This window comes from Streptomyces sp. NPDC001700 (assembly GCF_053596435.1).
Window position 1 is genome coordinate 228503 of the sequence record NZ_JBSFGE010000007.1, and the last position, 57671, is coordinate 286173.

The 57671-nt window shown below is 70.4% G+C and carries 47 protein-coding genes, 1 pseudogene and 1 riboswitch (2 of these 49 running past the window's edge); of the genes and pseudogenes, 12 read left to right on the top strand and 36 right to left on the bottom strand.

What is annotated here, in order from left to right; genetic code table 11:
* The 6 genes from serA to ACWC5C_RS16285 form a co-directional block, all read right to left on the bottom strand.
* Window positions 1–642 carry the start of a phosphoglycerate dehydrogenase gene (gene serA, locus ACWC5C_RS16260; protein WP_450876019.1) on the bottom strand. The gene continues 960 nt to the left of window position 1, outside the view, so only the first 642 of its 1602 coding nucleotides appear in the window; it begins with the start codon at window positions 640–642; its stop codon lies off the left edge, out of view.
* Window positions 643–916: 274 nt separating this feature from the next.
* Window positions 917–1915 carry a ketol-acid reductoisomerase gene (ilvC, locus tag ACWC5C_RS16265; RefSeq protein ID WP_450876020.1) on the bottom strand — a complete coding sequence of 333 codons (999 nt, stop codon included), beginning with the start codon at window positions 1913–1915 and terminating at the stop codon, window positions 917–919.
* 75 nt (window positions 1916–1990) lie between these two features.
* On the bottom strand, window positions 1991–2515 hold the full coding sequence (gene ilvN, locus ACWC5C_RS16270) for an acetolactate synthase small subunit (protein ID WP_385446859.1): 525 nt from the start codon (window positions 2513–2515) through the stop codon (window positions 1991–1993).
* 35 nt (window positions 2516–2550) lie between these two features.
* Window positions 2551–4404 carry an acetolactate synthase large subunit gene (locus ACWC5C_RS16275; protein WP_450876021.1) on the bottom strand — a complete coding sequence of 618 codons (1854 nt, stop codon included), beginning with the start codon at window positions 4402–4404 and terminating at the stop codon, window positions 2551–2553.
* 219 nt (window positions 4405–4623) lie between these two features.
* Window positions 4624–7548, bottom strand: a complete 2925-nt coding sequence (locus ACWC5C_RS16280) for a putative bifunctional diguanylate cyclase/phosphodiesterase (RefSeq protein ID WP_450876022.1) — start codon at window positions 7546–7548, stop codon at window positions 4624–4626.
* A 342-nt stretch (window positions 7549–7890) separates the two neighbouring features.
* On the bottom strand, window positions 7891–8895 hold the full coding sequence (locus tag ACWC5C_RS16285) for a 2-hydroxyacid dehydrogenase (protein ID WP_450876023.1): 1005 nt from the start codon (window positions 8893–8895) through the stop codon (window positions 7891–7893).
* 73 nt (window positions 8896–8968) lie between these two features.
* Here ACWC5C_RS16285 and ACWC5C_RS16290 point away from each other — a divergent pair, with 73 nt between their 5' ends.
* The 3 genes from ACWC5C_RS16290 to ACWC5C_RS16300 all read left to right on the top strand — a co-directional run bounded on the left by ACWC5C_RS16290 (window position 8969) and on the right by ACWC5C_RS16300 (window position 11524).
* The gene (locus ACWC5C_RS16290; RefSeq protein ID WP_385446863.1) at window positions 8969–9967 is read left to right on the top strand and encodes an aldo/keto reductase; all 999 of its coding nucleotides are present in this window, start codon (window positions 8969–8971) and stop codon (window positions 9965–9967) included.
* A gap of 116 nt (window positions 9968–10083) precedes the next feature.
* On the top strand, window positions 10084–11283 hold the full coding sequence (locus ACWC5C_RS16295) for a PQQ-dependent sugar dehydrogenase (RefSeq protein ID WP_450876024.1): 1200 nt from the start codon (window positions 10084–10086) through the stop codon (window positions 11281–11283).
* Between the two features lie 73 nt (window positions 11284–11356).
* A complete protein-coding gene (locus ACWC5C_RS16300; RefSeq protein ID WP_450876025.1) occupies window positions 11357–11524 on the top strand; it encodes a DUF6191 domain-containing protein in 168 nt (55 codons plus the stop codon).
* Between the two features lie 20 nt (window positions 11525–11544).
* Here the strand turns inward: ACWC5C_RS16300 and ACWC5C_RS16305 are convergent, their stop codons facing one another.
* Together ACWC5C_RS16305 and ACWC5C_RS16310 are read right to left on the bottom strand one after the other, a co-directional pair.
* Complete coding sequence (locus tag ACWC5C_RS16305; RefSeq protein ID WP_450876026.1) at window positions 11545–13782, bottom strand: MMPL family transporter; 2238 nt, start codon at window positions 13780–13782, stop codon at window positions 11545–11547.
* Window positions 13783–13930: 148 nt separating this feature from the next.
* A complete protein-coding gene (locus tag ACWC5C_RS16310) occupies window positions 13931–16048 on the bottom strand; it encodes a phosphocholine-specific phospholipase C (protein WP_450876027.1) in 2118 nt (705 codons plus the stop codon).
* Window positions 16049–16196: 148 nt separating this feature from the next.
* Here ACWC5C_RS16310 and ACWC5C_RS16315 point away from each other — a divergent pair, with 148 nt between their 5' ends.
* Window positions 16197–17681 carry a M81 family metallopeptidase gene (locus ACWC5C_RS16315; protein WP_450876028.1) on the top strand — a complete coding sequence of 495 codons (1485 nt, stop codon included), beginning with the start codon at window positions 16197–16199 and terminating at the stop codon, window positions 17679–17681.
* A 281-nt stretch (window positions 17682–17962) separates the two neighbouring features.
* On the opposite strand, the gene gatB is transcribed toward ACWC5C_RS16315, so the two are convergent.
* From gatB to ACWC5C_RS16355, 8 genes are all read right to left on the bottom strand, one after another.
* On the bottom strand, window positions 17963–19468 hold the full coding sequence (gatB, locus tag ACWC5C_RS16320; protein WP_450876029.1) for an Asp-tRNA(Asn)/Glu-tRNA(Gln) amidotransferase subunit GatB: 1506 nt from the start codon (window positions 19466–19468) through the stop codon (window positions 17963–17965).
* Window positions 19469–19482: 14 nt separating this feature from the next.
* On the bottom strand, window positions 19483–19722 hold the full coding sequence (locus ACWC5C_RS16325) for a hypothetical protein (RefSeq protein WP_385448407.1): 240 nt from the start codon (window positions 19720–19722) through the stop codon (window positions 19483–19485).
* Window positions 19719–21212, bottom strand: coding sequence for an Asp-tRNA(Asn)/Glu-tRNA(Gln) amidotransferase subunit GatA (gene gatA / locus ACWC5C_RS16330; protein ID WP_385448410.1), 1494 nt, complete (start codon window positions 21210–21212; stop codon window positions 19719–19721). The genes ACWC5C_RS16325 and gatA overlap by 4 nt, the downstream gene beginning before the upstream one ends.
* A 5-nt stretch (window positions 21213–21217) precedes the next feature.
* A complete protein-coding gene (gatC, locus tag ACWC5C_RS16335) occupies window positions 21218–21514 on the bottom strand; it encodes an Asp-tRNA(Asn)/Glu-tRNA(Gln) amidotransferase subunit GatC (RefSeq protein ID WP_358621318.1) in 297 nt (98 codons plus the stop codon).
* A 191-nt stretch (window positions 21515–21705) separates the two neighbouring features.
* A complete protein-coding gene (locus tag ACWC5C_RS16340) occupies window positions 21706–23799 on the bottom strand; it encodes a putative bifunctional diguanylate cyclase/phosphodiesterase (protein ID WP_450876030.1) in 2094 nt (697 codons plus the stop codon).
* Window positions 23800–24058: 259 nt separating this feature from the next.
* Entirely contained in the window at window positions 24059–26269 is a 2211-nt protein-coding gene (ligA, locus tag ACWC5C_RS16345) for an NAD-dependent DNA ligase LigA (protein WP_450876031.1), read from the bottom strand.
* 16 nt (window positions 26270–26285) lie between these two features.
* The gene (locus ACWC5C_RS16350) at window positions 26286–27239 is read right to left on the bottom strand and encodes a methionine synthase (protein ID WP_450876160.1); all 954 of its coding nucleotides are present in this window, start codon (window positions 27237–27239) and stop codon (window positions 26286–26288) included.
* 86 nt (window positions 27240–27325) lie between these two features.
* Window positions 27326–28015, bottom strand: a complete 690-nt coding sequence (locus ACWC5C_RS16355; protein ID WP_385448418.1) for an SDR family oxidoreductase — start codon at window positions 28013–28015, stop codon at window positions 27326–27328.
* 112 nt (window positions 28016–28127) lie between these two features.
* On the opposite strand from ACWC5C_RS16355, the gene ACWC5C_RS16360 reads away from it, so the two are divergent.
* Window positions 28128–28730: an SRPBCC family protein gene (locus tag ACWC5C_RS16360; protein ID WP_450876032.1), complete on the top strand. Its 603-nt coding sequence runs from the start codon at window positions 28128–28130 to the stop codon at window positions 28728–28730.
* Between the two features lie 28 nt (window positions 28731–28758).
* Here ACWC5C_RS16360 and ACWC5C_RS16365 read toward each other — a convergent pair.
* The 4 genes and pseudogenes from ACWC5C_RS16365 to ACWC5C_RS16380 all read right to left on the bottom strand — a co-directional run bounded on the left by ACWC5C_RS16365 (window position 28759) and on the right by ACWC5C_RS16380 (window position 32139).
* Window positions 28759–29426 (bottom strand): annotated as a pseudogene (locus ACWC5C_RS16365) (RloB family protein).
* Between the two features lie 169 nt (window positions 29427–29595).
* The gene (locus tag ACWC5C_RS16370; RefSeq protein ID WP_450876033.1) at window positions 29596–30879 is read right to left on the bottom strand and encodes an AAA family ATPase; all 1284 of its coding nucleotides are present in this window, start codon (window positions 30877–30879) and stop codon (window positions 29596–29598) included.
* A 146-nt stretch (window positions 30880–31025) separates the two neighbouring features.
* Window positions 31026–31553: an LOG family protein gene (locus ACWC5C_RS16375; protein ID WP_450876034.1), complete on the bottom strand. Its 528-nt coding sequence runs from the start codon at window positions 31551–31553 to the stop codon at window positions 31026–31028.
* A gap of 28 nt (window positions 31554–31581) precedes the next feature.
* Entirely contained in the window at window positions 31582–32139 is a 558-nt protein-coding gene (locus ACWC5C_RS16380; protein WP_450876035.1) for a hypothetical protein, read from the bottom strand.
* A 335-nt stretch (window positions 32140–32474) separates the two neighbouring features.
* Here ACWC5C_RS16380 and ACWC5C_RS16385 point away from each other — a divergent pair, with 335 nt between their 5' ends.
* The gene (locus ACWC5C_RS16385; RefSeq protein ID WP_450876036.1) at window positions 32475–33023 is read left to right on the top strand and encodes a hypothetical protein; all 549 of its coding nucleotides are present in this window, start codon (window positions 32475–32477) and stop codon (window positions 33021–33023) included.
* 234 nt (window positions 33024–33257) lie between these two features.
* Here the strand turns inward: ACWC5C_RS16385 and ACWC5C_RS16390 are convergent, their stop codons facing one another.
* From ACWC5C_RS16390 to ACWC5C_RS16400, 3 genes are all read right to left on the bottom strand, one after another.
* On the bottom strand, window positions 33258–34907 hold the full coding sequence (locus ACWC5C_RS16390) for a glycine/sarcosine N-methyltransferase (RefSeq protein WP_450876161.1): 1650 nt from the start codon (window positions 34905–34907) through the stop codon (window positions 33258–33260).
* 200 nt (window positions 34908–35107) lie between these two features.
* Window positions 35108–36262: a tRNA 2-thiouridine(34) synthase MnmA gene (gene mnmA / locus ACWC5C_RS16395; RefSeq protein ID WP_450876037.1), complete on the bottom strand. Its 1155-nt coding sequence runs from the start codon at window positions 36260–36262 to the stop codon at window positions 35108–35110.
* 49 nt (window positions 36263–36311) lie between these two features.
* Window positions 36312–37223, bottom strand: a complete 912-nt coding sequence (locus tag ACWC5C_RS16400) for a TIGR03619 family F420-dependent LLM class oxidoreductase (RefSeq protein WP_450876038.1) — start codon at window positions 37221–37223, stop codon at window positions 36312–36314.
* A gap of 111 nt (window positions 37224–37334) precedes the next feature.
* Here ACWC5C_RS16400 and ACWC5C_RS16405 point away from each other — a divergent pair, with 111 nt between their 5' ends.
* On the top strand, window positions 37335–38054 hold the full coding sequence (locus ACWC5C_RS16405; protein WP_450876039.1) for an N-acetylmuramoyl-L-alanine amidase: 720 nt from the start codon (window positions 37335–37337) through the stop codon (window positions 38052–38054).
* An 18-nt stretch (window positions 38055–38072) separates the two neighbouring features.
* Here the strand turns inward: ACWC5C_RS16405 and ACWC5C_RS16410 are convergent, their stop codons facing one another.
* On the bottom strand, window positions 38073–39275 hold the full coding sequence (locus ACWC5C_RS16410) for a hypothetical protein (protein WP_450876040.1): 1203 nt from the start codon (window positions 39273–39275) through the stop codon (window positions 38073–38075).
* A 328-nt stretch (window positions 39276–39603) separates the two neighbouring features.
* Window positions 39604–40773 (bottom strand): cysteine desulfurase family protein, encoded by a 1170-nt coding sequence (locus tag ACWC5C_RS16415; protein WP_450876041.1) that lies wholly within the window; start codon window positions 40771–40773, stop codon window positions 39604–39606.
* A gap of 91 nt (window positions 40774–40864) precedes the next feature.
* Between ACWC5C_RS16415 and ACWC5C_RS16420 the strand changes: the two genes are divergently transcribed.
* Window positions 40865–41704, top strand: coding sequence for an alpha/beta fold hydrolase (locus ACWC5C_RS16420; protein WP_450876042.1), 840 nt, complete (start codon window positions 40865–40867; stop codon window positions 41702–41704).
* 23 nt (window positions 41705–41727) lie between these two features.
* Here ACWC5C_RS16420 and ACWC5C_RS16425 read toward each other — a convergent pair whose 3' ends face one another.
* The 11 genes from ACWC5C_RS16425 to ACWC5C_RS16475 form a co-directional block, all read right to left on the bottom strand.
* A complete protein-coding gene (locus ACWC5C_RS16425; RefSeq protein ID WP_450876043.1) occupies window positions 41728–42603 on the bottom strand; it encodes an SRPBCC family protein in 876 nt (291 codons plus the stop codon).
* Window positions 42600–42917 (bottom strand): ArsR/SmtB family transcription factor, encoded by a 318-nt coding sequence (locus ACWC5C_RS16430; RefSeq protein WP_450876044.1) that lies wholly within the window; start codon window positions 42915–42917, stop codon window positions 42600–42602. Before ACWC5C_RS16430 ends, ACWC5C_RS16425 begins: the two co-directional genes overlap by 4 nt.
* 48 nt (window positions 42918–42965) lie before the next feature.
* Window positions 42966–43625 carry a trimeric intracellular cation channel family protein gene (locus tag ACWC5C_RS16435; protein ID WP_450876045.1) on the bottom strand — a complete coding sequence of 220 codons (660 nt, stop codon included), beginning with the start codon at window positions 43623–43625 and terminating at the stop codon, window positions 42966–42968.
* 41 nt (window positions 43626–43666) lie between these two features.
* On the bottom strand, window positions 43667–44752 hold the full coding sequence (locus ACWC5C_RS16440) for an ABC transporter ATP-binding protein (protein ID WP_450876162.1): 1086 nt from the start codon (window positions 44750–44752) through the stop codon (window positions 43667–43669).
* Window positions 44753–44808: 56 nt separating this feature from the next.
* Complete coding sequence (locus tag ACWC5C_RS16445) at window positions 44809–45939, bottom strand: ABC transporter ATP-binding protein (RefSeq protein WP_450876046.1); 1131 nt, start codon at window positions 45937–45939, stop codon at window positions 44809–44811.
* Window positions 45936–46934 (bottom strand): ABC transporter permease, encoded by a 999-nt coding sequence (locus ACWC5C_RS16450; RefSeq protein ID WP_385448769.1) that lies wholly within the window; start codon window positions 46932–46934, stop codon window positions 45936–45938. The genes ACWC5C_RS16445 and ACWC5C_RS16450 overlap by 4 nt, the downstream gene beginning before the upstream one ends.
* 132 nt (window positions 46935–47066) lie before the next feature.
* Window positions 47067–48836, bottom strand: coding sequence for an ABC transporter substrate-binding protein (locus ACWC5C_RS16455; protein ID WP_450876047.1), 1770 nt, complete (start codon window positions 48834–48836; stop codon window positions 47067–47069).
* Between the two features lie 86 nt (window positions 48837–48922).
* Window positions 48923–49927, bottom strand: coding sequence for an ABC transporter permease (locus ACWC5C_RS16460; protein WP_450876048.1), 1005 nt, complete (start codon window positions 49925–49927; stop codon window positions 48923–48925).
* Between the two features lie 322 nt (window positions 49928–50249).
* Entirely contained in the window at window positions 50250–51005 is a 756-nt protein-coding gene (locus ACWC5C_RS16465) for an enhanced serine sensitivity protein SseB C-terminal domain-containing protein (RefSeq protein ID WP_450876049.1), read from the bottom strand.
* Window positions 51006–51159: 154 nt separating this feature from the next.
* On the bottom strand, window positions 51160–51957 hold the full coding sequence (locus ACWC5C_RS16470; RefSeq protein ID WP_450876050.1) for an enhanced serine sensitivity protein SseB: 798 nt from the start codon (window positions 51955–51957) through the stop codon (window positions 51160–51162).
* A 139-nt stretch (window positions 51958–52096) separates the two neighbouring features.
* Complete coding sequence (locus tag ACWC5C_RS16475; RefSeq protein WP_450876051.1) at window positions 52097–52816, bottom strand: AAA family ATPase; 720 nt, start codon at window positions 52814–52816, stop codon at window positions 52097–52099.
* Between the two features lie 163 nt (window positions 52817–52979).
* Window positions 52980–53093: riboswitch (glycine riboswitch) on the top strand.
* A gap of 193 nt (window positions 53094–53286) precedes the next feature.
* On the opposite strand from ACWC5C_RS16475, the gene gcvT reads away from it, so the two are divergent.
* From gcvT to ACWC5C_RS16495, 4 genes are all read left to right on the top strand, one after another.
* Entirely contained in the window at window positions 53287–54414 is a 1128-nt protein-coding gene (gene gcvT, locus ACWC5C_RS16480) for a glycine cleavage system aminomethyltransferase GcvT (RefSeq protein WP_450876052.1), read from the top strand.
* A gap of 96 nt (window positions 54415–54510) precedes the next feature.
* The gene (gene gcvH, locus ACWC5C_RS16485; protein ID WP_450876053.1) at window positions 54511–54888 is read left to right on the top strand and encodes a glycine cleavage system protein GcvH; all 378 of its coding nucleotides are present in this window, start codon (window positions 54511–54513) and stop codon (window positions 54886–54888) included.
* 24 nt (window positions 54889–54912) lie between these two features.
* The gene (glyA, locus tag ACWC5C_RS16490; protein ID WP_450876054.1) at window positions 54913–56178 is read left to right on the top strand and encodes a serine hydroxymethyltransferase; all 1266 of its coding nucleotides are present in this window, start codon (window positions 54913–54915) and stop codon (window positions 56176–56178) included.
* 210 nt (window positions 56179–56388) lie between these two features.
* Window positions 56389–57671 carry the 5' portion of an L-serine ammonia-lyase gene (locus ACWC5C_RS16495; RefSeq protein ID WP_450876055.1) on the top strand. It continues 106 nt past the right edge of the window, so only the first 1283 of its 1389 coding nucleotides appear in the window; it begins with the start codon at window positions 56389–56391; the stop codon falls past the right edge of the window.

Below are 57671 nucleotides of genomic sequence, written 5' to 3' on the forward strand. Positions count from 1 at the left end.
GGTCTCCGGGGTCTTGGGGAGGTGGACCGTGATGAAGTCCGAGACCTCCAGCAGCTCATCGAGGGTGAGCAGCTTCACACCCATCTGAGCGGCGCGCGCGGGCTGCACGTACGGGTCGTACGCGACGACCTTCATCCCGAAGGCGGACATGCGCTGGGCCACCAGGACGCCGATGCGGCCGAGGCCGACGACGCCGAGGGTCTTCTCGCTCAGCTCCACACCGGTGTACTTGCTGCGCTTCCACTCGCCGTTCTTCAGCGCGGCGTTCGCCTGCGGGATGTTGCGGGCGGTGGCGACCAGCAGGCCGCAGGCCAGCTCGGCGGCGGTGACGATGTTGGAGGTCGGCGCGTTGACGACCATGACGCCCGCCTTGGTGGCGGCGGAGACGTCCACATTGTCCAGGCCGACGCCCGCGCGGGCGACCACCTTCAGCTTCTTCGCCGCGGCGATGGCTTCCGCGTCGACCTTGGTCGCGCTGCGGACGAGGATCGCGTCCACGTCGGCGAGGGCGGGAAGCAGTTCGTCTCGGTTCGCGCCGTTGCAGCTCCGGATCTCGAAATCCGGGCCCAGGGCGTCGACCGTGGCGGGCGACAGCTCTTCGGCGATGAGTACGACAGGTTTACCGGGGGAAGCAGTGCTCACGTGGTCTTCAGTCCTCACTAGTCCTCAGCGGACGGCCGTCCCGACGGCCGCAGGCGGTGAAGGGTTCCAGCCGCGTGGAAGACGCACGACGCTGTGAGCCTGACGCGTTTGTTGCAGGAAAGTGTAGTAGCGATCGGGCCTGTGTAATGCGCCTATGCGGCAGGATCACCCGCACGTGGTGATGCGCGGTGGACAAATGGCGAACCGGGTGTGGCGGGGGTTCCTCGGAACCCCCGCCACACCCGGGGCACGGCCCACCGCGCCGGGCGGGCGCTTACGCCTCGTCGTCGACCCAGCTCATGAGCTTGCGCAGCTCCTTGCCCGTGGTCTCCAGGAGGTGGTCCTCGTCCGCCTTCTTCAGCTCGTTGTACTTCGGCAGACCGGCGTTGTACTCCGCCATCCAGTTCTTGGCGAAGGTGCCGTCCTGGATCTCACCGAGGATCTTCTTCATCTCGGCCTTGGTGGAGTCGTTGATGATCCGCGGGCCGGAGACGTAGTCGCCCCACTCGGCGGTCTCGGAGATCGACCAGCGCATCTTCTCCAGGCCGCCCTCGTACATGAGGTCCACGATCAGCTTCAGCTCGTGGAGGCACTCGAAGTACGCGATCTCCGGCTGGTAACCGGCCTCCGTCAGGGTCTCGAACCCGGCCTTGACCAGCGCCGCGGTGCCACCGCACAGCACCGCCTGCTCACCGAAGAGGTCGGTCTCGGTCTCCTCGGTGAAGGTGGTCTTGATGACCCCGGCGCGGGTGCCGCCGATGCCCTTGGCGTACGAGAGGGCGAGCGGGAAGGCGTTGCCCGTGGCGTCCTGCTCGACGGCCGCGATGCACGGCACGCCGCGGCCCTCTTCGTACTGGCGGCGGACCAGGTGGCCCGGGCCCTTGGGGGCGACCATGCAGACGTCGACGTTGGCCGACGGCTTGATGAAGTCGTACCGGATGTTGAGGCCGTGCCCGAAGAACAGCGCGTCGCCGTCCTTCAGGTTGTCCTTCACGGACTCCTCGTAGACCTTGGCCTGGATCGGGTCCGGGACCAGGATCATGATCACGTCGGCCTCGGCGGACGCCTCCGCCGGGCTCACCACGCGCAGGCCCTGCTCCTCGGCCTTGGCCTTGGACTTGGAGCCCTCGTGCAGGCCGACGCGGACGTCGACGCCCGAGTCGCGCAGCGACAGCGCGTGGGCGTGGCCCTGGCTGCCGTACCCAAGGATCGCGACCTTGCGGCCCTGGATGATGGACAGGTCGGCGTCGTCGTCGTAGAACAGCTCGGCCACTTCGGGATTCTCCTAGCGTGTGGGTTGTGCGTCCCACCGTATGACGGGCGGGCGGGTGAAGGTTCGGGGGTCTCGTCAGGCGGACCGGTCGAGCGAGCGCAGGCTCCGGTCGGTGATGGAGCGGGCGCCGCGCCCTATGGCGATCGTGCCGGACTGCACCAGCTCCTTGATGCCGTACGGTTCCAGCATCTTGAGCATGGCTTCGAGCTTGTCACTGCCGCCGGTGGCCTCGATGGTCACGGCCTCCGGGGAGACATCCACGGTCTTGGCGCGGAACAGCTGGACGATCTCGACGATCTGGGAGCGGGTCTCGTTGTCGGCCCGGACCTTCACGAGAACGAGTTCCCGCTGAATGGCCGAGCTGTCCTCCAGCTCGACGATCTTCAGGACGTTGACGAGCTTGTTGAGCTGCTTGGTGACCTGCTCCAGCGGCAGCTCCTCGACATTGACCACGATGGTGATGCGGGAGATGTCGGGGTGCTCGGTGACGCCCACGGCGAGCGAGTCGATATTGAAGCCGCGGCGGGAGAACAGGGCGGCGATCCGGGCGAGGATGCCGGGGGTGTTCTCCACCAGGACGGAGAGCGTGTGCTTGGACATGCGATGCGTCTCTCTTCTTCTCTCTCGGTCCCGGCTCAGTCGTCTTCGCTGTCGCCGAAGTCCGGGCGGGTGTCACGCGCCGCCAGGATCTCGTCGTTGGAGGTACCGGCCGCGACCATCGGCCAGACCATGGCGTCCTCGTGGACGATGAAGTCCACGACCACCGGACGGTCGTTGATCGCGTTGGCCTTCTCGATCACGGCGTCGAGGTCGGCCGGGTCCTCGCAGCGGATGCCGATGCAGCCCATGGCCTCGGCGAGCTTCACGAAGTCCGGGACCCGGGTGCCCGCGCTGGGCTGGCTGGTGTCCGCCCCGGGGCCGGAGTGCAGCACGGTGTTGGAGTAGCGCTGGTTGTAGAACAGGGTCTGCCACTGGCGGACCATGCCCAGCGCGCCGTTGTTGATGATCGCGACCTTGACCGGGATGTTGTTCAGCGCGCAGGTGACCAGCTCCTGGTTGGTCATCTGGAAGCAGCCGTCACCGTCGATCGCCCAGACCGTACGGTCCTCCGCGCCGGCCTTGGCGCCCATGGCGGCCGGGACGGCGTACCCCATGGTCCCGGCTCCGCCCGAGTTCAGCCAGGTCGCGGGCTTGTCGTAGGTGATGAAGTGGGCGGCCCACATCTGGTGCTGACCGACGCCCGCGGTGAAGATCGTGTCCTGCGGGGCCAGCTCGCCGATCCGCTGGATGACCTGCTGCGGCGACAGGCTGCCGTCCTCGGGCAGGTCATAGCCGAGCGGGTAGGTCTCGCGCCACCGGTTCAGGTCCTCCCACCAGCCGCTGTAGTCGCCGGTGTGGCCCGCGTCGTGCTCGGCCTGGACCGCGACGACCAGATCCGCGATGACCTCGCGGGCGTCACCGACGATCGGCACGTCGGCGGCGCGGTTCTTGCCGATCTCCGCCGGGTCGATGTCCGCGTGCACGATCTTGGCGTACGGGGCGAACGAGTCGAGCTTGCCGGTGACCCGGTCGTCGAAGCGCGTGCCGAGCGCCACGATCAGGTCCGCCTTCTGCAGGCTGGTGACGGCGGCGACGGTGCCGTGCATGCCCGGCATGCCGAGGTGCTGGTGGTGGCTGTCGGGGAAGGCGCCGAGCCCCATCAGGGTGGTGGTGACCGGCGCCCCGGTCAGCTCGGCCAGCACCCGCAGCTCGGCGGTGGCGTGCGCCTTGACGACACCGCCGCCCACGTACAGCACCGGGCGCTCGGCCTGGGTGATCAGCCGGGCGGCCTCGCGGATCTGCTTGGCGTGCGGCTTGGTCACCGGGCGGTAGCCGGGCAGATCGGTCTGCGGCGGCCAGGAGAAGGTGGTCTTGGCCTGGAGCGCGTCCTTGGCGATGTCGACCAGGACCGGCCCTGGACGGCCGCTGGCGGCGATGTGGAACGCCTCGGCGATCGTGCGTGCGATGTCCTCGGCCTTGGTGACCAGGAAGTTGTGCTTGGTGATCGGCATGGTGATGCCGCAGATGTCCGCCTCCTGGAAGGCGTCCGTGCCGATCGCCTTGGAGGCCACCTGGCCGGTGATCGCGACGATCGGGACCGAGTCCATGTGGGCGTCGGCGATGGGCGTGACCAGGTTGGTGGCTCCGGGCCCCGAGGTCGCCATGCAGACGCCGACCTTGCCGGTGGCCTGGGCGTAGCCGGTGGCGGCGTGGCCCGCACCCTGCTCGTGGCGGACGAGTACGTGCCGGACCTTCGAGGAGTCCATCATCGGGTCGTACGCGGGGAGGATGCAGCCACCGGGGATGCCGAACACGGTGTCCGCGCCCACCTCCTCGAGCGAACGGATGAGGGACTGCGCACCCGTGACGTGCTCGACGGTCGCGGACTGGGGTCCGCCGTTACGGGCCCGCGGCTGGGGATGATGGGCCCCGGAGGCCTGCTCGGTCATCTGCGTTCTCTTCTCGAATGAGGTGTGATGCGGGGAGGAAGGCGGTGGTGCACAGGCGTCAGTGCAACAAAAAACCCCTCGTGCCGTTAGGCAAGCGAGGGGAGCGCGCCGGTGAGGGTCCGCAGGGCTTCAACATGGCCCTGCTCAGCCGACGCGCTGTCCAAGTACGAGAATTCGGGTGCGCATGGCTCCGACCCTCCACCTCGCGCGTATCAGGTGTCAAGTGGGTGGGACGGGAGTCTCAGTATTTGAGCGGGTCGGTGGGTGGGTGTGCACCTCCTGGCGCCGGGGCCCATGCCCGCCGAATCCGCCGTGCCGCACCGGCAGCCCACCGCCGACCAGCACCGGAGCCTCCGAGCGGGGCACCGGATAGCTGCCCCGGGTCAGCGCCCGGCGCAGCCGGTGCTCGTCCAGCGGGCCGCTGAAGGCCATGCCCTGGGCGTGGGTGCAGCCCATGCCGCGCAGGGTCACGAGCTGTTCGGGCAAGTCCACGCCCTCGGCGATGGACTGCATCCCGAGATCGCCGCCGATCCTCAGCAGCCCTGAGGTGATCTTGTGCAGCCGGGAGGACTCGACCACCCCCTCGACCAGCCCCTGGTCCAGCTTGAGTACGTCGATGGGGAGCCTGCGCAGCGCCCTGATCGCGCCGTAGCCGCTGCCGAAGCCGTCGAGCGCGATCCGCACCCCCAGCCTGCGCAGGGCGCCGAGCCGGTGCTCCAGCTCGTCCAGCGGCACCCGTGGGTCGCTGTCGGTCAGCTCCAGGATGAGCGCGCCCGAGGGCAGTCCGTGCCGGGCGAGCAGGGTCTCCACGGCCTTGGGCGGCATGGACTTGTCGACCAGGCGGCCCGCGGGCACCCGTACGCAGACGGGGGCCATATGGCCGTCCCGGCGGCGCTGGGCGGCCTGCTCCACGGCGGCCTCCAGCGTCCAGCGGGTCAGCTCGGCGGTGCGGGCGCCTTCCTCACCGGCGCGGCCGTGGTCGCCGCCGCGCGCGTTGTTGTCGGCGACCCTCAGGAACTCGGCCGGGGTGAACAGGATGCCCTGGGCCGAGCGCCAGCGGGGCTGCGCCGCGACGGCGGTGACCCGGCCGCTCGCCAGCTCCACGACGGGCTGGTGCAGCAGCACGAACTCGCCGTCGTGCAGGGCGGCGCGCAGCCGCGTGGCGACCTCGGCGCGGCGCGCCACCTCGGCCTGCATCTGCGGGGCGTACAGCTCGACGCGGTTCTTTCCGGCGGCCTTGGCGCGGTACATGGCCAGGTCGGCGTTGCGCATCAGGGCGCCGGGGCTGGTGCCGGGCTCGGCGAACGCGACGCCGATGCTGGCGGCGACCCGCACCTCGGTGCCGCCCTCCACCCGGTAGGGCTGGGAGAGCCGGGCCCGCAGCCGGTCGGCGATCTCCAGGATGCGGCATTCGCGGGTGCTGGTGTCGTCGGCGCCGTCGCCCACGATGAGGGCGGCGAACTCGTCGCCCCCGAGCCGGGCGGCGCAGTCGCCGGAGCCGGACCGCACGGACTCCTGGAGCCTGCGGGCGGCCTGGACCAGCAGCTCGTCGCCCGCCTGGTGGCCGACGGTGTCGTTGACGGCCTTGAAGCCGTCGAGGTCGATGAAGAGCACGGCGGTGCCCGCGTCGGTACGGCGGCGGCCGCCGACCGCGTGCCGGACCCGCTTGGTGAACAGGGCGCGGTTGGGCAGGTCGGTGAGCGGGTCGTGCTCGGCGCTGTGCTGCAGCTGGGCCTGGAGCCGGACCCGCTCGGTGACATCGCGGCTGTTGAAGATCAGGCCGCCGTGGTGGCGGTTGACCGTCGACTCCACGTTGAGCCAGTCGCCGGAGCCGGAGCGGAAGCGGCACTCGATGCGGGTGGTGGGCTCCTCGCCCGGTGAGGCGGCCAGGAAGCGGCGGATCTCGTGGACCACCGCGCCCAGGTCCTCGGGGTGGATGAGCGAGGCCAGTTCGGAGTCCTGCAGCTCGTCCGCGTCCCGCCCGTAGACGCCGGTGGCGGCGGGGCTGACGTACCGCAGGATGCCGGTGGGCGCGGCGATCATGATGACGTCGCTGGAGCTCTGCACCAGGGAGCGGAAGTGGTTCTCCTTCTCCGCCAGCTCCTGGGTGAGCGCGATGTTGTCCATCAGCATGATCGCCTGCCGGACGAGCAGGGCGAGCACGACCGCGCAGGCGGTGAAGAGCACCACCCCGTCGACCGGACGGCCGTCCATCACGTTGAACAGGATCCCCAGCGTGCAGACGGCGGCGGCGAGATACGGCGCCAGGGCGGCGAACGCGCCCGCCGTGGGACGGCTCGGCCGGTCGGCGCGGCGCACCACGGGCGGCGGGGTCCCGGCGGCGTCCCGCCGGGCCACCCAGGGCGCGTACGCGAGCAGCATCGAACCGGCGAACCAGCCCGCGTCCAGGATCTGGCCGGAGCGGTAGTGCTCGTGCAGCAGCGGCGAGGTGAACAGCGCGTCGCACAGCACGGTCAGGGCGAACGCGCCGATCGCGGTGTTGACCGCCGACCTGCTGGCCGTCGACGAGCGCCGGAAGTGCAGCACGATCACCATGCTGACCAGCACGATGTCCAGCAGCGGGTAGGCGAGCGAGAAGGCCCTGCGGGCCACGCTCCCGACGTCCCCGCCGAACTCCCCGGTGTGGACGAGCGCGAGGCTCCACGACAGGGTCATCAGCGATCCGGCGATCAGCCAGGCGTCAAGACCCAGGCAGATCCACCCGGCCCGGTTGCGCGGGCGCTTGGCGAGCACCAGCATGCCCACGATCGCGGGCGGCGCGAAGAGAAGGAAGCACACATCGGCGAACGAGGGGGTGGGCACGGGACGGCCCAGCACGACCTCGTACCACCCCCAGGTGGCGTTGCCCAGTGCGGCCATGGTGGACGAGGCCGCGAACAGCAGCCAGGCCGGGCGCATCCGCCCCGAGTTCCTGCGCCCGTGCCACAGGCAGGAGGCGGCGGCGGTGAGGGCGGCCGCGGCCAGCCCGAAGTCGCCCATGAAGACGGCCAGTTCGGATGATCCCCAGCCGAGCACCGCACCCACCGCGTACCCGCCGCAGACGAGGGCGAGGACGACCTGGGGCAGCAGCCGGGTGCCGCCGGTGACCGACGGCCGGGCGAGCACCGCTCCGGTGGCGCTCACCGCGCTGCCGCCCGTCGTGCGAAGGGGCGCGGCCGCGCGAGCCGTATCCCCGTGAGCTTCGTCATCGAGAGCCGCGCGGCTGCGCGGAAAAGTCGCGGTCGACGCCTGAGCTGCGTCGGGTCGTTGGTCCATTGGCCATACATCGCCCGTCGCCCCCCTCGAGTTCCGGTCCATCGCTGACGCCGTCAGGTCATTGGCGCAGCCCCCGCTCGGGACGATACACCAGACTGGTCACTCAGGGACATAGGCCATCTACGCACCGTAACTGACTACGCCGTTGTATATACGGAGTGCAGTCAATCGATGCCTGTATGTACTGCCAGGGGCATGTTGCCCCCTCGTCTACCCCGTGGTCATCATGAGATGTTCCATCGGCTCGCCCGCGGCGAACCGGTGCAGCTGGGCGCGCAACAGCCGCTTGGCGCGGGGCAGGAAGGCCGACGACGGGCCGCCCACATGCGGGGTGATGAGCACTCCTGGAGCGTGCCACAGCGGATGCCCGGCGGGCAGTGGTTCGGGGTCGGTGACATCCAGCGCGGCGCGCAGCCGGCCGCTCTCCACCTCGGCGAGAAGGGCCTTGGTGTCCACCACCCCGCCCCGTGCGACGTTCACCAACAGCGCTCCGTCCTTCATCTTCGCCAGGAAGTCGGCCCCGGCCAGGCCGCGGGTCTGCTCGGTCAGCGGGGTCACCAGGACAACGACGTCGGCGTCCGGAAGCAGTTGAGGCAAGGCGTCGATCGGGTGCACCGGACCGCGCTCGGTCGTACGCGGGGAGCGCGCGACGCGCGCCACCCGCTCGCACTCAAAGGGTTCGAGCCGGGCCTCGATCGCGCTGCCGATCGAGCCGTGTCCCACGATCAGAACGGACTTGTCGGCGAGCGCCGGACGGAAACCGGAGGTCCACTCCTCCGCGTCCTGGGCGCGCACGAAACCGGGGATGTCGCGCAGCGAGGCGAGGATGAGGGTCAGGGCCAGCTCGGCGGTGCTCGCGTCGTGCAGCCCCCGGGCGTTGCACAGCTGAACATTGGAGACAACCTGTGACATAGCGGGCAGCAGGCCGTCTATGCCCGCGGTGAGCGTCTGGATCACCCGCAGGCCCGTCATGGCCTCCAGCGGACGGGCCAGCACCTCGGGCTTCTTCATATACGGCGCGCAGTAGAAGGCGACGCGGGCGGGGTCGGTGGGGTAGTCGGGACCGCCGTCCCAGTGGGCGTACTCCAGGCTCTCGGGCAGCCCCTCGATCTCGTCGGGCGCGATGGGCAGCCAGGCGAGGGGGCGGGCCGGCTCGCCGGACGCGGCATGAGACGAATCGTGGGGCCGGAACGTATCGCTGTCATCTGCACTCATGCCAGGAGGCTATGCGAAGTGAGGCTCTCCGCAGAGGTTAGTTTGGTGCGAGAAACGGGAGGGGTCAGTCCAGGTGGAGCGCAGGACAATCGGAGCGGCGGCGCTCGAAGTGGGTGCGATCGGCCTGGGGTGCATGCCCATGAGCTGGGCGTATACCGCTTCGCAGCGCAATGGCGAGCATTCGCTGCGCGCCGTGCACACCGCGCTCGACGCGGGCGCGAGCCTGCTCGACACCGCCGACATGTACGGACCCTTCACCAATGAACTGCTGGTGGGACGGGCGCTCAAGGAGCGGCGGGCGGACGCCTTCGTGTCGACCAAGTGCGGACTGCTGGTCGGCGAGCAGCACATCGTGGCCAACGGGCGGCCCGGCTATGTGAAGCGGGCGTGCGACGCCTCGCTGCGGCGGCTCCAGACCGATGTGATCGACCTCTACCAGCTGCACCGGGCCGACCCCGAGGTACCGATAGAGGAGACCTGGGGCGCGATGGCCGAGCTGGTCGCGGCGGGAAAGGTACGGGCGCTGGGGCTGTGCGCGGTGGGCGCGCGGGCCCAGCGGCGGTCCGGTGCCCGGATGCACGACGCGACGGTGCGGCAGCTGGAGCGGGTGCAGCAGGTCTTCCCGGTGAGCTGCGTGCAGGCGGAGCTGTCGGTGTGGTCGCCCGAGGCGCTGGAGGCGCTGGTGCCGTGGTGTGCCTCGCGCGGGGTGGGCTTCCTGGCGGCGATGCCGCTGGGCAACGGCTTCCTCAGCGGGACGCTGACACCGGGGCAGGGGTTCGAGCCGGAGGACATGCGCGCCCGGCATCCGCGGTTCACGGCGGAGATGATGGCGGCGAACCAGCCCATCGTGGCCGGGCTGCGGCGGGTCGCGCGGCGGCACGGGGAGTCGGTGACGGCGGCTCAGGTGGCGCTGGCGTGGCTGCTGGCCCAGGGGCCGCACGTGGTGCCGGTGCCGGGGACCAAGCGGGACCGCTGGGCGGCGGAGAACGCCGCGGCGGCGGGCGTGATGCTGACGGCCGCGGATCTGGCCGAGATCGCGACGCTGCCGCCCGCGCGGGGGTCGTGGGACTGAAGGTGCTGTTGGGGCGGATGTGCTCTGGTTCGGAGAAGGGAACCCGGCGCGGAGCTGCGGTGTATAAGAATCAGAACCGTGCCCCGGCACAGTGCCCCACCGAGAGGAACCCGACCGTGCGACGTCCTCGCCTGACCTCCGCCCTCGCCGCCCCCGCTCTCGCCACCACCGCCGCCCTGCTGCTGCTCACCGGCTGCTCGACCGGTGACGGGCAGTCCCCCTTCGAGCGCTCGGGTTCGTCCGCGCCCGGGAAGGAGGGGTCCAAGGGCGGCTCCCCCTCGTCGTCGGCGGCGCCCTCGGCCAGCGAGTCGGCGGCGCCCGCCAAGGGGTCCGCGAAGGTGGTGAGCACGCTCACGACCAAGCTGAAATCGCCGTGGGGCGTGGCCCCGCTGCCGGGCGGGGATCTGCTGGTGTCCTCGCGGGACACGGGCAAGATCTTCAAGGTCTCGGCGGACAGCGGGAAGAAGACCGAGCTGGGGTCCGTGCCGGGCGTCTCCCCCGCGGGCGAGGGCGGTCTGCTGGGTCTCGCGGTCTCCTCCGACTTCGGCGCGGACCACATGGTGTACGCGTATTTCACCACCGACTCGGACAACCGCGTCGTCCGCATGGTCTACAACGACAAGCGCCCCGCGGGCGATCAGCTGGGCGCGCCGGACACGGTCTTCAAGGGCATCCCCAAGGGCACGATCCACAACGGCGGCCGGATCGCCTTCGGCCCGGACAAGATGCTGTACGCGGGCACGGGCGAGAGCGGTGAGCGGGGGCTCTCCCAGGACATGGACTCGTTCGGCGGCAAGATCCTGCGGATGACCCCGGACGGTGAACCGGCGCACGGCAATCCGTCGGCCGATTCGGTCGTCTACTCCTACGGCCACCGCAATGTGCAGGGGCTGGCCTGGGACGCCCAGAAGCGGCTGTGGGCATCGGAGTTCGGCCAGGACACCTGGGACGAGCTGAATCAGATCCGGCCGGGCAAGAACTACGGCTGGCCGGAGGCGGAGGGCAAGGCCGGGGAGAAGGGGGTCGTCGATCCGGTCGAGCAGTGGAAGACCGAGGATGCCTCGCCGAGCGGTGTCGCGTTCGCCAAGGGCTCCATCTGGATGGTGGGGCTTCGCGGTGAGCGGCTGTGGCGGATCCCGCTGCGCGGCACCAAGCCGGTGGCCGAGCCGCAGGCGTTCCTCACCGGGAAGTACGGGCGGCTGCGCACCGTGGTCGCCACGGAGGACGGCGGGCTCCTGGTGACCACGAGCAATACGGACGGGCGGGGCGACCCGGGTAAGGAGGACGACCGGATCCTGCGGCTGGACATCAGCTGACGGCGGGCGACCCCGGTCCTTTTTCGGGCGGTCTGCGTACACTGGCCGCAGTCCCACACCTACGGGGGTCGCCATGTTCAACCTCATAGAGGAGCTGTTCGCGCCCAGTCGCAAACACACCGAAGAGGAGCGCAAGCGGATGGCGTTGACGCTGCAGGACGTCGGCGACGGCGACCCTCCGTGGAAGGGTCCGATAGACCTCGACTCCGGCCACGTGGTGATCCGGCCCCGCGAGGGCTGACACCTTCAGGAAGGGGCCCCCTACGGCACGGGCGTGCGGACCGCGTCCTCCTCGGGGGCGCGCGGCCTGGGCACGGGCAGCGGCCGCTGATCCGGCTCCGGGTCCGGGCCGGGCGCCTCGATGCTGATGCGCGGCAGCGTCCGCTCCAGCCAGCCCGGCAGCCACCAGTTGGCGCCGCCGAGCAGATGCATCAGGGCGGGGACCAGCAGCGTGCGGAGGACGAAGGCGTCCAGGGCGACCGCGGCCGCCAGCCCGATGCCGAACATGGCGATGATCCGGTCGCCGCTGAGCACGAACGCCGAGAAGACCGCGATCATGATGACGGCCGCGGAGTTGATGACCCGGCTGGTCTCGGCGAGGCCCACCCGGACCGCGCGCTTGTTGTCGCGGGTGTGCTGCCACTCCTCGTACATCCGGCTGACCAGGAACACCTGATAGTCCATGGAGAGCCCGAAGAGCACCGACACCATGATCACGGGCAGGAAGGGCTCGATCGGGCCCGCCCTGCCGAGCCCCAGCGGCTCGCTCCCCCAGCCCCACTGGAAGACCGCGACGACGACACCGAAGGAGGACGCGACGGCGGCCACGTTCATGACCGCCGCCTTGACCGGGATACCGATGCTGCGGAACGCGAACAGCAGCAGCACACAGCCGAGCGCCACCACCACCCCCACGAACAGCGGCAGCTTGGAGACGATCACGGCCGCGAAGTCGTCGTAGCCCGCGGTCAGTCCGCCGACGTACACCCGCAGCGAGGTGCCCTCCTCGGCCTTCGGCAGCACCTCGCCCCGAAGGCGCTCGACCAGCCGCGAGGTGTCGGGCGACTGCGGGGCGGTGGTGGGCACGACGGTGATCACGCCGGTGTCGCCTCCGCCGCCCAGTTCCGCGGCGCTCACCGAGGCGACGCCCTCGGTGGTACGCAGGGTGGTGGTCAGCCGGGTGAAGGCCATCCGGTCCTCGGCGCCGTCAATGCTGCCGATGAGCGTCAGCGGTCCGTTGAAGCCGGGCCCGAACCCCTCGGCGAGTAGGTCGTACGCCTGCCGGGTGGTCGAGGTCTCGGGGTTGTTGCCCTGGTCGGAGGTGCCGAGCCGGAGGGAGAGGGTGGGCAGGGCAAGGGCCAGCATGACGGCGACGGCGACCGCGCCCAGCACCTTGGGGTGGCGTTCCACGAACGACGCCCAGCGGGTGGCGAGTCCGGGCGCCGCCGTGGGCCTCGGCCCTTCCTCGGCCAGCCGCCTGCGTTCGCGGCGGCTCAGGACCTTCGTCCCCATCAGTCCGAGCAGCGCGGGCAGCAGGGTGAGGGAGGTGGCGACGGTGAGCGCGACCGTCAGCGCGGCGGCGACCGCGACACCGTTGAGGAAGCTCAGCCGCAGCACCAGCATGCCGAGCAGGGCCAGGCATACGGTCGCGCCCGCGAAGACCACCGCGCGGCCCGAGGTGACCACCGCGCGCTGGGCGGCCTCGGCCACCGGCAGCCCCTGCCGCAGGCCCCGGCGGTGCCGGGTGACGATGAACAGCGCGTAGTCGATGCCGACGCCGAGCCCGATCAGCATGCCGAGCATGGGCGCGAAGTCGGCGACGGTCATGGCGTGGCCGAGCAGCCCGATCGCCGCGTACGCGGTGCCGACGCCGATGAGCGCGGTGGCGATCGGCAGCAGGGTCGCCGCGAGCGAGCCGAAGGCGAGGAAGAGGACGACGGCGGCCACGGCGACGCCGATGGCCTCGCTGAGATGGGCGGGCCCGGCCGTCTCGGTGAGCCCGGCGCCCACGCCGCCCATCTCGATCCGCAGCCCGGGAGCGGCGGCGGAGCGCGCGGTGTCCAGGACCCGGCGCACCTCGTCCTCGCCCAGGTCGGCGGCGGGTTCGCGGAAGACGACGATGGCGTAGGCGGTGTGCTGGTCGGCGCTGATGCGGCTGGTGTCGTCGGTGCCGTACGGGCCGGTGACGGAGACGACGCCGGGCAGTTCGGCGACGCGCCCCAGCGCCGCCGACATCCGCCGCTCGACGTCCACGGAGCGCACCGATCCGGCCTGCCGGTCGGTGTGCCAGACGATGGTGTCGGTGTCCCCCGCCCGGTCCGGGAACCGCTGTTCCAGCAGCCGCGAGGCCGTGGAGGATTCGGTGCCGGGGATGTCGTAGTCGTTCGAGTACGCGGAGCCGGTCACGGCCGCCGCGGCGGCGATCCCCGCGAAGGCGGCCAGCCAGAGCACGATCACGACGGCGCTGCGCCTGATACACCATCGTGCGAGTGCGGCCATGGCTGCTTTCCGGTCTGTGCACCGAGTGCGGCGTGATGTGCTTGTGACCAAAGCACTGTGTCAGCCGGAAAAGATCCTTTGTCCCCTTTGTGGGCTTCGCCACATCCGGAACTAGCGGCTCCAGTAGCCGCCGGGAGCCGCTGCCGGATCAGCCGCTGACCGAGGGGCGCCCGTTCTCGATGTGCCCGGTGAGGCGGCGGTGGAAGGAGGAGTCGCCCTCGGCCGTCAGCACCAGGTCGTACCAGCCCTGGCCCTCCCGCGCCGAGAACTCCACGGCCTTCGTCGAGCCCGCGCGCACGCTCACCGTCCGCTGCCGCGCGTCCGCGTCGGCCACATAGGCGTGCGGGCGCACGGTGACCTCGACCGCGCGCTCCCCCTTGTTGGTGATGGTGAGCGTGAGCTGCCGCCGACGGGCGTCGATCCCGCCGCGCACCCGCAGCCCGGCGGCCGCGCCTTCGGCCGTGCCCCGGAACTCGCGGCGGAAGCCGTTCGGCCCGGTGACGACGAAGTCGTAACGCCCGTCCCGCACCGGGACGTCCCAGGTGGACAGGGCCCCGGGCGCCAGATCGCGGTGCTGCGGCGCCTCGTACTCCTCCGCGTACGGGAAGAGGATGGCGTGCGCGCTGCGTACCCCGGCGTTGGCGAGCGCCAGCCGCATCACCCCCGCCCGTGGCTCGAACACCCCGGACACCTCCGGCTGATACGGCAGCGGGCGGGCCGGACGCGCGCCCTCCTCCTGTCGCGGCATCCGCTGCTCTTCGGGCGGCTCCGGCGTCCAGTGGTCGCGGTCCGCCGGGGGCGGCCCCGGGTCGCGCAGGGGCTGCGGGGCGGCGGCGCCGCCGAACGCGAAGGCGCCGGTCAGATCGCCGCACACGGTCCGGCGCCAGTCGGAGATGTTCGGCACCTCGATGCCCAGCCACTTCTCCAGGAAGCGGTTGGCGGAGGTGTGGTCGAACAGCTCGGAGCAGACGTAACCGCCGACCGTCCACGGGGAGATCACCAGCATCGGCACCCGCATCCCCAGGCCCAGCGGCCGCCCCTGCCACCACTCCTCGGCGACGTCGGCGGGCGGGTTGGGCGGCACCACATGGTCGAAGAAGCCGTCGTTCTCGTCGTACGTGAGGAAGACCGCCGTCTTGCGCCACACCTCGGGGTGGGCGGCGAGCGCGTCCAGCACCGCGTACGTCACGGTGGCGCTGTGCGCGGGGGTGGAGACATCGGGGTGCTCGGAGTCCAGCGGGGACGGCACCAGATACGACACCGAGGGCAGCCGCCCGGCCGCCACATCGGCGCGGAACGCCTCCTCGAAGCCGCCCTCCGGGGCCCGGCGCAGACCCCGCTCGAACAGCCGCCGTTCGTCGTCCGTCAGCTTCTCCAGGCCCGCTTCCAGACCGTCGAGCAGCCGCCGCCGCTCGGCGCCGGACGCCTCCAGCACCTTGGTGTAGAAGTCGTTGGTGCTGGTGAGGCCCAGCCCGGCCAGCGCCTTGCGGGCCACGTCCTTGAACGGCCGGTAGAACTCGATGTTGTTGTCCTGGAAGTTGTCCCACTCCTGGTAGACCTTCCAGCTCACCCCCGCCCGCTCCAGCACCTCGGCGGTGGTGGTCCAGTCGTAGCCGGGGTGGCTGTCCTCCTCGTACGCGTCGTTGCCGACCGCGCGCCGCCCGCCCGGCCCCGGCTCGTAACCGGTGGTGCCGCTGACCCAGTAGTTGCGGTTGGGGCTGGTGGAGGAGTGGATGGCCGAGTGGTACGCGTCGCAGATGGTGAACGTGTCGGCCAGCTCATAGTGGAACGGGATGTCCGCACGGTCGAAGTGGACCATGGTGGCCGGGGACTTGGCGGCGATCCAGTTGTCCATCCAGCCGCCGTGCCAGGCCGCCGCGCCGCCGTCCCACGAGTGGTCGAGCTGGCCCACGAAGCGCAGGTCCTCGCGCTGCCCCTCGGCGGCCTCGCGCGCCCCGAAGGGCAGGACGTGGCCGCCGCCCGGCTTCGGCTGCGCGAAGACGCTCTGCCCGCCGGGCAGAGTGACGGCGTTGGGGTCGGCATAGCCGCGAACGCCCCGGAGGGTGCCGAAGTAGTGATCGAAGGAACGGTTCTCCTGCATCAGCAGCACCACATGCTCGATGCCGTCGAGCCCGCCGGGCGGCGGCGACGGCTGCGCGGCGAGGGCGGCCTGCAGCGACGGCGGCAGCAGCGAGCCCGCCGCGACCGCCCCGGTCGCTCCGGCGCCGAGTGCGACCAGCTTGCGGCGTGCGATGTCCGATGCCACCTGTCTCTCCCCTGTCCGTGAGCGTCCGCTCGGGAAGCTACGGAGGGCAGATGGCCGCCGAACGTCCTCGGCGTTACGACGGCATGGCAGCCCGGATCACCGCATAAGGTGAGCGCGCGACGCGCGGACCGACCGGAAGCGAGGCAGCATGGCACCCACCACCTCCCGAGGACGCCGCCTGCGGATCGGCATCGGCGGCATGCACATCGAGTCCAGCACCTTCAGCCCGCACCGCGCCGGATACGACGACTTCCGCGTCACGCGCGGCGACGAACTGCTGGCCCGCTACGGCTGGACCCGGCCGGACGGCGACCTGGCCGGGCTCGTGGAGTGGGTGCCCCTCGTGCACGCCGTCGCGCTCCCCGGCGGGCCCGTCGAGCCCGCCGTCTACGCCCGCGTCAAGGCCGAACTCACCGACCGGATCCGGACGGCCGGTCCCCTCGACGGGCTGGTGTACGACATCCACGGCGCGATGAGCGTCGTCGGCTTGGAGGACGCCGAGGCCGACCTCACCGACGCCGTACGGGACGCCATCGGGCCCGACGCGCTGATCTCCGCCGCCATGGATCTCCACGGCAACGTCTCGCGCCGCTTCGCCGACCGCCTCGACCTGCTCACCGCGCACCGGCTCGCCCCGCACGAGGACGCCTGGGAGACGCGTGAGCGCGCCGCGCGCAAGCTTGTCGAACGGCTCGACTCCGGCAAGGGCCGCCCCCATGTCGCCTGGGTGCAGATCCCGGTGCTGCTGCCCGGCGAGAAGACCAGCACCCGGCTGGAGCCCGCCGCCTCGCTGTACGGACGGCTGGCCGCCGTCGAGGCGCTGGACGGGGTCGTGGACGCGGCGATCTGGGTCGGTTACGCCTGGGCCGACGAGCCGCGGTGCCGGGCGTATGTCGTTGTCACCGGTGACGATCCCGCGCTCGTCGTGGACCAGGCGCGGTCGCTGGCCCGCGAGTACTGGGGGGTGCGGCGCGACTTCGCCTTCGTCGGCCCGACTGGTAGCGCCGACGCGTGCATCGCCGACGCGCTCGCCTCGCCCGACCGGCCGTTCCTCATCAGCGACTCCGGCGACAACCCGACGGCGGGCGGGGCCGGTGATCTGGCGTACATGCTGCGCCGCCTGCTCGCCCATGACGCCTTGGCCGCCGGTCGCGCCACCGCCCTCCACTCCGGCATCACCGACCCGGTGGCGGTCGCGCGCTGCGTCGCCGTGGGCGTCGGCGCGACGGTGTCCCTGTCGGTCGGCGGGCACATCAGCGGTGCGACGGCGCACGGCGGGCCGTACGACCTCGTCGGCGAGGTGGTCGCGGTGCGCCGGGACGACGAGGTGGGCGGCGACGTCGCGGCCGTGCGGCGTGGGGGTGTCACCGCAATCCTGACCAGCCGTCGCAAGCCGTTCCATCGGCTGGAGGATTTCGGGGAGCTGGATCCGAGGACGTACGACCTGGTCGTAGTAAAAATCGGCTACCTAGAGCCCGAACTGCACGACCTGGCCGCCGACTGGCGCCTGGCCCTGACCCCAGGCGGCGTGGACCAGGACCTCCTACGCCTGGGCCACCACCGGGTCGAGCGCCCCCTGTACCCCTTCGACGAGGAGATGTCCGAACCGGACCTGACCCCGACCCTGCTGTAGTCGCTGGCGGGCGCCTCATCCCCCACCCCGCTCCTCAATCGCCGGAGAGGCTGGAGGTGGAGCATCGCCGCCCCTGGACCCCGCTCCTCAAACGCCGGAGGGGCTGGATGGTGAACCCGTTGTGGGCAATCGTTCCGCTGGGCGGAACGGGTGGGCACAACCCGGCCACCGGGCCGCACCCGGCGACGAAACCGCGAGGGGCACCCTCGGACCCCGCACACGGCACGGCGGCGGGGTGCTCACCGTGCACCCCGCCGCCGAACCGCATCCAGCGGAAGACGCTAGCCCTCTACGCCCAGCTTCTGCAGGATCAGCTCGCGCACGCGCGCCGCGTCCGCCTGGCCGCGCGTGGCCTTCATGACGGCACCGACAAGGGCACCCGCAGCGGCGACCTTGCCCCCACGGATCTTGTCGGCGATGGCGGCATTCGCCGCGATCGCCTCGTCCACGGCCGTGCCCAGCGCGCCCTCATCCGAGACGACCTTCAGGCCGCGGGCGGCCACGACCTCGTCCGGGGAGCCCTCACCCGCCAGCACGCCCTCGATCGTCTGGCGGGCCAGCTTGTCGTTGAGGGAGCCCTCGTCGACCAGGGCGCACACCCGGGCGACCTGGGCCGGGGTGATGGGGAGGGCGGCAAGCTCGACGCCCTCCTCGTTCGCGCGACGGGCCAGCTCGCCCATCCACCACTTGCGCGCGGCACCCGCATCCGCACCCGCGTCCATCGTCGCGGTGATCAGATCGATCGCCCCCGCGTTGAGCACGGACTGCATCTCGTGCTGCGAGATGCCCCACTCCTCCCGCAGCCGGGTACGCCGCACCCTCGGCAGCTCCGGAAGCGTGCCGCGCAGCTCCTCGACCCACTCGCGCGAAGGCGCGACCGGCACGAGGTCCGGCTCGGGGAAGTACCGGTAGTCCTCGGCCTCTTCCTTGATCCGACCGGACGTCGTGGAGCCGTCCTCCTCGTGGAAGTGACGGGTCTCCTGGAGGATCGTCCCGCCATCACCCAGCACCGCCGCATGGCGCTGGATCTCAAAACGAGCGGCGCGCTCGACGGACCGCAGCGAGTTGACGTTCTTCGTCTCGGAGCGGGTGCCGAACTTCTCGGCGCCGTGCGGCCGCAGCGACAGGTTCACGTCGCACCGCATCTGGCCCATCTCCATGCGCGCGTCGGAGACCCCGAGAGCCTTGATCAGCTCGCGCAGCTCGGCGACGTACGCCCGGGCCACCTCCGGTGCCTTCTCCCCGGCCCCGACGATCGGCTTGGTGACGATCTCGATGAGCGGGATCCCGGCCCGGTTGTAGTCCAGGAGGGAGTGCGAGGCACCGTGGATACGGCCCGTCGCGCCGCCCACGTGGGTGGACTTGCCGGTGTCCTCCTCCATGTGGGCGCGCTCGATCTCGACGCGGAAGATCTCCCCGTCCACGTCGACGTCCAGATAGCCGTTGAAGGCGATCGGCTCGTCGTACTGCGAGGTCTGGAAGTTCTTCGGCATGTCCGGATAGAAGTAGTTCTTCCGGGCGAAGCGGCACCACTCGGCGATCTCGCAGTTCAGCGCGAGACCGATCTTGATGGCGGACTCGACACCCGTCGCGTTGACGACGGGCAGCGAGCCGGGCAGGCCGAGACAGGTGGGGCAGGTCTGCGCGTTGGCGTCGGCGCCGAGCGACGTCGAACACCCGCAGAACATCTTGGTCTTGGTGCCGAGTTCGACGTGGACCTCAAGCCCCATCACGGGCTCGTAGGCGGCCAGGGCGTCCTCGTACGACACCAGTTCAGTGACGGTCACGGAAAACTAACCTCTCAACCCGCGAGGACGTCGTCGTCGCCCAGGCGCTTCAGCTCGCGGACGAGCAGGGCGACGCCGGTGGCGATGGCGGCGGCGGACACCACCGCGTCGGCCAGCTGCAGCTTGTCGTTCTCCAAGCGGGCCTTCTTGGCCTGCTTGATCACGCTGACCGCGCCGAACAGCGAGGTCGCGATGGACAGGTAGGTGCCGGGCTTCGACTTCTTGAAGCCCTTGGCCTTCTTGATCGCGCTCATAGCGACGGTGCCTCCTCGATCAGCGGGTGGCCCCACCGTTCGGTGAACGCGGCCTCGACCGCGGCACCGACCCGGTAGAGCCGGTCGTCGGCCATGGCGGGAGCGATGATCTGCAGTCCGACCGGCAGACCGTCCTCCGGCGCCAGACCGCAGGGCAGTGACATGGCCGCGTTCCCCGCCAGGTTCGACGGAATCGTGCACAGGTCGGCGAGGTACATCGCCATCGGGTCGTCGGCGCGCTCGCCGATCGGGAAGGCGGTGGTCGGGGTGGTCGGCGAGATCAGTACGTCGACCTGCTCGAACGCCTTCTCGAAGTCCTGGGTGATCAGGGTGCGGACCTTCTGCGCCGAGCCGTAGTACGCGTCGTAGTAGCCGGAGCTGAGCGCGTACGTGCCGAGCATGATCCGGCGCTTGACCTCGGCCCCGAAGCCCTCCGCACGGGTCAGCGCGGTGACCTCCTCGGCGGACTTGGTGCCGTCGTCGCCCGCCCGCAGCCCGTAGCGCATGGCGTCGAAGCGGGCCAGGTTGGACGAGCACTCCGACGGCGCGATCAGGTAGTACGCGGCCAGCGCCTTGTCGAAGGACGGGCAGGAGATCTCCACGATCTCGGCGCCCAGCTCGCGCAGCAGCTCCACCGACTCGTTGAAGCGCTGCATGACACCGGCCTGGTAGCCCTCGCCCGCGAACTCCTTGACCACGCCGACGCGCATCCCCTGGACGCTGCCGTTACGGGCGGCCTCGACCACCGGCGGAACCGGAGCGTCGATGGAGGTCGAGTCGAGCGGGTCGTGCCCGGCGATCACCTCGTGCAGCAGGGCCGCGTCCAGCACGGTACGGGCGCAGGGGCCGCCCTGGTCGAGCGAGGACGAGAAGGCGACCATGCCGTACCGGGAGACCGCCCCGTACGTCGGCTTGACGCCGACCGTGCCGGTGACGGCGGCGGGCTGCCGGATGGAGCCGCCGGTGTCGGTGCCGATGGCCAGCGGCGCCTGGAAGGACGCCAGGGAGGCGGACGAGCCGCCTCCGGAGCCGCCGGGGATGCGGGTGAGGTCCCACGGGTTGCCGGTGGGCCCGTACGCGCTGTTCTCGGTCGAGGACCCCATGGCGAACTCGTCCATGTTGGTCTTGCCGAGAACGATCACGTCCGCGTCGCGCAGCCGCTGGGTCAGCGTCGCGTCGTACGGCGGAATCCACCCTTCGAGGATCTTGGAACCGACCGTGGTCGGGATCCCCTTGGTGGTGAAGATGTCCTTGAGCGCGAGCGGAACCCCGGCCAGCGGGCCCAGCTCCTCGCCGCGCGCCCGCTTCTCGTCGACGGCGCGGGCCTGCGCGAGCGCGCCCTCACGGTCCACGTGCAGGAAGGCGTGCACCTTCTCGTCAACGGCCTCGATACGGGCCAGATGGGCCTCGGTGACCTCTACGGCGGTCAGTTCGCCGGAAGCCACCTTGGCGGCGATCTCCGCCGCGGTGAGCCTGATCAGATCAGTCATGCGGGTCAGTCCTCCCCCAGGATCTGCGGCACCTTGAAACGCTGCTGCTCCTGGGCCGGGGCGCCGGACAGCGCCTCCTGCGGGGTCAGCGACGGACGGACCTCGTCCGGCCGCATGACGTTGGTCAGGGGCAGCGGGTGGGAGGTCGGCGGTACGTCTTGGTCGGCGACCTCGGAGACGCGGGCCACCGCGCCGATGATGTCGTCCAGCTGTCCGGCGAAGTGGTCTAGCTCTTCCGCCTTGAGCTCCAGACGCGCCAGCCGTGCGAGGTGGGCGACCTCCTCGCGCGTGATGCCAGGCATGCAGCGATCCTCAGGGTGAGTGTGAAGTGTTTTCCGGCCCCAATCCTATGGCGCCCCCCACACCCCGCGCGAAACGCTTTGGCTCTCACATGTTGTGGGCAGCTGTTCCGCAGGGCGGAACGGGTGGGCACAACACCACCCACCCAGCCGCACCCGGCAACGAAACCGCAAGGACCAGCACCGCTGCCGCACTACGTCACCGGCTGGTCCGCGTCTTCCTCCGCGGGGGCGGGCGTGGGCTCCTCGCGGTGCCAGCCGCTCTCGCCGCGCGCCCGCAGCCACGCCATGGTCTCGTCCGGCGGCATCGCGGCGGCCACCAGCCACCCCTGCACCGCGTCACACCCCAGATCCCGCAACCGCTCCCACGTCTCGTCGTCCTCGACGCCCTCGGCGACCACCAGCAGACCCAGCGAATGCGCGAGATCCACCGTGCAGCGCACGATCTCCGCGTCCTCGTTGTCCACGGCGAGCCGGGCCACGAACGAGCGGTCGATCTTCAGCTCACTGACCGGCAGCCGCCGCAGATGGACCAGCGACGAATACCCGGTGCCGAAGTCGTCCAGGGACATCTTCACCCCGTGCCCGGTGAGCCCGGCCAGGGTGTCGGCGGCCCGCTGCGGGTCCTCCAGCAGCACGTGCTCCGTTATCTCCAGCTGCAGCGCCCCGGCCGGGACCCCGTGCCGGGCGAGCCGCCCGGCGACGGCTCCGGCGAAGCCGGGGGTGTGGACATCGCGCGGCGAGACGTTGACGGCGACCGGCACCTCAAGACCGGCGGCGCGCCAGCGCGCGACCTGGCCGAGCGCGGTCTCCAGGACGTACTCGGTGAGCCGGGGCATCAGCCCGGAGCTCTCGGCCATGGAGATGAACTCGTCCGGCGGGACCTTCCCCCGCTCCGGGTGCACCCAGCGGACCAGCGCCTCAAGACCGGCGACATGGCCGTCGAAGCCCACCTTGGGCTGGTAGTGCAGCTCGACGTCACCCGCGTCCAGGGCGCGCCGCAGATCGCCCAGCAGACCGAGCCGGTCGGGGGTGTTGCCGTCGCGCCGCGCCTCGTACAGCTCGACGCCGCTGCGGTCCCGCTTCGCCTGGTACATGGCGACGTCCGCGCGGCGCAGCAGCCCCTCCGCGTCGAGCGCGTGGTCGGGGTAGACGGCGACCCCGGCGCTGGCCTCCAGCACCAGGGTCAGCCCGTCGAGGTCGAGCGGGGAGCCGAGGTCGCCGACCAGGACGCGGGCGCTGCGCTGGGCGCTGGTGAGCGAGTCGGTGGTGGGCAGCAGCACGGCGAACTCGTCGCCGCCGAGCCGCGCCACCTCGGCCCCGCGCGGCAGCGCCAGCCGCAGCCGCTCGGCGATCTGGAGCAGCAGCCGGTCGCCCGCGAGGTGGCCGAGGGTGTCGTTGACCGAGCGGAAGCGGTCGAGGTCGAGCAGGACGAGCGCGGTGCGGGTACCGGCGCGCTCGGCCTCGTCCAGCGCGGTCCAGGTGCGCTCCAGCAGCCACTGGCGGTTGGGCAGCCCGGTGAGCGGGTCGCGCAGCTGCTCCTCGGCGCGCACCCGGGCGATCCACAGCGTGGAGTCGAGGGCGACCAGCGGGACCGCGAACAGCGGGAGGAGCAGCGGGGTGTCCCCGGCGACGACGACGATGAGCGGGGCGATGCCGAGCAGCGCGATGCCGACGAGGGCCTGCCGCAGGAGGGCGGTGCGGGCGACGGTGGGCAGTCCGGCGCCGGGCGGGGCGAGGGAGTACCACAGCAGGCCGCGGGTGATCGCGAGGTAGACGACGGCGGCCAGGATCGTCTGAGGGATGGCGGAGACGTGCCAGGTGTCGGTGTGCCAGGGCTCTTCGACCGAGGGGGTGGTGCCGAATGCGGCGAGGGTGAGGGCGGCCGCGCCGACGCCCAGGATGTCGACCGTGCCGTGCATGACGGCCTGCCGCCAGCGGTGCCGCCTGGCCGCGCCGACCAGGACCACCACGGCGAGGCTGACGAGCATGGCGGGCATCCAGCCGTAGAGCAGGAGCGCGGCCAAGGTTAACGCGGCGCCCGATCCGGTGCCGCCCCACCAGCGGTCCCGGCCGAGGGCGACGAGATGCCCGACGATGATTCCGGTGAGGACCGCGAGCGACCAGCCCTCGGTGCCGTCGGGAAAGAGCGCATGGCCCGCGTCGAGCACTCGGAATACTCCGATGCCGAGTGCGAAAGCGGCCATGGCGACCGCGGCGGCGGGCAACGCGGGCAGCAGAAGCCGGCGCAGCCGCTGCGCCGGTGCGGCGCTTTCGGTCGGTTTCATACCCGTCCCTCTCACAGCCGGCGGTGCCAGCGCCACGGCAGGCGCACACCTTCAACAGTAGGCGGCAGAAGGGCATGGCGGGCTGCGATCGGCAGCGGTTGCCCCAATGCCGCCCGACGATCCATAACCTTCTGGTATGCGCTGTAAGGGTGATGCCCGCTGGCTGTGCCCGGGAAGTGCTCCCAGTCGTATTCCGGCCAGCTTTACGGTGCCGTAGCACCGAAGATGGCCGGACTACTGCGCCGGACGGGTGTCCGGACTACTCCTCGGACTCCTCCTCGGACTCCTCCGGAGGCCTCACGGCCGCCTCACGCGCGGCGTCGGGGCCCTGTTCGAGGAGGACGGCAAATCCGTCGTCATCGAGGACCGGCACCTTCAACTGCATGGCCTTGTCGTACTTCGATCCGGGATTGTCCCCGACGACCACGAAATCAGTCTTTTTCGAAACAGAGCCGGTGACTTTCGCACCTCGGTTCTGCAGCGCCTCCTTGGCACCGTCCCGGGTGTGCGATTCCAGCGTGCCCGTGACCACCACGGTCAGCCCCTTGAGCGGCAGCGGGCCCGCGTCCTCGGCGGCCTCCTCCTCAAGACGCACCCCGGCGCGCCGCCACTTCTCCACGATCTCGCGGTGCCAGTCCACGGCGAACCACTGCTTGACCGAGGTGGCGATGATTCCGCCGACGCCCTCGGTGGCCGCCAGCTCCTCCTCGCTGGCCTCGGCGATCCGGTCCAGCGAGCGGAATTCGCGGGCCAGCGCGGTGGCCGCGACCGGGCCGACATGACGGATCGAAAGGCCGGTGATGATCCGGGCCAGCGGGCGCTGCTTGGCGGCCTCGATATTGGCCAGCATCGCCAGGGCGTTCTTCTTCGCCTCGCCCTTCTGGGTGGCGAAGAAGGTGACGACCTTCTCCTCGCCCGTCTCCGGATCGCGCTTGGGCAGCCCGCTGTCCGGGTCCAGCACATACGACCGGATAGGCAACAGTTGTTCGATCTTGAGATCGAACAGATCGCCCTCGTCCCGCAGCGGCGGTTCGGCGGGCTCCAGCGGCTGGGTGAGGGCGGCCGCGGCGACATAACCGAGGTTCTCGATGTCCAGGGATTTCCGCCCGGCGAGATAGAAAATCCGCTCGCGCAGCTGCGCCGGGCAGGACCGGCTGTTGGGACACCGCAGATCGACGTCGCCCTCCTTGGCGGGCTGCAGCGGAGTCCCGCACTCGGGGCACGCGGCGGGCATCACGAATTCGCGCTCGCTGCCGTCCCGCAGATCGGCGACCGGGCCCAGGATTTCCGGAATGACATCGCCCGCTTTACGCAGCACGACGGTGTCACCGATCAGCACACCTTTGGCCTTGACCACGTCCTGGTTGTGCAGTGTCGCGAATTCGACCTCCGAGCCCGCGACTGTGATCGGTTCAACCACCGCATAAGGCGTCACCCGCCCCGTGCGCCCCACGCCTACCCGGATGTCGACCAGCTTGGTGTTGACCTCCTCGGGCGGGAACTTCCACGCGATCGCCCAGCGCGGCGCCCGCGAGGTGGAACCGAGCCGCCCCTGCAGCGGAATCTCGTCCAGCTTGATGACCGCGCCGTCGATCTCGTGCTCCACCGAATGACGGTGCTCGCTCTCCCCGTAATGCGCGATGAACTCGCGGACACCGTCGATCGTGTCGACCACCCGGAAGTGGGCCGCGGTCGGCAGCCCCCACTCGTGCAGCAGCTCATACGCCTGCGACAGCCGGTCGATGGCGAAGCCGTCGCGCGCGCCGATCCCGTGGACCACCATGTCCAGCGGGCGGCTCGCGGTGACCTTCGGGTCCTTCTGGCGCAGCGAACCCGCCGCCGCGTTCCTCGGGTTGGCGAACGGCGGCTTCTCCGCCTCCACCAGCCGCGCGTTCAGCTCCTCGAAGGCCTTGCGGGGCAGGAAGACCTCGCCGCGCACCTCCACCAGCGCCGGGATCCGGTCGCCCGTCAGCCGGTTGGGGATCTTGGCGATGGTCCGCACGTTCGGCGTGATGTCCTCGCCGGTGCGCCCGTCGCCCCGGGTCGCGGCGCGGGTCAGCCGCCCGTGCTCGTAGGTGAGGTTGACCGCGAGGCCGTCCACCTTCAGCTCGCACAGGAAGTGGTACGCGCCGGTGCCCAGCTCCTTGGCGATGCGGTCGGCCCAGGTGCCCAGCTCGTCATCGTCGAACGCGTTGTCCAGGCTGAGCATCCGCTCCCGGTGCTCTACCTCGGTGAACTCCGTCTCGTACGCCCCCGCGACCTTCTGGGTGGGCGAGTCGGGCGTGCGCAGCTCGGAATGCTCCTCCTCCAGCGCCTCCAGCCTGCGCAGGAGCCTGTCGAACTCCGCGTCGCTGACGATCGGGGCGTCCTTCACGTAGTACCGGAAGCGGTGCTCCTCGACCTGCTCAGCGAGCTTGGCGTGCTCATCCCGTGCCTCCGCGGGCACTGTCGACTGCTGTTCGCCGGCCACCGTGTCGTCCTCCCAGTTACTCAGGGTTGTCCGCGAGCGATCTCGCCGCCCGGACACAGTGGGCCAGCGCGGCGCGCGCGTACGCGGGCGAAGCGCCCGCGAGCCCGCACGACGGCGTGATCACCACGGACTCCGCGAGAGTCCCCGGTGACAGCCCCAGCCTGCGCCACAGCGTCCTGACACCCCCGACGCTACCGGCAGGGTCCGACAATGCGGCCTCCGTGCCGGGGACGGCGCCGACGAACAGCGCCGTTCCTCCCTCGACGGCCTCCCCGATCGTCTCTTCCTCACGCTCGGTGAGCAGCGAGAAGTCGAACGAGACCCCACTCGCCCCCGCCCGCCGCAGCAGCGCGAACGGCACGTTCGGCGCGCACGAGTGCACCACGACCGGCGCCTCGGCGGCCGCCACCAGATCCCGCAGCGCGCCCTCCACCACGCCCCGGTCCACGGCGGCGTGGGTGCGGTAGCCGCTGGCGGTACGGACGGTTCCGGTCAGCACCGCCGTCAGCGACGGCTCGTCCAGCTGCAGCACCACCTCGGCGCCGGGCACCCTGCGGCGCACCTCGGCCAGATGCGCCCGCACGCCCTCGGCCAGCGAGGCCGTCAGGTCGCGGCAGGCGCCCGGGTCGCTCAGCGCGACCTCGCCGTTCCGCAGCTCCAGGCCCGCCGCGAGGGTCCACGGCCCGACGGCCGACACCTTCAGCGGTCCGCGGCGGCCCTGGGTGAACTCCTCCAGCGCGTCCAGGTCCTCGCCCAGCCAGGACCGGGCCCGCCGGGTGTCCCGCCCCGGCCGGTCGCTGATGCGCCAGCCGCTCGGCTCCACATGGGCGTACACCTCGACGAGCATCCCGGCGGTCCGCCCGAGCATGTCCGCCCCGGGCCCCCGGTCGGGCAGCTCCGGCAGATACGGCAGGGCCTCCAATGACCCCGTGACGGTCTTGGCGGCCTCCCGCGCGTCCCCGCCCGGCATCGACCCGACGCCGGTCGCGGCTCCCGCGCCCCAGCTGTGCTTGTTGGTCTTCTCGCTCACCCCGAAAGCCTATGGGGTGACGGACCTCAGCCTCGGGGGCGGATCTGGAGGTCCGTGATCTCCGCGTCGCGGGGCAGGTCGAGCGCGGTGAGGACGGTCGTCGCCACGGTCTCGGGCGCGATCCAGCGCTCCGCGTCGTACTCCTTGCCCTCCTGCTGATGCACCTTCACCTGCATCGGCGTCGCCGTGCGCCCCGGGTAGACGGTCGTGACCCGCACCCCGTTGCCGCTCTCCTCCCAGCGCAGCGCGTCGGCCAGCGCCTTGAGGCCGTGCTTGCTGGCCGCGTACGCGCCCCACTGGGCGTTGGCGCGCAGCCCCGCGCCGGAGTTGACGAAGATGACATGGCCCTGGGCCAGCCGGAGCTGCGGCAGCAGGAGCCGGGTCAGCTCGGCGGGTGAGACGAGGTTGGCGGCGAGTTGGCGGTTCCAGGCCTTGGGGGTCAGCTCACCGATCTCGCCGAGGTCGACCACACCCGCGATGTGCAGCACCGAGTCCAGCCGCTCGGGCAGCGACTGGTGGCTCAGCGCCCACGACAGCTTCTCCGGGTCCCCCAGGTCGCCGACGACCGTACGCGCCCCCGGGAACCGCCCGGCCAGCTCCTTCGCCCGTCCGGCGTCCCGCGCCAGCAGCCACAGCTCGTCGCCCCGCTCGGCCAGCCGCTCGGCGACCGCCGTGCCGATGCCCGAACCTGCCCCAGTGATCAGATGCGTTCCCATGCCCCCAGCTTGCCGCACCTTCTCCGGCCGCACGGCATCACCCTCTTGACGCCCTGCCCGACTTTGCGTTAGAACTTCTAACGAACACAAGAACTCCTCACTGGAGGCTCCCATGCCGAGCATTCGTCCGTTACTGCGTGCTGCCATCGCCGTCACCGGCATCCTCGCGATCGCCGCCCCCGCCCAGGCCCAGACCGCGACCCCGAGCCCTTCGTCCACCTGCCGGGGCGAGGGCGTCGACCCCGGCGCGCTCATCCGCTACCGGACCGACACCGTGATCAAGGCGCCGCTCAGCACCGTCTGGAAGCTGCAGACCGACGTGGAGCGCTGGCCCGCCTGGCAGGCCCCGGTCCTCACGATGAAGCGCCTCGACCCGGGCCCCCTGCGGAAGGGTTCGCGCTTCCGCTGGACCACCCCGGCCCAGGCCACCCCGACGACCCCCGCCACGACCCTGACCATCACCTCCACCGTCCGCCAACTCCGGCCCGGCTCCTGCATCCTGTGGAAGGGTCCCGCGATCGGTGACGGGCTGCGGATCGACGAGGGCGTCCACCTGTGGACGTTCACCAAGGTCAAGGGCGGGGTGCGCGTGCACACCGAGGAGACGTGGACCGGCGACCAGGTCGAAGCCGATGTCCCCATGGCGACCGAAGCGCTCGGCGCGGGCCTCGAACAGTGGCTGCGCGACCTGAAGGCCACCGCCGAGGCCCAGTGAAGGCGAGATCAGACCGCTTCGAGGTACGTCATGAGTCGTCTTCTCCGTCGATCTCCAGCGCGGCGAGCAGCCGCCACACATCGGAGGACGGGTCACGCTTGAGGGGATCGCACCCACCGGCATGGCCGCTGTGCTTCGTCCATTCCTCGTACGACTGGGACTGCTCCAAATCGAGCGGGCCATTGTCGTCGGAGACCTTGGCCTTGCACTGCCCGTACGGGCAGGCGTTCACCAACTTGCGGGCATTGCGAATGGCGCTCTTCACCCGGCCCCGGCCCAGCAGTGACTCCGCCCGCTGTCCGTCGAGCCCCTTGCCCCGTTCACCGGAAGCCCGGTCGTAGTCCTCGAAGCCCTTGGCGTCCTTGTGCTGGCGGAGCTGCTTCTTGATCTCACCGTCGAGTCCGCTCTCCAAGCAGGTCCACGGCTTGAAGTGGAGCAGCAGCCACAGCTCGAACGACGGGTGGGACAGTGCCACCTGCACACCGTTCTCGCGGCCTTGCGCATGGCCCGCGGGATCTCGGCGTCACGGTTGTCCGCAGCGTCCCGGTCGAAGAGCACCCATTTCTCGTCGTGCGGCCCGGCCTCTTCCAGCACCCGGTCGACCGTGGCCATCGGCCGCAGGCCGCCCGCGTCCCCTACCAGCGCGAGCCTGAAGGGCGGCTTGCCCTCACGGGCGCGGTAGGCACGCTCCAGCATCTGAAGGTAGTCCTTCTCGGTCTTCTCGCCCTCGTAAGCGATGTAGACGACCCGCTGGGCTCTGTCCCATACGCACCGACCGGCCCACGAGGAGACCGAGGGGTTTCCCCCAGTTCACGCCTCCGCTTGCGCCGCCCCCCGCTCTCCTGCTGGCCTCTCCGCCCTCTGCTCACGCTGTCGCCTTCAGCTCTTTCTCCACCCGGGCCAGCTCATGCGCGATCTCTCCGGTGATCAGTTGAGGAATCCCCCCGTAGTGCCCCCGGAGATAACGGCGTTCAAGGGGCTCTTCCTTACGGGCCTTCGCCGCCGTCAGCGGATACAGCTCGGTCTCCCCGCCCCGGCTCTTGACCGTGATCCACACCTGATCCCGGTCGAGCGGGCGCTGGGCGGTCGCGTTGCCGAGCAGGGTCGCGTCATGGGTGGTGAAGATGAGCTGGGCGGCGCGTGGGTTGGCCTGCTCGTCGTGGAAAAGACGGATCACCTCGGTCGCGAGCAGCGGGTGCAGGCTGGAGTCCAGCTCATCGGCGAGGAGAGAGCCGCCCTGGCCCAGGATGTGGAAGAGCGGGCCGAGAAAGGCGAACCAGGCGTGGGTTCCCAGGGATTCCTGCTCCCAGAAGTCCAAGGGTGCCGTGCCGCCGTCCGGGGTCCGGTGCAGCAGGCGCACTTCACCACTCTCGGGGTCGCGGTCCATCCCGGTGATGCCAAGGTCCGCCACGGCGAGCAGTCTCGTCAGCCGTTCCCGCAACTTCTTCCCCTCCGCGTCAGGACGGCTGAGCTCTCTGCGCGTCCAGTGGGTGCGCACCGACACATCATCCTGAGGGGACACCAGCCACAGGTTGTCAACGAACCAGCGATGAACGGCGGAGAGCTGCGGATGGTTGAGGGTGGCCGCGACCGTAAGGAAGAGGGCATTGGGTCTGGTCAGTGCCGTGGCTTCATCCTTACGGCCACGGAGCCCGCTGCCGGGGAACTTGAATTCGCCGCCCTCATCCTCCGGCCTCCCGGCCTCCCGGTCGAACCAGACCTGACGACGCCCGGAGGGATAGGCGTGGAGCCATTCCGCTTCTACGCGCTCGTCGGACACCTCGAACCCATAGGTATAGCGGGTCGGGGTGCGACCCAGGAGCAGGTCAACCTCGAAGAGACTGGTTTCCTCGCGGGCCTCGGGGGCGAGCGCGAACGGTTCACGAGGAACGGCATCCGGCTCCTTGCCCCAGTCGGCGAAGGACTCGAGTACGGCGCTTCTCATGAATCGCAGAGCTTCCAGGGCGTTCGACTTGCCCGAGGCGTTGGCTCCGAAGATCCCGATCGCGGGCAACACGGATACGGGCTTGCCCTCAAACCGGGCGCTCGTCTCTCGGCCCGTACCGTCGTTGAACTCAGTCGCCACCAGCGACAGCTCTTGCTCGTCGCGGATCGACCGGTGATTGGCCACCCGGAAGCTGAGCAGCACAGCCATCCTCCTAGTGAGGCGGTGCCCAGATCGCCGCCTTACGCTCTCTGGTGCGGAAAACCTGCATGAGACAGCCTATGGCGCGACTACTGGATGTGCCAGATCAACGTCATTCGGGCTTGACGCACCTACCGGCGACAGCCGCGTCAGACGGCTTCCAGGTACGTCATCGCCTCCACGCCGTTCTCCGCGAAGTGAACGAGGTCGCTGAGCGGGCGCGGCAGGAAGCCCTCGGCCTCCATCCGCTGGAACTGCTGCTTCAGCCCGTCGTAAAACCCCGCCGTGTTCAGCAGCACGACCGGCTTGATGTGCAGCCCGTGCTTCTTCAGCTCCAGGATCTCCGTCGCCTCGTCCAGCGTCCCGGTCCCGCCCACCATGACCACGACCGCGTCGGCGCGGGCGAGCAGCTGCGCTTTGCGCTCGGCGAGGTCCTTGGAAACCACCATCTCGTCGGCGCCCTCCCGGGCCCGGTCCGCCAGGAACTCCACCGAGATCCCGACCAGCCGCCCGCCGTTCTGCTGCACCCCGTCGGCCATGACCTTCATCAGCCCGACGTCCGACCCGCCCCAGACGAGGGTGTGCCCGCCCTTACCGATCAGCTCGGCGAACTCGCGGGCGGGGGTGGTGTAGCGGTCGTCGAGGTCGGCGGCGGAGCAGAAGACGCAGATGTTCATGCCGGTCACTCTACGAGTCGGGCCGGACTCATTCCCGGCTCCGCGCCACGCGGATCGCGTCATACAGCGCCTCGGCGAGACGGGAGGAGAGAAAGCGGAACTCGCCGAGCGGGACCGTCGGATCGCCCAGCATCGCGCGGGCGTGGGCCAGCAGTTCGTCTCCGGTGGAGAGCTGCATGGCTTCCATCTCGTCCGCCAGGGCGGCCACGGGGCCATTGCCATCGGTGGAGAGATAGCAGGGCGGCGGCGATGCGGAGCCCGATGAGGAGCGCCCCGACGAGGCGCCCGTCGCCGAGCCGGGACCGGCGCCGACGCCGGGGCCCGAGCCGGGTGCCGGGCCCGAGCCCCGGGCCGCCGCCGTCCTCGGCTCCCTGCGCCACCGGGACGCCCGGCTCGTCCTGTCCGAGCGGGAGACCGCCACGCTGGCGCCCGCCGTCGCGGACTGGCTCGACCGTGGGGTCGGGCCGTACGAGATCGCCGAGGCGCTGACGTCCGGGCTCCCGGACCGCATCGACCGCCGTCCGGCCCGGCTGCTCGCGTACCGGCTGGCCGCCCTGCGGCCGCCCGTGCCAGCCGACGCGCCCACGCCGACCCGTCCGATCCCCTTCCAGGACTGCGACGGCTGCGACCGCCCCTTCCGCGCCCCCCCCACCCGGGCCGCTGCCGCGACTGCAGAAGAGAAGCGGCCGACTCGCCACCGCTTGCCGCGTGACCCTGAACGAACGCTTCAGCCCGAAAGAGGTACGACCGCATGCCACTCGAACCGGGCGACGCCCCGCGCTCTGCAACTGCGAACGCGGACAAGCATCCGCCGCGTACCATCGGCGAACTCCGCGAAGCCTTGCCAGCGCGTCAGCAGCGCCTTTTCGACGCAGAGTTGGCACGCACGGAGATCGAGGCTCTGCCTGCGACACTCAACCGATGCTCACCCTCGGGCTCGACGGATTCGCGGAATTCCTCCTGTCCGCACCATTCGAGGGGCTGGAATTCGGCTCACGCTCGTACGACGCCGAAACGCAACGCGACGACCTTCGCATGAGCAGCCAGCCAGTGGATCACGGCGAGCGGATCACGCCGATGCCAGCGCTCACGCTGCCTGCTTTGCGCTCCGCAGTCGCCGACTTGGCACCCAACAGACTGGCAGAACTGACCGCCGAGATGCAGCAGGCATTCGACCGCGCCGCAGCAACCGACAGCGCGGCGCCGATCCGCATGTTCTACCGCCGGTGGGGCACCGTCGTCGCCATCGAGCGAGTCCCTGAGCGAGCAGCTCGTATGCATGCAGCAGAGCAGGTCCTGCACACCAGCCGTAGGGCGGACGCTCGGCAAACCGTCCTCCACGAGATCGCGGCCATCGTGCAGGCCGCGCAACGTGAAGTCGAAGCGCTGGAGACCGATTTCGGCCAGCCGGTGCCGATCGGTGATCCGATCGACGCGACGCTCGACACCAAGGCCCTCTACACGTACTGAGGAACCACAGGCGGCGCGCACAGGGGATTCAACCGGGGATCCGGGGGCACCCGGAATGCATGACGGATCTCTTAGCCTACAAAGGGCTTGATTTCGTTCCTCTTTGGGTGTCGATCGGCATCGCCGTACTGTTTTTCATCGCCTTGGGCGTACAGGCCCGTAAGCGGAAATAACAGGCGGCCGGTGGCGGGTTGGGGCCGCCACCGGCCGTACCGGGTTACCGGAAGGTCCGGGTTACCGGGTGAAGTGGAAGATGCCCCACGTCACATGGTTCTTCCTGCCGCCCTCGACCCAGTTGGTGAGACCTTTCTTCATGTGGGCGAGGTAGTCGGCACTGACGTGTTCCGCCAGGCCTTCGGCCTCCTGGCGGCGGGTCTCCTCCAGGACCCGGGCGTAGTGCGTGATCAGGTGCTCGCGGTGCTCCTCGAAACCGGCGCCGACCTCGGTGAAGCCGAGGCGGGCCAGTTCGTGGCGGTAGAAGTCCGGGGAGCCCATGGTGTCGAGGTGGATGCGGTCCAGGATGGGCCGCAGGGCGTCCAGCGGGCAGCCGTTGGACGCCATGGGGTCGGTGAAGATGAGCTGACCGCCGGGGCGCAGGACGCGGGCGGCCTCCTCCAGGGGACGGCGGCGGTTGCCGCTGTGCAGGAACGCGTCCTGGGACCAGACGACGTCGACGCTGTTGTCCGGCAGCGGGATCCGCTCGAAGGAGCCGTCCAGCACGTCGATGATCTCGGTGAGCCCGCGCTCGGCGTTGATCGCGCGGTGCCGCTCGTTCTCCACCTCGCTGAGGTTGAGCGCGGTGACGCGGCAGCCGTAGGTCTCGGCGAGGTAGCGCGCCGAGCCGCCGAAGCCCGACCCGAGGTCGAGGACGGTGGACGCCGGGGTGAGGTCGAGGCCACCCGCCATGCGGGCGACGGTGCGCCTGCTGGCCTCGGAGATCGGCTCGTCCTCGCGCTCGTAGACACCGATGTGGATGTCTTCGCCGCCCCAGACGCGCCAGTAGAACTCGTCCGCGTCGGAGGAGTTGTAGTAGTCGCGGGCGGTTCCGACGGCCGGGGAGTATTCCCCGGACGGGTCGTCCGTCGCGATGTACTCCTTCTCCGCGACGTGGATGAAGAAGTCGGGCTGCTCCTCCCGGTAGGTGTGCTGGAAGTCGCCGTACGTCTCGATCTGCTGGAAGCCGACCTCCTGCATGAGCCGCCGCGTGTAGTCCTTGCGCAGCGGAAACATGTTGAGGTGGTAGACGGATTCGTCGGGGAAGCTGTAGCGCATACGGCACAGCCCCTCGTCGACGTGCTCCGGCTCGACTGCGACGTCCTCTCCGCAGTAGTAGTACACGTGCTTGCTGGTGTAGCCGTTATCGAGCATCGCGTCGTAGTTGCGATGGTCGAGGATGAGGACGCCGTCGTGCTTCAGCATCGCGTAGAACTCGGCGAGGGCCTTTCGGCGGTCACGCTCCGAGAAGAGGTGCGTGAAGGAGTTGCCGAGGCAGACGATGGCGTCGTACGGGCCGTGCAGATCGCGGTTGAGCCAGCGCCAGTCCGCCTGGACGACGCGGAGGATGTGTTCGCCGTGCTTGAGCCCGTTGTCGAACGCCTGGGCAAGCATTTCGGCGCTTCCATCGGCGCTCGCGGTCTCGAACCCGGCTTCAAGAAGCCGTACCGAATGAAAACCGGTCCCGGTGGCGACATCGAGGACCTTTTTTACGCCACGCTCCCGTAGGAGGTCAATGAAGAATGTTCCCTCACTTTCTGATCGCTTTTCCCAGTCGATGAGCGAGTCCCACTTTTCAACGAAGCTTGGTACATACTCCTCGGTGTAGTGATCGGTGTCCCTGACCTCGAATGGATTGTCTCCGAATTTCTGGACCGCTCGCGCAGAAATAACGAAACCTCCGGTGCTGAGACAGCGGACAACGGCACCCGTGTCCGAAGGTGCGCCTCCCCGAAGTCGCGTGATCTATGCCACCTGCGATGTCAAATTGTATGTAAATACAAAGTAACAGGGGCTGGCGAATCAGGAATACACGGCTTTATGCGAATTATGCGGGTTTTTGGCGCTTTGGCCCTGTTACGGCCGTCCTGTTACGCCTGCTGCACGGCCGGGCGGGAGCGCTCCGTCGCCGCGATCGTCGCCGAGCCCACGACGCGGGTGCCGTCGTAGAGCACGATCGCCTGGCCGGGGGCCACTCCACGGACCGGCTCGGCGAAGGAAACCCGCAGCTCACCGCCGACCGGCTCGGCCGTCACCTCGGTCTCGCCGCCGTGGGCGCGCAGCTGGGCGGTGTAGGCGCCGGGGCCGGTGGGGGCGGCGCCGCACCAGCGCGGCTTGACGGCGACCAGCGCCGAGACGTCCAGGGCCTCGACGGGTCCGACGGTGACCGTGTTGTCCACCGGGGAGATGTCCAGCACGTACCGCGGCTTGCCGTCGGCCGCCGGGTGGCCGATGCGCAGCCCCTTGCGCTGGCCGATGGTGAAGCCGTACGCGCCCTCGTGGGTGCCGAGCTTGTGGCCGCCCTCGTCCACGATGTCGCCCTCGGCGGTGCCGAGGTGACCGGCGAGGAAGCCCTGGGTGTCGCCGTCCGCGATGAAGCAGATGTCGTGGCTGTCGGGCTTCTTGGCGACGGCCAGGCCCCGCCGCTCGGCCTCGGCGCGGATCTCGTCCTTGGTGGTCAGGGTGTCGCCGAGGGGGAACATGGCGTGGGCGAGCTGGCGCTCGTCCAGCACGCCGAGGACGTACGACTGGTCCTTGGCCATGTCGCTGGCGCGGTGCAGCTCCAGCGCGCCGCTGTCGTCGCGCACGACCGTGGCGTAGTGGCCGGTGCACACGGCGTCGAAGCCGAGCGCGAGGGCCTTGTCCAGCAGCGCGGCGAACTTGATCTTCTCGTTGCAGCGCAGGCAGGGGTTGGGGGTGCGGCCAGCCTCGTACTCCGCGATGAAGTCCTCGACCACGTCCTCGCGGAACCGCTCGGCCAGGTCCCATACGTAGAACGGGATGCCGATCACGTCGGCGGCCCGGCGGGCGTCCCGCGAGTCCTCGATCGTGCAACAGCCGCGCGCGCCGGTGCGGAAGGATTGCGGGTTGGCGGAGAGCGCGAGGTGGACGCCGGTCACGTCGTGGCCCGCCTCGGCCGCCCGCGCGGCGGCGACCGCCGAGTCCACACCGCCGGACATGGCGGCGAGGACACGGAGGCGACGGCCGTCGCGGGGACCTGTGGGCGCACCGGGGAAGTCAGTCATAACGCACCCAGTTTAGTCGCCTCAATTGAGTCGGCTCAGCGGGTATTACTCAGCTCGCGCGGGCCCGCTCCAGTATGCGTTGTGCCAGGTCAAGGGCCTGCTCGACATCCTTCGCGAGATACGACAGCTCGACGAAGCAGTGGCTGAGGCCCGCCTCCCGCTCCGCCCGCGCGATCGTGGCCGCGATGTCCTCGACCGAGGCGTCGTCGTCGGGGTTGACCCGGAGGATCGCGTCGAAGCGGGCCGGATCCCGTCCCTCCCGCTCGACGGCCTCCCGCACTCCGACCAGGTTCCGGACGAGGGCGGCGATGGGGTCGCTCCCGGCGTACTTCCGGCCGACGGGCGCGATGGGCAGCCAGCCGTCGGCGCGCCGGGCGGCCCGGGTGAGCGCGGCGGGGGCGAAGGCGCCCAGGTAGACCGGCGGGTGGGGGCGGACGGCGGGCTTGAGGTCGATATGGCTGGCGGGCACGGTCCAGTGCTCGCCTCGGTACTCGACCGGATTCCGCGTCCACCAGGCGGTGAGGATGTCCAGGCATTCGTCCAGGCGGCGGCCGCGCTCGGCCATGGGGATGCCCGCCGCCTCGTACTCCTCGGGCGACCAGCCGGTGCCCAGGCCCACCAGCAGCCGCCCCGCGCTCAGCAGGTCGATGCTGGTGAGGGAGCGGGCGAGCACCGCTGGCGGGTACCAGGGCGCGTTGATGACGTTGCTGCCGAGCTGGACGCGTTCGGTGGCCGTGGCGGCGGCGGCCAGCAGGGCGAAGGGGTCCAGGGCGGAGCGGAATTCCGGAGGGATCACGTCCGTACCGGCGTAGCCGACCTTCGGGTCGACCGGGGCGAGCAGCCGGTCGCCGACCCACAGGCTGTCCGCGCCGAGGGCTTCGGCCTCCCGGGCGAACCGTGCGACGTGCTGCGGATGGTGGGCCAGCTCACCGAACTGGGGAAGGGTGAACCCGATGCGCATGGGGCGGCTCCTCGTGGGCTCGTCGTCCTCAAGGGTCTCGTGGCCCTCGGGATGCGGGCATCCTCGCCGTTAGTTCAATATTCAGCTACCCATCGGGATACGGTTCGCGCCATGATCCACGGCGGCGGAACCGAGGGCGTGGGCCCGCGCGTTGAGCCTTCCGTGAACGAGACCAACCGCGGCGTGCGCCGCCAGGTGAGCCGGCGCACGCTGCTGCTCGGCGGTACGGCGGCCGGGCTGGGCGCGGCCGGGATCGCCGGATACGCCGCGCGGGACGAGCTGAGGCATCTGTGGTGGCGGGCGCCCGGGGCGCAGCAGCCGCGCGAGGAGGGCGCGGTCGACTACCCGGGCGCGGACTGGGTGGCCGCCTCCACGGCCAACTACCGGCAGGCCGACCGGCCGTACGACTACACGGTGGACCGGGTGGTGATCCATGTCGTGCAGGGCTCGTACGAGGACGCGCTGAAGGTCTTCCGGGACCCCGGGCACCGCGCCGCGGCGCACTATGTGGTGCGCCGCGACGGGCATATAGCGCAGACGGTCCGCGAGCTGGACGTGGGGTTCCACGCGGGCAACCGCTCGTACAACGAGCGCAGCGTGGGCATCGAGCACGAGGGGTTCGTCGATCGTCCCCAGGACTTCACGGACGCCATGTACCGGTCCTCGGCCCGGCTGACCGCCGCGATCTGCGAGCGCTACGGGATGGAGCGGGACCGCGAGCACATCGTGGCCCACTCGGAGGTGCCGGGCACCGACCACACCGACCCCGGCCGCCACTGGGACTGGGACCGCTATCTGGAGCTGGTGCGGGCGGTGCGGGTCGCGAAGTGAGCGCGTTAGCGCTGCCGCTTACGCCGTGCCGAAGACGACCGCGAGCGGGCGGTCCTTGCTGTCGCTGGTGGGCCGCGTGGCCGTGTCGCTGCCGACGTAGAGCTTCTTGTCGGTGAAGAGCATCCGGGCGTCGCCGTAGGTCTCCATGTCCGACTCCACGTCCTTCATGGCGTCGGGGTTCTTCTGAACCTGCGTGACCTCGAAGGACTTGGGGTCGACGCGCACGACGCCGCCCGCCTCGCTGTACATGCTGCCCTGGTAGGCGATCAGCGAGCCGTCCTTCTCGGTGCTGATGGGGGTCAGCGACCTGCTCTCGGCCATCTTCGTGCGGCCGGTCTCCTTGCCGGTCTCGAAGTTCACGCCGGTGATCTTCTCGCCGGGGCCGCCGTCGTCCACGTCCACCTCGGAGGAGAGGTAGACCGTGCTGCTCTTCTTGTCGAGGGCCAGGTCCTTGCAGCCCTCCACGTTGACGGCGGGGCAGTCGGGCTGGAAGCCCTTGGCGAGGACGTCGATCGAGTTGATCAGCTTGCCCTGCTTGCCGCTGTCGTCGATGGTCAGGATGTCGGTGACGCCACTGCCGCCGTCGGAGTCGCCGGTGTCGGCGGCCACGACGAGGGGCGCGGTGGACAGGACGTGGGCACGCTCGAACTCCCCGTCGAGCTTGTAGGACGACAGCACCTTCCGCGTCGTCGGATCCACGGTCTGCAGCTCCAGCTTGTCGGTGCTGGATTCCAAGCTGCTGCAGCCGCGCAGCGCGACGAGCTTGCCGTCGCCGCCCGCGTAACCGTCGTCGTCGCAGTCCGCGATGTACTCCGGCTTCCACAGCGGCTTGCCGTCCAGCGACCAGGCGCCGCCGCCGCTGGTGCCTCCGGCGGCGATGGTGTTGCCGCTGATCGTGACCTCGTCGAAGTCGACGCCGTCGTTGCCCTCGGTGTCCGTGCCCTCCTTCTGCCAGACCAGCTCGCCCTTGTTCAGGTCGACCAGGCCGACCTGGGTGCATTCGGCGTCACTGCCCTTGCCGTCCTTGAACAGCACGGCGGTGCGGCCGTCCTTGGTGGTGTGCGGCGAGGCCCAGCAGATTTCCCCGTCGAGCTCTATCGTCCAGTCGGCTTTGGCACCGTCCGGAGAGTATCCGACGATTTTGTCGATATCGCCCTTCACAAAATTCTCGCCGGTCACCCACATACCCATGGAATTGGTGTCCTTGGTGACCTTCGGCATGCTGACCTTGCCAAGCGTCTTCGCCTGGGCGCCCTGGGAGGACGATCCGCCGTCCTTCCCCCCGTCGTCGCTTCCCCCACATGCGGAAAGGAATGCCAAACCGCTTACCACCACGGTCGCCAGGGCCATGCGGCCCGAACGCTGCGACATCATTGTCTCCCGTTTTCCCCGTTTTCCCCGTTTAAGAGGCCCGTGCACTTTCCGTGCATGCCGGGCCCGTTGACGGGGTAGATCCTTGCCGACCGCTCTTCACTATTTCAAGCGGAGCTTGATGTTCCGTGGGTTATGTGAAATGGCCGGGAGATCAGCGGGAATTCTGCGGTTAGTATCAGCTCAGGCCCGCGCTGCGTGCGCGCTCCACGGCCGGGCCGATCGCCTCCGCCACCGCTTCGATGTCGGCCTTGGTCGACGTATGGCCGAGCGAGAAGCGGAGCGTGCCGCGCGCCAGGTCCACGTCCGTGCCGGTGGCCAGCACGACGTGGCTGGGCTGGGCGACCCCGGCGGTGCAGGCCGAGCCCGTCGAGCACGCGATGCCGCGCGCGTCCAGCAGCAGGAGCAGCGAGTCGCCCTCGCAGCCGGGGAAGGAGAAGTGGGCGTTGGCCGGGAGGCGCCCGGCCGGATCGGGGTCGCCGCCGAGGACCGCGTCGGGGACGGCGGCGCGGACGGCGGTGATGAGCGCGTCGCGCAGGGCACCGATCTCGCGCGCGAACTCCTCGCGGTGGGTGGTGGCGTGCGTACCGGCCACGGCGAAGGCCGCTATGGCGGGGACATCGAGGGTGCCGGAGCGCACCTGGCGCTCCTGGCCGCCGCCGTGCAGGACGGGTACGGGGGCGTATTCGCGGCCCAGCAGCAGCGCGCCGATACCGTACGGGCCGCCTATCTTGTGGGCGCTGACGGTCATGGCGGACAGGCCCGAGGCGGCGAAACCGACGTCGAGCTGGCCGACCGCCTGGACGGCGTCGGCGTGCAGCGGAACGCCGTACTCCGCTGCCACGTCGGCGAGTTCGCGCACCGGCTGGATCGTGCCGATCTCGTTGTTGGCCCACATGACGGTCGCGAGGGCGACGTCCGACGGGTCGCGGGCGATCGCCTCGCGCAGCGCGTCGGGGTGGACGCGGCCGTACGGGTCGACCGGCAGCCACTCGACGCGGGCGCCCTCGTGCTCGGCGAGCCAGTCGACCGCGTCGAGCACGGCGTGGTGCTCGACGGGGCTGGCGAGCAGCCGGGTGCGGGCCGGGTCGGCGTCGCGGCGGGACCAGTAGAGCCCCTTGACGGCGAGGTTGTCGGCCTCGGTACCGCCCGAGGTGAAGACCACCTCGCTCGGGCGCGCGCCCAGGGAGTCGGCGAGGGATTCGCGCGACTCCTCGACGGTACGGCGGGCCCGCCGTCCTGCGGCGTGCAGCGAGGAGGCGTTGCCGGTGACGGCGAGCTGGGCGGTCATCGCCTGCACCGCCTCCGGGAGCATCGGGGTGGTGGCGGCGTGGTCGAGATAAACCATGGTGGGCCCGATTCTACGAGCCGTGGGGCGGGGGCGATGGCGGTGGTGGGTGGGCTTTTTTCTTCGGTAAGGAGCGTCTAGAGTTTTACTCATGACACGCTCTGACTGGGTCCTGGATCGCACCTATCGCAGCGCTTCCTCGGGCGAGGTCCGCTGGGCCGCCTTCGGCGCGGCGGACGCTCCGCCGGTGGTGCTGCTGCACGGCACGCCGTTCTCCTCGTATGTGTGGCGGGCCTTCGCGCGGGCGCTCGCCGATCGGTACCGGGTGTTCGTCTGGGACATGCCGGGCTATGGGGCCTCGGAGATGCGCGCTGGGCAGGACGTCTCGCTTGCCGCGCAGGGGCGGGTGTTCGCTGAGCTGCTCGACCACTGGGGGCTGGCGGAACCGGCCGTTGTGGCGCACGACTTCGGGGGGTGTGTCGCGCTGCGGGCGCATCTCTTGCATGGTGCGCGGTATCGGCGGCTGGCGCTGGTGGATCCGGTCGCGCTTCCGCCCTTCGGGTCCGCCGGGTATCGGCTGTTCGGCGGTCACGCCGAGGTCTTCGAGCAGCTGCCGGGGACGTTGCACCGGGCGCTGGTGCGGGAGTATGTCGGCTCGGTGGGTGGGCCCGGGCTCCACCCGGCGGTGTGGGAGCGGCTTGTCGAGCCGTGGTGTGGGGAGGTGGGGCAGCCCGCGTTCTACCGGCAGATCGCCCAGAACGATCAGCGGTTCACCGATGAGATCGAGGGGCGGTACGGGGAGATCGCGCTGCCGGTGCTGGTGTGCTGGGGCACGGATGACGCGTGGATTCCGGTTGCGCGCGGGCGTGAGTTGGCTGATCGGATTCCGGGCGCCCGGCTGCGGTTGATCGAGGGCGCCGGGCACTTGGTGCAGGAGGACGCTCCTGCGGAGCTGGCGGCGACGTTGGTCGCGTTCCTCGCCGAAGGCTGAGGGACGCCTGCGGCTCGCGACCGTCAGCCGCGCATGCGCAGGAGTTTGGCGGCTAGGAGGGTGATGTGGTGGCGCCAGGAGGTTAGGGCTGCGGCGCGGTCCGCCTCCGTGTTCGGGGGGCCGGTTTGGGTGAGGATCAGGCGGGCGCCGTGGCCCGTGCCCTCGGTCAGGTGCCAGTGGACCTGGCCTGCGGGGCGGCCCTCGTGTTTCCAGGTGTAGGACAGCTTCCTCGGCGCCTCAGACTCGGTGATCGGGCCCGCCTCTACGGCGTCCGTGCGGAATCCGAAGGGGACGGGGGCGCCTACCGTGAGGGCCGTCGCGGCCTGCTGGCCCGCCAGGGCCTGCCAGACCGTTTCGGCGGGGCGTACGAGCTGGCGCTCGAAGCGCAGTCGCCAGCCGCCGTCCTCGGTGGTCTCCACCGCGCCCTCGGCCAGGCCGAACGCCTCGACGTACGACTCGTGCAGCTCGGCCATGTCCCCCGGGGCCGCCTTCTCGCCGTCCAGCAGCGCGGCCAGGGCCGTGATACAGGCGTGCCAGCCGGAGGCGAAGCTCGCGGCGCCGAAGCGGTCGCCGAAGGTGTGGGTGAGGGTCAGCAGACAGCCCTCGCCGTCGGGGCGCAGCTCCCAGCGGAGCTGGTCCTCGCCCCAGGTGAAGGCGAAGACATGGGGCGGGTCCAGCTCGGTGATCACGCCCTCCATGTCGGGGGCCTCCCGGCCGGGGAAGACGAAGCCCATCCGGCCCCCGACCCTGAGGTCCACCCGGACCTCGGACGGGAACCAGTGGGCCAGCTCGGCCGGGTCGGTCAGGGCCTGCCAGACCTTCTCCGGGGAGTGGGCGATCCGGCGCTCCAGACGGAGGGCGGAGCGGCCGCCTCCGGGCTGGCTCAGGGTGTCCTTCATGGGGAGTCTCCGTCAGAGGCTTCGAGGTGGCGTTCCAGGGCGTCCAGGCTGTTCGTCCACAGCCGCCGGTACGGGGCGAGCCAGGCGTCGATCTCGGCCAGCGGCTCGGGGCACAGCTCGTACCACCGCCGCTGGGCGTCCCGGCGCACCCGCACCAGCCCCGCCTCGCGCAGCACCCGCAGGTGCTTGGAGGTGCCGGGCTGGGTCAGGCCCAGCTGGTCGGTCAGCTCGCCGACCAGGCGGGGGCGCTCCAGGAGGAGGTCCAGGATCTGCCGTCGGCTCGGCTCCGCCAGTACGTCGAACGGTATGGGCATGGGAGCTAATATAGCTTGATGGTTATATAGCCTCAAGGGGATGAATGGCTACGGCTCCTCCGTCGCCGTGCTGCGCCGGTTCCACGCCCTCGGCGCCCGCCACCCGTACCGCATCGCCGCCAGCCGCACGGCGAACGCCACCACCGCCGCGAGCGCGCTCGTCGCCCCGGTCAGCGCGTCGAGATGGAGGAGCAGCGCGGCTATGGACGCGCCCACGATGGCCGGTACGGCGTACAGGTCCCGGTCCCAGCGCAGCAGCGACGGCACCTCATGGGCGAGGACGTCGCGCAGCACGCCGCCGCCGACCGCCGTCGCCATGCCGAGGGTGACGGACGAGGTGAGGCCGAGCCCGTGCTGATGCGCCTTGACCGTCCCCTCGACGCAGAACAGCCCGAGCCCGGCCGCGTCGAAGACGCCCACCGCGCGGGTGATCCGCTCGACCTGCGGATGCAGGAAGAAGACGATGACGGTGGCGACGAGCGGGGTGAAGAAATAGGCGAGGTCGGTGAAGGCGGCGGGCGGCACCGCGCCGATCACCAGGTCCCGGAACACCCCGCCGCCCAGCGCGGTGGCCTCGGCGAGCACCGCCATACCGAAGACATCGAAGTTCTTGCGCACCGCGAGCAGCGCACCGGATATCGCGAAGACGAAGATCCCGATGACTTCGAACGCGTGCTGGACGGACGGGGTGACCAGTTCGATGAGCACCCGACATTGTTAGCAGCCGGGGCCACCGGCCCCGGCCCGTCTCAGCTCTCGGTCTTCTTCGTCGCGCTCCGCACCGGTCCGGCGACTTGACCGGGCACCTGACCAGGTGCGTTCTCCGGGTGGTGGCAGGCCACCTGGTGGCCGGTGGCGAGCGCCACCAGCGGCGGTTCCTCCCGCTTGCACACCTCGGTCGCCTTCCAGCACCGGGTGTGGAAGCGGCAGCCGGACGGCGGCGAGATCGGCGAGGGGACATCGCCCTTGAGCAGGATCCGCTCGCGCTGGGCGCGCCGCCGGGGGTCCGGCACGGGCACGGCGGAGAGCAGCGCCTTGGTGTACGGGTGCATCGGGGTCTCGTACAGGGCCCGGCGGTCGGCCAGTTCGACGATCTTCCCGAGGTACATCACCGCGATCCGGTCCGAGACGTGCCGGATGACGGACAGGTCGTGCGCGATGATCACGTACGTGAGCCCCAGCTCGTCCTGGAGGTCGTCCAGCAGGTTGACCACCTGGGCCTGGATGGAGACGTCCAGCGCGGAGACCGGCTCGTCGGCGACGACCAGCTTGGGCTTGAGGGCGAGCGCGCGGGCGATGCCGATGCGCTGCCGCTGGCCGCCGGAGAACTCGTGCGGATAGCGGTTGTAGTGCTCGGGGTTGAGGCCGACCAGCGCCAGTAGCCGCTGCACCTCCGCCTTGATGCCGCCCTCCGGGGTGACGCCCTGGAGCTTGAAGGGCGCGCTGACGATCGCGCCGACCGTGTGCCGGGGGTTCAGCGAGGAGTACGGATCCTGGAAGATCATCTGCACGTCGCGGCGCATCGGACGCATCGCGGCGGTGCCCAGATGCGTGATGTCCTCGCCCTGGAACTCGATCTTCCCGGAGGTGGGTTCGAGCAGCCGGGTGATCAGCCGTCCCATGGTGGACTTGCCGCAGCCCGACTCGCCGACCACGCCCAGGGTCTCCCCCTGGCGCACGTCGAAGTCGAGGCCGTCGACCGCCTGCACCGCGCCGCTCTGCCGCTGCAGCAGCCCCTTCTTGATGGGGAAGTGCTTGACCAGGCCGGACACCGTGAGCAGGGGCTCGGGCGTGGTGGTCGCCTGCTCCGGGACCGTCTGCTCCGGGACCGTCATCTTCGTGTCCTTCGTGGCCTTCGTGGCCTGCGTGCCCTGAGGGCCCTTCGTGTCCGTCACAGCTTCGGCGCAATCTCTTCGGTCCAGATCCGCGTACGGTCCTCCTGCGCCATATGGCAGGCGGAGAAGTGCCCGGCCGCGCCCGGAACCACCCGCAGCTCCGGCCGCTCGGTGCGGGTGATCCCGCCCTCGGGGACGTCGGCGTACGGGCAGCGCGGGTGGAAGGCGCAGCCGGACGGCACGTTGATCAGGCTGGGCGGGGAGCCCTTGACCGGGATCAGCCGTTCGGTCTGGTCGCGGTCGATACGGGGCATCGAGCCCAGCAGCCCCCAGGTGTACGGGTGCTGGGGCTCGTAGAAGACCTTCTCGGCCGGTCCCCGCTCGACGCACCGGCCGCCGTACATCACCAGCAGGTCGTCGGCGAGTTCGGCGACGACGCCCAGGTCGTGGGTGATGACGATGACCGCCGAGCCGAACTCCTTCTGCAGATCCCGGATGAGGTCGAGGATCTGCGCCTGGACGGTGACGTCGAGGGCGGTGGTCGGCTCGTCGGCGATCAGCAGCTCGGGGTTGTTGACCAGCGACATCGCGATCATCGCGCGCTGCCGCATGCCGCCGGAGAACTCGTGCGGATAGCTGTCCACCCGCTTGTCCGGCTGCGGGATGCCCACCCGGTCGAGCATCTCGACCGCGCGCTTGCGGGCGACGTCCTTGCTGACGTCGTGGTGGACCTGGTACGCCTCGGTGATCTGGCGGCCGATCGTGTAGTACGGGTGCAGCGCCGACAGCGGGTCCTGGAAGATCATCGACATCTCGCGGCCGCGCAGCTTGCGCACCTCGTCGGGGTCGGCGCCCAGCAGCTCCTGCCCGTTGAGCCAGATCTCGCCGGAGATCCGGGCCTTGCGGCGGCCGTACTGCCCGGCGGTGTGCAGCCCCATGATGCCGAGCGACGTCACGGACTTGCCGGAGCCGGACTCGCCGACGATGCCGAGGGTCTTGCCCTTCTCCAGCCGGAAGCTGAGCCCGTCCACGGACTTCACCAGACCGTCGTCGGTCGGGAAGTGGACCCGCAGGTCGCGCACTTCGAGGAAGGCCGTCGGGGCGGCCGAACCGGCCTCGGCCACCTCGCCGACCGCCGTGGCCGAGGGCTCCGCCACGGCGGTCTCGGGCTTGTTCAGATCGGTCATCCGAGCCTCACTCGTGGGTCGATGACGGCGTACAGGAGGTCCACGACGAGGTTGGCGAGCACGATGCACAACGCGGCGATCAGGGTGACGCCCAGGATGACCGGGAGGTCCTTGTCGCTGATCGCGTTCACCGCGAGCCGCCCGAGGCCGGGCAGGTTGTACGTGCTCTCGGTGAGCACCGCGCCGCCCAGCAGCGCGCCCAGGTCCAGGCCGAGCAGGGTGAGGATCGGGGTCCAGGTGGAACGCATCGCGTGCCGCCCGATGACCACCCGCTCCCGCAGCCCCTTGGCGCGGGCGGTGCGGATGTAGTCCTCGCCCATGATCTCCAGCATGGTGGCGCGGGTGAGCCGGGCGTACATGGCGGCGTAGAGGAACGCGAGCGTGATCCACGGCAGGATCAGGGACTCGAACCACTTGGCGGGGTCGTCGCCGAGCCCCTTGTAGTCCACGTCGACCCACTTCAGCTGGTAACTGAAGATCGCCAGCGAGAGCAGACCGGTGAAGTAGATCGGCAGCGAGACACCGGCGAGCGCGGTGGTCATCGCCGAGCGGTCCCACAGGGTGCCCCGGCGCAGCGCGGAGACGACGCCCGTGGTGATGCCGCCGACCAGCCACAGCAGGCAGGCGCCCGCGGCGAGCGAGAGGGTGACCGGCATGGCGTCGGTCAGCTGCGGCCAGACCGCCTGCTCGGTGCGGAAGGAGTAGCCGAAGCAGGGCCTCGCGCAGTGGGTGACATCGGCACCGTTGGCGTAGTCGCGGCCGACGAACAGACCCTCGACGAAGTGCCAGAACTGCAGCAGAAGCGGATCGCTGAGCCCCAGCTTCGTCCTGATGCCCTCGATGGCCTCGGGGTCGGCCTGTTTGCCGACGAAGAGCAGCGCCGGATCGGAACCGGCCCACTTCGGGATCACGAAGAAGATGGCGAAGGTCGTCAGCGTGACGACCAGCAGCATCATGACGACGGCGAACAAGCGCCGGATGACGTAAGCAAGCACTGTGCGCGGCCCGGTGGCGGTGCCGGAACCCCGGGGTTACGGGGTCCCGGCACCGCCACGCGTGGCCATCACCTGCCCTTCGGGCCTATCGGATGAAGCGACGGTGGGGGTGGGGTGGCTGGTGGCCGACCGTCACTTGACGACCCCGAGGGACACGTAGTCGTACCGGCCGTTGTAGGCCGCGGACGAGTAGGCGTTGGTCAGCCGCGAGCTGCGCCAGGTGATGTTCTTCTCGTACAGGAACGGCATCGACACGGCCAGGTCGGCGACCTTGTGGTTCATGTCCGCGTACAGCTCACCGGCCTTGGCGGGGTCGGTCTCCTTGAGCGCGTCGTCGAAGTCCTTGTTGATCGCCTCGTCGTTGGTCTCGGAGACGTTGTAGTTACCGGTCTGCTCGATGAAGCGGCCGTCGTACAGCGGGCGGGAGAAGCCCTGGCCGGTCGGGAAGTCGGGGCCCCAGCCGGTCATGCTCATGCCGTAGCCGCGCTTCTTCATCACGGACGGGGAGCCGGTGATGCTGGCGGACGAGGCGCCCTCGATCTCGTTGATGTCGAGCTTGATGCCGACCTTGTTCAGCGACTCCTGGAGCGCCTCGGCGGCGGCCGTCTCGTTGGGCTGGTCGACCCGGGAGACGATCTTGGCGGAGAAGCCGTTCGGCTTGCCGCACTCCTTCAGCTCGGACTTGGCCTTGGCCAGGTCCGCCTTGCCCTTGCGCTTCAGGACGCCGTACGGGTCGTAGTCGTCCGAGCCCTTGACGCTCTTGGGGAGCATGTTGGGGGCGAGGTCACCACCGGCCTGCGGGCCACCTCGGGTGGTCTGCAGCTGGGTGTAGTCGGTCGCGTAGAAGACCGCCTTGCGGCAGTGGACGTTGTCGAACGGCTTCACCTTGGTGACGAGGTCGACGTACCGGACGAAGCTCGTCTCGATGTTGTCGACGTTGCCCTTGTGCTCCTTGAGCGCGGCGGCGCGGCCGGACTGGCTCATGCCGGTGGCGCTGAGGAAGACGTCGTAGTCGCCCTTGATGAGCAGCTTGTCGATCGCCTCCAGGTTGGAGTTGAAGGTGACCGTGACCTGGTCCGGCAGGGCCGCGCGGATCGGGTCGGACGACTTCTTCCACTTGTCATTGCGCACCAGGGCCAGGCTCTTGCCCGGGGTGTACGACTTGAGCTTGTACGGACCGGAGGAGAACGGCCGGTTGGTGTACTGCGCGCCGGTGTCCTTCTCCTGCTTGACCGGGGAGCCGGTGGGCATCGCGAGCATCTGCTCGAAGTCACCGTTGGGCTGGTCGAGGCGGAAGACGATGGTCTTGTCGTCCGGCGTCTCGATCGTCTTCAGCCCGAGCTTGTCCTTGGACTTGTCCTTGTACGGGCCCTTGTACTCGCCCTTGGGGTCGAGGACCTGGCGCAGATAGCCGGGGCCGCCGGAGACGACGTCCTTGGCCCAGATGCGCTCGATGCCGTACTTGATGTCCTTGGAGGTGATGGCCGAGCCGTCCTCCCAGGTGATCCCGTCGCGCAGGGTGTACGTGTACGTCTTGCCGCCGTCGGTGATCTTGCCGGTGGAGGTGGCCAGGTCGGGGACCAGCTCGTTGGAGGCGTTGCCGGGCTTGGGCGCGTACGTGATGAGTTGACGCGAGTAGAAACGCGCGAAGTCCCAGGCGAAGCCGTAGTACTGGCGCTGCGGGTCGAGCGAGTCGAAGTTCTGCTTGTTGACGAACTTCAGCGTGCCGCCCTTCTTGGTGGACTCGTTGGCGACGCCCTTCATCCCCGCGTTGAATCCGGCACCCGAGCCTTTCTCGTCGTCGCTGCCGCCACCGCACCCGGCGACGGTGGCGAGCAGGGCGCAGACGACAGCCGTCGCGCCGACGATCCGGCTGCTTCTCGACGAACGTAGGGATTTCATGGGTCCTGCAACCTCCGGGATAGCGGTACGTGGCATGGCGCGGGAAAAGCTTCGGGGTGCCGCCTGAGCTGCGCGGCCGGGGCACCTCATCGGGTGCCCTTGGGGTCGAGGGCGTCGCGGACGCCGTCGCCGAACAGGTTGAAGGCCAGCACGGTGATGAAGATCGCCGCACCCGGGATGATCATGAACATGGGATCGTCCTCGTAGGTGCCCACCGCCTTGGAGAGCATCTGCCCCCAGGACGCGGTCGGCGGTTTCACGCCCGCCCCCAGGAAGCTGAGGGCCGCCTCGGTGAGGATGTTGGTGGGGATCATCAGCGTCGCGTAGACGGTGATCGGCGCCACCAGGTTGGGCAGCAGTTCCCGGAAGAGGATGTAGCGGCGGCCGGCGCCGAGGCTGCGCGCGGCCTCCACGTACTCCTTCTCGCGCAGCGACAGCGTCTGGCCGCGCACGATGCGGCCGACGTACGGCCAGCCGAAGAAGCCGATGACCGAGACCAGTACCGCGATGCGCACCCCGCTGCCGGTCAGACCCAGCAGGTCGTTGGGGAGCACCGAGACCAGGGAGATGATGAACAGCAGCTGCGGGAAGGCCAGCAGCATGTCCATCACCCGGCTGATCGCCGAGTCCACCCAGCCACCGAAATATCCGGCGATGATGCCGAAAATGGTCCCGAGGACGACGGCGACCAGGGCGGCGAGGAAGGCCACCAGCAGCGAGATCCGGGCGCCGTAGACGACCCGGCTGAAGACGTCACGGCCGTTGGAGGGCTCGACGCCGAAGAGGAAGTCCGAACTGATGCCGCCCAGGCTGCCCTTGGGGGTGCCGAACAGCGGGTCGATCTCCTCCTGGTGGAACTCGTTGGGCGGGTGGCCCAGCAGGCTCACGATCAGCGGCGCGAAGATCGCCACTAGCACGAGAAAGACGACCACGGCCCCGCCCGCAAGCGCCAACTTGTCGCGTTTGAGGCGTCTCCAGGCGATCTGTCGCAGCGATCTTCCCTCGACCGACGCCTTGACCACATCCGCCGCTACATCGGCAGTCGCGACCGGCTCTGCGTCGGCGCTCGTGCCGTGCAATGGTGCCGTCATCGTGGTGGGGACCCCTCTCGACCGGCGGTGACCGGTCCACGGCTCGCCGCTGTGGCGGCTTAAGTTCACAAGGTGAGCGAAAGGGGTCGTTATGCGGAACCGCGCCCCTTGGAGCGGGAGTCTTCATCGCGTTTGTGATCACCCGCCAGTACCCACGGGCAATGGATGCCTAACCGTGATGTGCGGTAAGCGGTTCCGGTATACGGACAGTTGTGACACGAGAACGCATCAGTAACAACCGCCCCACTGCGGGCAGTTCGCAGGTGGGGCGGTATAGGGCGGCTTCAGGCCACGGTGTCAGTACGCGTGACGCGCCAAGGGCTCAGTACGCGTGACGCGGCGGCGGATAGCCGTACCCGTACGACGGGGGCGGCGGGGCCGGGGGCGCGGCGGCGTGGGCGTCACGGTCGAAGAACGGGCGGGCGTGGGCCCGCATCCACATCGCCACCGGGTCGTGCACGTCCGACAGCTCGACCGTCGATACCGGCAGCCCGTCGGGCACCACGCCGACCGACTGCTGCATCATCAGCCGCACCGATTCCACGGCCTGCTGGCTGTTGTCGTACAGATCCAGCCCGATGGCCAGATACGGGGCGCCCAGCGCGGGCTGCACCCAGGCGCGGCGCAGCGAGCGCACCGCGGCGGTGCGGTGCGCGTTCTGCCCCAGCAGGGCGTAGAACTGGGGGATCTCGATGGCCGGTTCGGTCAGCCGCAGCGGACCGGCGGGCAGCCGGTCAAGACCGCCCGCGATGCGCCGCAGATCGAGCCAGGGGATGCCGACGCCGCCGCCGTGGGCGTGCGGGTTGAGCCACAGGCCGTAGTGGTCGCGGTAGAGCGAGTCGGCGATCCGCCGCGCGTCCACCACCTCATGCGCGCGATTCCAGCCACTGGCGGCGAGTTCCTGGGCGGAGGTCACACACGGCGCGTAGCCGTGGCCGTCCATGTCCATGTTCCCGTACTGGGCGTCGGGAGCGCCGGGAGCGCCGTTCCACAGCAGCATCCAGACCTGGCCCTCGGCGAGGGCGTGCAGCAGCGCCTCGTAGGCGTCGTACCGGCCGGGAGCTACCTGCTGCAGCATCCGCTCGACCTGACCGGCAGCCGCCCCCCAATCCGCGCCCGCGCTCACCTGGGTCCGCCCCTCTCTCGGCCTTGCCCGCACTCATCGGGACGCGCGCCGCCCCGTCTGGTCATCCAACCAGCTTACGGGCCCCGGTGGCCGTCCCCGGGGTGCGTCACAGGTCACGGTCGTAGAACGGCCGTACGCGCTCCAGCATCCAGGTGGCCACCGGGTCACCCTGCGCGACGTCCAGCGCGACGAGCTGAACGGTCCACGGGACCGGCACCGCGCCGAGCGCCCGGCCGAGCGCCTCCACCGCGAGGGCCTGCCCTTCGGGGCCCGGCGCGTCCAGTTGGACCCCGACGAACAGCGCAGGCTGATCACCCTCGACGCTGGCCAGCGCGCGCCGCGCGGTGCGTACCCCGGACTCCGCCCCGAACTCGATCCCGGCGGCGGCCAGGAAGTCGACCGGCTCCTGCTGCCAGTCGGGCTCGAACAGCCGCACCCTGCCGCCGCGCGCCGGGCCGTCCAGCTCGCTGCGCCCGGCCTTGCACAACTCCTCGACCGCGGCCGGCGGCAGCGGGACGCCGACCGGCCCGTCCGGGTTCACCGCGATGCCGAGCTGCGGCGGCAGCCCACGGGCGAACTCGACGGCCGGGGCGACCGTGAACGACATATGGCCGCCGACGATCTGCAGGAACTGCTGCTCGGAGCTGAAGACCGGCACATACGCCTGGCCCTCGATCTCCATGGTGGGCAGGTCGAGGTTGCGGCTGTCGGGGCCGCCGCCGTTCGGCAGCGGGATCCAGAGGTGGGCGCGGGCGAGCGTCTCGACGATCCGCGCTCCGGCTCCCGGAACCCCGATCGAGGCGGCGAGCACCTCTTCCAGCTCATTACCGGGGAACGCGGGATAAGCGCCGTCGGGAAATCCTCCGTGAGCGGGGGTTATGCCCTGGTGCTCCGGAATACTCATCTTCGTCCCAACCGCCATCTCGTCCGACCTGCACCAGCACCCTAACGGCTGTGCGGCGGAAGGCCATGGGCCGCCCGGGCATCTCCACAGCACTTCCTCACACAGCGGCGCGACAGCACTTCCTCACACGGCGGTGCGGTCACTCGAAGGAGATGCCCCGCAGCATGCTCGCGGTCGCCCGGTCGAGCAGCACGGCGGAAGCGCAGCCCTCGGGCGGCTGTCCGCCCTCCACCCGCGCCACCAGCCGCCCCATCGCCCGCAGGTGCCGCGCGAAGGCGAAGCCGGAGACCCCCCGGCCGCGCGCCGCCTGGCCCTCCAGGGCGACGGCGGGGTCCACGTCCAGCAGCACCAGATGCAGGCCACGGCCGGTGCGCCGGGCGTCCCGGGCCAGCCAGCGGCGCACCCAGGGCTGGGAGCCGCAGTCGTGGACGACGACGCTCGCGCCCGAGCCGAGCGCCCGGCGCAGCCCCGCGTAGTGGGCGCAGCGGACCAGCGGCCGGTAGACGGCGTACGGCAGCCAGCCGGGCATGCGTCTTTCCCAGGCCTCCCGGGTGCGCTGCGAGTCCACCCGCGCCACGGCCGTCCCGCTCGGGTCGTGGCCGGGGACCACCCGGTTGATCAGGGTCGACTTGCCGCTGCCGGGCAGTCCGGAGGCGATGATCAGGTCGCGCGCCGGGTAGTGCAGCTCGGCCTCCACTCCGCCCCGCAGGTCGTGCACAGGGGCGCGGCGGCCCGGTCTGACCGGGCCGCCGGACGTGCCGTCCGGCGCGCCGCCGTCCGGCGCGCCGTCTGACGGCGTCCGCTCCTGCCGCGCGGGCAGGGTTCCTTGGGTTGTCGCGTATGTTCCCTGCCCGTGCACCGTGATCGTCCTCCAAGGTCGGTCAAGCGGCTCCGTACCCCGAGAGTGTCAAGAAAAGGTAATGCCCATCAAGGAGGCCCGTGCGCGACGCCGCTCACAGATCGGGGGTTCCGTTCTGGAGCGGACGTGCGATGATGTCCGCGCCAACTGCATACCGGCCGCTTGAATCCGCGCGGGAGAGTTCTCGGGCACCGGCGAATCCGCCGGGTCTCGTCCGAGGCGCCGAAGGAGCAAGTCCTCCCTTGAATCTCTCAGGCCCCGATACCGCACGGATGAGGCAGATCTGAAAAGCGGGCCACTTCAGGTGGCCCCACCCAAGGTGCAAGCCGGACCAGCCCGCCGCGCGGGAAGGTCACGGCGAACCTCTCAGGTTCCGATGACAGATGGGGAGGACGCGTGTGCCGTCCTTGTCGTCCCCTCCGGCCCGCCCGTCCCGTCATCGCCGTGATCATGCCCCTGGGAGCTGAACCATGACCGACGCCCCGCCCACGCCCCGCCGCACCGCGCTGGACGCGGTCCACCGTGCGCTCGGCGCCACCATGACCGACTTCGCGGGCTGGGACATGCCGCTGCGGTACGCGAGCGAGCGCGACGAGCACACGGCGGTGCGCACCCGCGCCGGGCTCTTCGACCTCTCCCACATGGGTGAGATCGCTCTCACCGGGCCGCAGGCCGCGGACGCCCTCGATTACGCCCTGGTCGGCCAGCTCTCGGCGGTCGCCGTGGGCCGCGCCCGCTACACCATGATCTGCGACAGCGAGGGCGGCATCCTCGACGACCTGATCGTCTACCGGCTCGCCGAGCAGGAGTTCCTGGTCGTGGCCAACGCCTCGAACGCCCAGGTGGTGCTGGACGCGCTGACCGAGCGCGCCACCGGCTTCGACGCCGCCGTACGGGACGACCGCGACGCGTACGCGCTGATCGCCGTCCAGGGGCCGCAGTCCCCCGGGATCCTCAAGGGGCTGACCGACGCCGACCTGGACGGGCTGAAGTACTACGCCGGGCTGCCGGGCACCGTCGCGGGCGTGTCCGCCCTGATCGCCCGCACCGGCTACACCGGTGAGGACGGCTTCGAGCTGTTCGTCGCGCCGGACGACGCCGAGCGGGTCTGGCAGGCGCTGACCGAGGCGGGCGCCCCGGTGGGCCTGGTGGCGTGCGGGCTGTCCTGCCGGGACACGCTGCGCCTGGAGGCCGGGATGCCGCTGTACGGGAATGAGCTGACCACCGACACGACCCCGTTCGACGCGGGGCTCGGCCGGGTCGTGAAGTTCCAGAAGGCCGGTGACTTCGTCGGACGCGGACCCCTGGAGGCCGCGGCGCGCGAGGCCGAGGCCCGGCCGCCGCGCACCCTGGTCGGCCTGGTCGCCGAGGGCCGCCGGGTGCCGCGCGCCGGATACACCGTGCTGGGCCCGGGTGGCACCGAGATCGGCCGGGTCACCTCGGGCGCCCCGTCCCCGACGCTGGGGAAGCCGGTCGCCATGGCGTACGTCGACGCGGAGCACGCCGCGCCCGGCAGCCCGGGCGTGACGGTGGACATCCGCGGTACCCGGGAGCCGTACGAGGTCGTCGCGCTCCCCTTCTATCGCCGCGAGCGCTGAAACCTCCCGCGCGCCTTCCCGCCTCTCCCCAGTGATCCGTCCCACCGCTTAAGACCCGTTTCCCAAGCACTCCCCCCTATCCAGGAGAATCGGACCATGAGCAACCCCCAGCAGCTGCGCTACAGCAAGGAGCACGAGTGGCTGTCGGCCGCCCAGGACGGCGTGTCGACGATCGGCATCACCGAACACGCGGCCAACGCGCTCGGCGATGTCGTGTACGTCCAGCTCCCGGATGTCGGCTCCACCGTCGCCGCCGGTGAAACCTGCGGTGAGCTGGAATCCACGAAGTCGGTCAGCGACCTGTACGCGCCGGTCTCCGGCGAGGTCACCGAGATCAACGAGGACGTGGTGAACGACCCGGCGCTGGTGAATTCCGCCCCCTTCGAGGGCGGCTGGCTGTTCAAGGTGAAGGTGACGGACGAGCCGGACGACCTGCTCTCCGCCGAGGAATACGCCGCCTTCTCCGGAAACTGACCCTCTTCTTCGATCGGGACCCAGATGTCGCTTCTCAACAGCTCCCTGCACGAGCTCGACCCGGACGTCGCCGCTGCTGTCGACGCCGAACTCCACCGCCAGCAGTCCACCCTCGAAATGATCGCCTCGGAGAACTTCGCTCCGGCCGCCGTCATGGAGGCCCAGGGCTCGGTCCTGACCAACAAGTACGCCGAGGGCTACCCCGGCCGCCGCTACTACGGCGGCTGTGAGCACGTCGACGTGGTCGAGCAGATCGCCATCGACCGCGTCAAGGAGCTTTTCGGCGCCGAGGCCGCCAACGTCCAGCCGCACTCCGGTGCCCAGGCGAACGCGGCCGCGATGTTCGCGCTGCTCCAGCCCGGTGACACCATCCTGGGGCTGAACCTGGCGCACGGTGGCCACCTCACCCACGGCATGAAGATCAACTTCTCCGGCAAGCTCTACAACGTGGTGCCCTACCACGTGGACGCCGAGACCGGTCTGGTCGACATGGACGAGGTCGAGCGGCTCGCCAAGGAGCACCGCCCCAAGCTGGTCATCGCGGGCTGGTCGGCGTACCCGCGCCAGCTGGACTTCGCCGCGTTCCGCCGGATCGCGGACGAGGTCGGCGCGTACCTGATGGTCGACATGGCCCACTTCGCGGGCCTCGTCGCGGCCGGGCTCCACCCCTCCCCCGTGCCGCACGCCCACGTCGTGACCACCACCACCCACAAGACCCTGGGCGGTCCGCGCGGTGGCGTGATCCTCTCCACCGCCGAGCTGGCCAAGAAGATCAACTCCGCGGTCTTCCCGGGTCAGCAGGGTGGCCCGCTGGAGCACGTCATCGCCGCCAAGGCGGTGTCCTTCAAGGTCGCGGCCGGTGCCGCCTTCAAGGAGCGCCAGGAGCGCACGGTCGAGGGCGCCCGGATCCTCGCCGACCGGCTGACCCAGGCCGACGTCGGCGAGGTGGGCGTCTCCGTCCTCTCCGGCGGCACCGACGTGCACCTCGTCCTGGTCGACCTGCGCAACTCCGAGCTGGACGGCAAGCAGGCCGAGGACCGGCTCCACGAGGTCGGCATCACGGTCAACCGCAACGCCATCCCGAACGACCCGCGGCCCCCGATGGTCACCTCGGGTCTGCGCATCGGCACCCCGGCGCTGGCCACCCGCGGCTTCACCGCCGAGGACTTCCGCGAGGTCGCGGACGTCATCGCCGAGGCGCTCAAGCCGTCGTACGACGCCAAGGCGCTGGGCGCGCGGGTCACCGCCCTCGCCGACAAGCACCCGCTGTACCCGCACCTGTCGAAGTAACCCCCCGGTCCGGCCTCCAGGCCTCCTGGGACCCGGACCCCGGCCGGATCCAGCCGGACCCGGCCGGATCCTGGGCGGCGCGCTCACCCCGCGCGCCGCCCAGGGGGCGCACCCACCCCGCGCGCCCCCTGGAGGTGCGCCCACCCCGGCGCGCCGCCGCACCGCACCACCCCGCACGCGCCCCCCACGTGCAGACGAAGGAGTCCCCCGGTGGCCATCTCCGTATTCGATCTCTTCTCGATCGGCATCGGCCCGTCCAGCTCGCACACGGTCGGCCCGATGCGGGCGGCACGGATGTTCGTCCTCCGGTTGAAGAACGAGGGCCTGCTCGCCCCCACCGCCTCCGTACGCGCCGAACTCTTCGGCTCCCTCGGCGCCACCGGCCACGGCCACGGCACCCCCAAGGCCGTCCTGCTCGGCCTGGAGGGCCACTCGCCGCGCTCCGTCGACGTCGAGTCCGCCGACGGCGAGGTGGAGCGCATCCGCACCACCAAGCGGCTGCGGCTGCTCGCCGCCGAGATGGAGGGCGGCCACGGCCACGAGATCGACTTCGACGAGTCGGACGAGCTGATCCTGCACCGCCGCCGCTCCCTGCCGTACCACGCCAACGGCATGACCCTCTTCGCGTACGACGAGACCGGCCACCCGCTGCTGGAGAAGACCTACTACTCGGTCGGCGGCGGCTTCGTGGTCGACGAGGACGCGGTCGGCGAGGACCGCATCAAGCTGGACGACACCGCCCTGAAGTACTCCTTCCGCACCGGCGACGAACTCCTGCGGCTCTCCCGCGACACCGGCCTGTCCATCGCCGCCCTGATGCTGGAGAACGAGAAGGCCTGGCGCACGGAGGACGAGATCCGCGCGGGCCTGCTGGAGATCTGGCAGGTCATGGAGGGCTGCGTCGCCCGTGGCCTGGGCCAGGAGGGCATCCTGCCCGGCGGCCTCAAGGTCCGCCGCCGCGCCGCCAACGCCGCCCGCGCCCTGCGCTCCGAGGGCGACGCGGCCGCCCGCGCGATGGAGTGGACCACGCTGTACGCCATGGCGGTCAACGAGGAGAACGCGGCCGGGGGCCGGGTCGTCACCGCCCCGACGAACGGCGCCGCCGGGATCATCCCGGCCGTCCTCCACTACTACACCCGCTTCGTGCCGGGCGCCGACGAGGAAGGCATCATCCGCTTCCTCCTCGCGGCCGGTGCCATCGGCATGCTCTTCAAGGAGAACGCCTCCATCTCCGGCGCCGAGGTCGGCTGCCAGGGCGAGGTCGGCTCCGCCTGCTCCATGGCCGCCGGTGGCCTCGCCGAGGTGCTGGGCGGCAGCCCCGAGCAGGTCGAGAACGCCGCCGAGATCGGCATGGAACACAACCTCGGGCTGACCTGCGACCCCATCGGCGGCCTCGTCCAGATCCCCTGCATCGAGCGCAACGGCATGGCCGCCGTCAAGGCCGTCACCGCCGCGCGGATGGCGCTGCGCGGCGACGGCCGCCACCATGTCTC

Coding starts and splice junctions, on each gene's coding strand:
- ilvN (WP_385446859.1), bottom strand. CDS start 2,515: ATGTCCAAGCACACGCTCTCCGTCCTGGTGGAGAACACCCCCGGCATC.
- ACWC5C_RS16275 (WP_450876021.1), bottom strand. CDS start 4,404: ATGACCGAGCAGGCCTCCGGGGCCCATCATCCCCAGCCGCGGGCCCGT.
- ACWC5C_RS16285 (WP_450876023.1), bottom strand. CDS start 8,895: ATGAGTGCAGATGACAGCGATACGTTCCGGCCCCACGATTCGTCTCAT.
- ACWC5C_RS16300 (WP_450876025.1), top strand. CDS start 11,357: ATGTTCAACCTCATAGAGGAGCTGTTCGCGCCCAGTCGCAAACACACC.
- ACWC5C_RS16305 (WP_450876026.1), bottom strand. CDS start 13,782: ATGGCCGCACTCGCACGATGGTGTATCAGGCGCAGCGCCGTCGTGATC.
- ACWC5C_RS16315 (WP_450876028.1), top strand. CDS start 16,197: ATGGCACCCACCACCTCCCGAGGACGCCGCCTGCGGATCGGCATCGGC.
- ACWC5C_RS16325 (WP_385448407.1), bottom strand. CDS start 19,722: ATGAGCGCGATCAAGAAGGCCAAGGGCTTCAAGAAGTCGAAGCCCGGC.
- gatA (WP_385448410.1), bottom strand. CDS start 21,212: ATGACTGATCTGATCAGGCTCACCGCGGCGGAGATCGCCGCCAAGGTG.
- gatC (WP_358621318.1), bottom strand. CDS start 21,514: ATGCCTGGCATCACGCGCGAGGAGGTCGCCCACCTCGCACGGCTGGCG.
- ACWC5C_RS16340 (WP_450876030.1), bottom strand. CDS start 23,799: ATGAAACCGACCGAAAGCGCCGCACCGGCGCAGCGGCTGCGCCGGCTT.
- ACWC5C_RS16350 (WP_450876160.1), bottom strand. CDS start 27,239: ATGCCGGGCGGGGACGCGCGGGAGGCCGCCAAGACCGTCACGGGGTCA.
- ACWC5C_RS16355 (WP_385448418.1), bottom strand. CDS start 28,015: ATGGGAACGCATCTGATCACTGGGGCAGGTTCGGGCATCGGCACGGCG.
- ACWC5C_RS16360 (WP_450876032.1), top strand. CDS start 28,128: ATGCCGAGCATTCGTCCGTTACTGCGTGCTGCCATCGCCGTCACCGGC.
- ACWC5C_RS16375 (WP_450876034.1), bottom strand. CDS start 31,553: ATGAACATCTGCGTCTTCTGCTCCGCCGCCGACCTCGACGACCGCTAC.
- ACWC5C_RS16385 (WP_450876036.1), top strand. CDS start 32,475: ATGCTCACCCTCGGGCTCGACGGATTCGCGGAATTCCTCCTGTCCGCA.
- mnmA (WP_450876037.1), bottom strand. CDS start 36,262: ATGACTGACTTCCCCGGTGCGCCCACAGGTCCCCGCGACGGCCGTCGC.
- ACWC5C_RS16400 (WP_450876038.1), bottom strand. CDS start 37,223: ATGCGCATCGGGTTCACCCTTCCCCAGTTCGGTGAGCTGGCCCACCAT.
- ACWC5C_RS16405 (WP_450876039.1), top strand. CDS start 37,335: ATGATCCACGGCGGCGGAACCGAGGGCGTGGGCCCGCGCGTTGAGCCT.
- ACWC5C_RS16410 (WP_450876040.1), bottom strand. CDS start 39,275: ATGCCGAAGGTCACCAAGGACACCAATTCCATGGGTATGTGGGTGACC.
- ACWC5C_RS16415 (WP_450876041.1), bottom strand. CDS start 40,773: ATGGTTTATCTCGACCACGCCGCCACCACCCCGATGCTCCCGGAGGCG.
- ACWC5C_RS16420 (WP_450876042.1), top strand. CDS start 40,865: ATGACACGCTCTGACTGGGTCCTGGATCGCACCTATCGCAGCGCTTCC.
- ACWC5C_RS16425 (WP_450876043.1), bottom strand. CDS start 42,603: ATGAAGGACACCCTGAGCCAGCCCGGAGGCGGCCGCTCCGCCCTCCGT.
- ACWC5C_RS16430 (WP_450876044.1), bottom strand. CDS start 42,917: ATGCCCATACCGTTCGACGTACTGGCGGAGCCGAGCCGACGGCAGATC.
- ACWC5C_RS16440 (WP_450876162.1), bottom strand. CDS start 44,752: ATGACGGTCCCGGAGCAGACGGTCCCGGAGCAGGCGACCACCACGCCC.
- ACWC5C_RS16445 (WP_450876046.1), bottom strand. CDS start 45,939: ATGACCGATCTGAACAAGCCCGAGACCGCCGTGGCGGAGCCCTCGGCC.
- ACWC5C_RS16455 (WP_450876047.1), bottom strand. CDS start 48,836: ATGAAATCCCTACGTTCGTCGAGAAGCAGCCGGATCGTCGGCGCGACG.
- ACWC5C_RS16460 (WP_450876048.1), bottom strand. CDS start 49,927: ATGACGGCACCATTGCACGGCACGAGCGCCGACGCAGAGCCGGTCGCG.
- ACWC5C_RS16465 (WP_450876049.1), bottom strand. CDS start 51,005: ATGCTGCAGCAGGTAGCTCCCGGCCGGTACGACGCCTACGAGGCGCTG.
- ACWC5C_RS16470 (WP_450876050.1), bottom strand. CDS start 51,957: ATGAGTATTCCGGAGCACCAGGGCATAACCCCCGCTCACGGAGGATTT.
- gcvT (WP_450876052.1), top strand. CDS start 53,287: ATGACCGACGCCCCGCCCACGCCCCGCCGCACCGCGCTGGACGCGGTC.
- gcvH (WP_450876053.1), top strand. CDS start 54,511: ATGAGCAACCCCCAGCAGCTGCGCTACAGCAAGGAGCACGAGTGGCTG.
- glyA (WP_450876054.1), top strand. CDS start 54,913: ATGTCGCTTCTCAACAGCTCCCTGCACGAGCTCGACCCGGACGTCGCC.